This window comes from Variovorax sp. GW821-FHT09D05 (assembly GCF_059416325.1).
Genome location: NZ_JBWKOZ010000004.1, coordinates 317,378 through 372,716 on the forward strand (window position 1 = coordinate 317,378; position 55,339 = coordinate 372,716).

The window sequence follows — 55,339 nt, forward strand, 5'->3', positions numbered from 1 at the left end:
ACCAACGTCAGCACGACGGACCTGACCGCCAACAACGGCACCATCAACACGTTGAGCGCCACCAACGTCAGCACCACGAACTTGACGGCCAACGCCGGCACCATCAACACGCTGAGTGCCACCAACGTCAGCACCACCAACCTGACCGCCAACGCCGGCACCATCAACACGCTGAGCGCCACCAACGTCAGCACGACGAACCTGTCGGCGAGCCGCGGCACGATCAACACGTTGAGCGCAACCAACGTCAGCACCACCAACCTGTCGGCAGCCAGCGCCACCATCAACGCGCTGACCGCCAATACGGTGAGCGCCACGACGGTGAATGCAAGCACGGTGAACGCCACCACCGGCAACTTCCAGACGGTCACGGCGGCCAACGGCAACATCACGGTGCTGAACACGCAGACCGGCAACATCACCACTATCAACGCCGTGACCGGCAACGTCACGACACTGAACGCGGGCACGGTCAACGTCACGGGCAACGTGACGGCGGGCGGCACCATCACGGCGGGCAACGGCGTGGTCGCCAACGGCCGCGTGCAGAACGTGGCTCCCGGCGTCCTGCCGACGGACGCCGCGAACATGTCGCAGTTGAACCAGGTCCGCAACGAAGTGCAGGACATGCGCAAGACCAGCAGCACCGGTGCGGCCATCGCCCTGGCAGCAGCCTCGGTGCCGGCGCTCGAAGCGGGCAAGAGCTTCGGCATCGGCGTGGGCGTGGGCTCGTACGACGGCCGCTCGGCCCTCGCTGCGGCAGCCAGCTTCCGCATCGGCGAAGGCGCGCAGATCAAGGTGAACATCGGCAGCGGCAGCAGCGGCAAGGTCGGCGGCGGCATCGGCGCCTCCTGGTCCTGGTAATCCGGCCCGGCGTGCCTGCGGCGCCCCTGCGCTGTGGGAACGCCCGCTGATGAAACGGAAGGCCGGCCCCTATACTGGGTTGCCGGCCTTTTTCACTTGCATGAAGGCCGGCATTTCCTGCAGCGGCCGACCTCCTGACCCGTCCATCACACGGCTTCATGAACTCACCTTCTCTCGCCCCCGCACCCCCCACATCGGCAGCAGATGCCGGCAGCCTTCTGGAACAGGGACTGGAGCTGCACCGGGTGGGCCGTTTCGCCGAGGCCATCCAGGTCTACGAAGCCCTGCTGTCGCGCTTTCCGGAGCATGCCGACGCGCTGCACCTGACGGGCGAGGCGCTGTACCGGCAAGGGCGGCCGAAGCTGGCACTGAACTATGTGAACCGCGCAATCGCGCGGTCGCCGCACCACTTCTACTTCAATACCCGCGCGACGATCTTCATGCACATGGGCCTGCCGGCCGAAGCGCAGCAAGACCTTCGCCGCGCGATCAAGGCGCTGCCGAACTACCCCGAGGCCTACGTGAACTTGTCGGCGGTGTACCGCCAGCAGAAGAAGTTCCGCCAGGCACGCGAGGCCGCGGCTGAAGCCACGCGGCTCGCACCACAGGCGCCCGCGGCATGGAACAACGCCGGCGCAATCGACATGGAGCAGGACCGCTTCGACGAGGCGATCGTGCAGTTCCGCCAGGCGCTCGCGCTCGACCCTGGCTATGCGGCCGCGCACAAGAACATCGGCAAGATCCGCGCGCATCAAAAAGACTGGGCCGCCGCGCTCGACTCGTACGAGCGGGCCGCGGTCGACCCGCAGGATTGCGAGGCCGCCTTCATGCTCTCCAGGGCGCTGCAGAGTTGCGGCCGCACCGAGGAGGCCATCGCGCCCATGCAGCGCGCCATGCGCAACTGGCCGGCCGAGGAGCGCCACAAGGCGCTGTCCGACCCCGAAGGCGTGGCCGCGCTCTACGGCGTGTGCGGCGCGCTCGAAGGCGTGTCGATGCGCTTTGCGGAATCGGCCGAGCTCTACAAGCTGGCGCTGGAAAGCCTGCCCGAGCACGAGCTGCTGCTGAACAACCTGGGCACGGTGAACTTCCGCCTCGGCCATTTCGACACCGCCATCGAAGTGCTCAAGAAGGCGCTCGAAGTGCATCCGCGCCAGGTGCTCGCACGCTGCAACCTGGGCGTGACCTATGTGATGGCCGGCCGGTCGGAGGCGGCCATTGCGGAGTTCGAGCAGTGCCTGCGCGACGACCCCGACTTCATGCCGGCCATGGTGTGGATGCTGGGCGAAAAGGCGCACATCGCCGACTGGAACGGCGTACCCGAACTGCGCGCCAGGATCGCGGCGCTGCTGGACAACCCGAACAACGACCAGACCGTGTCGTCGTTCATCCTGATGTCGAACTACGACGATGCGCGCCGGCTGATGAACTGGACCCAGCGCTCCGCCACGCTGGCCGACCGGAACACGGGCATCAGGCCTTTCGCCGATGCCGGCGCGCGCCGCACGGCGCCGCGCATCCGCGTGGGCTACTACTCATTCGACTTCCGCAACCACCCGGTCGCGCACCTGACCGCCGAGCTGTACGGCCAGCATGACCGTAAAGATTTCGAAGTCTTCGTCTACTCCTACGGTCCGGACGACGGCCATCCTGCGCGGGCGCGCATCGCCGCGTCGGCCGAGCACTTCGTCGACATGCACGGCCAGTCGATCCAGCAGATGGCCGAGCGCATCCGCGAGGACGAGATCGACATCCTGATCGACCTCTCGGGCGACACGCGCGGCGCCAAGCCGCAGGTCATGGCCTATCACGCGGCGCCAGCGCAGCTCATGTGGCTGGGCTACATGGGCACCAGCGGCACGCCTAACTACGACTACCTGGTGTCCGACAACTTCCTCTCGCCGCCGGGCACGGAAGACTGCTACACCGAGAAGCTGCTGCGCCTGCCCGAGACCTTCCAGGTGATCGACACGAAGCGCCCGGTCAATCCGCAAAAGGCCACACGCGCCGAGCACGGCCTGCCCGAAGACGCCTTCGTGCTGTGCAACTTCTCGCAGTCGTTCAAGATCCAGCCCGAGACCTTCGAGGCGTGGGTGCGCATCGTGCAGGGCATTCCGAACTCGGTGCTGTGGCTGGCACAGGGCCCGCACGGCTTCGAGCACAACCTGCGCGCGCAATGGGACAAGGCGGGCCTGCCGGCCGAGCGCCTGATCGTGTCGCCGCGCATGCCGGTCGACCAGCATCTGGCGCGCATCGGCCTGGCTGACCTGTTCATCGACACCTTCCCCTACAGCAGCGGCGCCACCGCGAACGACGTGCTGTGGTCGGGCGTGCCACTGCTGGCGCTCACGGGCACGACGATGGTGTCGCGCATGGCGGGCAGCCTGCTCGGCGCCATCGGGCTGCCGGAGCTGGTGGCCACGAACCATGACGAGTACGTGCAGAAGGCCATCCACTACGCCACGCACCCGGAGGAGCTGGCCGCACTGCGCGCGCGGCTCGTGGCGGCCAAGGACGCGCGCCGCGGCTACTTCGACACGCCGCGCTTCGTGCGCCATCTCGAGGACGGCTTCAGGCAAATTGCCGCGCGCAGTCGTGAAGGGTTGCCGGCCGCGCATGTCGATGTTGCGCCACGCTCGCTGGAGAAGTGAGCAATCGCGGGCATACTCGACTTTCCTTCAACAGCAGAGCTCCAGCAGCCTTTTGAATCATGAGCATCCTCAGTGAATTCAAGGAATTTGCCGTCAAGGGCAATGTCATCGACCTTGCGGTCGGCGTGATCATCGGCGCAGCGTTCGGCAAGATCGTCGACTCGCTCGTGGCCGACATCATCATGCCGCTGGTCGGCGTGGTGTTCGGCAAGCTCGACTTCTCCAACCTCTATGTGGTGCTGGGCACGGCGCCCGCCGGCGTGGCGAACACGCTGGCAGACCTGAAGAAGGCCGGCGTTCCGGTGCTGGCGTATGGCAACTTCATCACCATCGCAGTCAACTTCGTGATCCTGGCCTTCATCATCTTCATCATGGTCAAGCAGATCAACCGCCTGAAGCGCAACGAAGAGCCTGCACCGGCCGCGGCCCCCGAGACACCCGAAGACGTGGTGCTGCTGCGCGAAATCCGCGACAGCCTCAAGCGCCCCTGATCAAGCGCCCTTGAGCACCCGGGCCATGCGCAGCGCCTCGACGAGGCTCGACGCATCGGCCAGCCCCGTTCCCGCGATGTCGAACGCAGTGCCGTGATCAGGGCTGGTGCGCACCAGCGGCAAGCCCAGCGTCACGTTCACACCCTTCTCCACGCCCAGGTACTTGACCGGAATCAGGCCCTGGTCGTGGTACATCGCCACCACCACGTCGAACTCGCCACTGGAGGGCACGCCGTGCCTGGCGCGTGCGCGCATGAAGACCGTGTCGGGCGCATAGGGCCCGCTGGCGTCGATGCCTTCGGCGCGCGCGGCCTCGATGGCCGGCGCGATGATCTCGCGCTCTTCCGAACCGAACAGACCGCCCTCGCCCGCATGCGGGTTGAGGCCCGCCACGCCGATGCGCGGCGCGCGGCCCAGCGCATGCGTCAACGCGCGATGCGTGATGCGCAGCGTTTCGAGCACGCCTTCGAAACGCACCGCCTCAATGGCGTTGCGCAGCGACATGTGGATGCTGACGAGCACGGTGCGCAGCTCGTCGTTGGCCAGCATCATGCGCACCGGCACGTCGGCCACGGTGCGGCCCAGATGCGCGGCCGCCTCGGCCTGCAGCAGCTCGGTGTGGCCGGGGTACGGAAAGCCGGCGGCCGACAGCGCTTCCTTGTGCAGCGGTGCGGTCACGATGGCGCCGATCTCGCCGCGCAGCGCGGCCCGCGCGGCCCAGATCACGCATTCGCCCGCCACGCGGCCGGCCTCTGCGCTGATGCGGCCCGTTTCGATGTGCGAAGGTGGCGCGATCACCTGCAGCGCGGGGATGCAGCCCGGCGGTACGGTCGCGGCTTCGGCGACGGATTCGATCTCGAGCACAGGCCAAGCCAGCTGACCCGGCCCGGCCAGGGCCTGCGAGGCCTGGCGCATCGTGCCCACGTCGCCGGCGACGAAGGCGCTGCGGGTCGCGTCAGGTGCATCACGAAACGCCTTGACGATGATCTCCGGCCCGATACCCGCGGGATCGCCCAGCGTGATGGCAATGGCCCCGCTCATTGAAATACCTCCGTGCTTCGCACTGCGGTGCGAGCTTGCTTGGGGCGGCCCGGCGCTGCGCTCATGCCGGGTTGTCGATGTCGATGAACTCGTGCTTCAGCCCGAGCTGCGCCGCCACATGCCCGGCCACCGCCGGCGCGCCGTAGCGTTCGGTGGCGTGGTGCCCGCAAGCCAGGAAAGCCACGCCCATCTCGCGCGCGTAGTGAGCCTGGGGCTCCGAGATTTCGCCGGTGATGAAGGCGTCGGCGCCGGCCGCGATGGCGGCTTCGAAGTAGCCCTGCGCGCCACCCGTGCACCAAGCTACGTTTTTGATAGCGCGATGCGCCATATCGACGAGCGTGACCGGCCTTTTAAGCACACCTTCGACGTGCATGGCGAGCGCCTTGGCGTTGGCAAAGCTCTCGCCGCTTTCCTGCATTCCGAGAAAGCCCAGCTCCTGCTCGCCGAAGCGCCCGGTCGAACCGGCATGGGCCACGAGCCCCAGCTTCAGGCCGAGCTGCGCGTTGTTGCCGAGTTCGGGATGCGCATCGAGCGGCAGGTGGTAGGCGAACAGGTTGACGTCGTCGCCCAGCAGCAGGCCCAGGCGCTGCTTCATCCAGCCGGTGACGCAGCCGTCCTGGCCGCGCCAGAACAGGCCATGGTGAACGAAGATGGCATCGGCCTCGGCCTGGATCGCGGCCTCGATCAGCGCGCGGCTGGCGGTCACGCCCGAGACGATCTTGCGGACCACGGTGCGCCCTTCGACCTGCAGGCCGTTGGGTCCGTAGTCCTTGAAGCGCCCGGGGGCCAGCAGCAGGTCGAATGCGTGGAGCAGTTCGTGGCGGGTGGTGCTCATCGCGCCATTGTCGCGCCGCCCGCGGGGGCCGCGCCATCCCGCATGGCATGGCCGCGTGCGGCCAGGGGCAGGAACGCCAGCAGGAAGCCCAGCCCGGCCAGCACCGCGACGTAATGCGCCGGCGCCATCGTGTCGCGCTGCAGCCAGAGCGTCAGGATCACCGGCGTCAGCCCGCCGAAGACCGCGTAAGACATGTTGTAGGCGAACGAAAGCCCGGTGAAGCGCACCGGCGCCGGGAAGGCGCGCACGCCCGCAATCGGCACGGTAGCAATGGTGCCCACGAACAGGCCCACCAGCCCGTAGTGCCAGAACAGCGTGGCCGGCGTGCCGGGCAGCCCGCTGTAGAACAGGTAGGCCGTGACGAACAGGCCGCCCCAGCCGACAAGCATCACGGTGCGCGTGCCGATGCGGTCGCTGGCCCAGCCAGCCAGCATGCAGCCAATGGTCAGCGTGAGCGTGGCGAGCGCGTTGGCCTCGAGCGCCAGCGCGGCGGGAATGTGGTGCACCTTCTGCAGATACGTGGGCGTGTACAGGACCACGACCACGATGGCGGCAGACAGCACCCAGGTCAGCAGCGCGACGTACACGCAGGCCAGGCGGTGCTCGCGCAGCACGGTGCGCAGCGGCATCTCGCGCGCCACGCTGCGGCGGCCAGCCAGCTCCTTGAAGACCGGCGTCTCGTGCAGGAACCGGCGCAGGTACACCGACACCAGCCCGAACACGCCGCCCAGGATGAAGGGAATGCGCCAGGCGAAGTCGCTCACCTGCTCGGGCGAATAGTGGCGGTTGATGGCCACCGCGATCAGCGAGCCCAGCAGGATGCCGCCGGTGATGCCCGAAGTCAGCATGCCGATGCCGAAGCCGTAGCGCTTCGCCGGTACGTGCTCGCCCACGAACACCCAGGCGCCGGGCATCTCGCCGCCGATGGCCGCGCCCTGCAGCACGCGCATCGCCAGCAGCAGCAGGGGCGCCGCAACGCCGATGCTCGCGTAGGTCGGCAGCAGGCCGATCACCAGCGTGGGCGCAGCCATCAGGAAGATCGACAGCGTGAACATGCGCTTGCGGCCGAAGATGTCGCCGAAATGCGCGATGACGATGCCGCCCACCGGGCGTGCGAGGTAGCCGGCCGCGAAGATGCCGAAGGTCTGCAGCTGCCGCAGCCAGTCGGGCATGTCGGTCGGGAAGAACAGCGCGCCCAGCACGGTGGCAAAGAACACGTAGATGACGAAGTCGTAGAACTCCAGGGTGCCGCCGAGGGCGGACAGGCCGAGGGTCTTGTAGTCGCTCGAGTCGAGCGTGCGTGCCGGCGCCGGCTGCGCGCCGTCCGGGAAGGTTGCTTCTGAAGTCATGGCTGGCAGGGAGATCGTGATCGCGCGCCAGCCCGCGGGACCGGGTGACAAAACGGAAAAATGGCGCGCTGGCGAAATGCCTGGCCGCTTCCACCGGGTGGGCAGCGCGGGAGGCCTGAAAAACACGGGCCGGATGGGACCGACCTGCGATGCTAGGTGTTAACCCGGCTTTACGTACGCAGGAAGTCTTAATCTCGACCTCTGCGAGCGGTTTCTGCACCAGGCGGTTGAGGGACAATTGACAACATTGCTGCGTTGCACTGCAGCCTTCCAACGTCTTTTTCACCAATCTTTCATGAAACGCACCTGGCTGCTCTTCGCCCAAGCCGTGACCGTCCTGCTCGCGGCCTACTTCGTCGTCGCGACGCTCAAGCCCGAGTGGATCAACAAGCGCGCAACCTCGCTGGGTGGCGTGGTGTCGATCGTCGAGGCACCGGCCGGCAACCCGGGCGTGACGACGCCCGGCAGCCTGAGCGTGCCGGCCAAGAAGGCCTCCCCGGCGGTGGTGAGCATCAACACCAGCAAGGCCGCGCAGCGCCACCCGCGAAGCAACGACCCGTGGTTCCGCTTCTTCTTCGGCGACCAGGACGACCAGCCCCAGGTGGGCCTGGGCAGCGGCGTGATCGTGAGCCCCGACGGCTACATCCTCACCAACAACCACGTGGTCGAGGGCGCCGACGAGATCGAAGTGACGCTCAACGACAGCCGCCATGCGCGCGGCAAGGTGATCGGCACCGATCCCGACACCGACCTGGCCGTGCTGAAGATCGAGCTCGACAAGCTGCCGGTGATCGTGCTGGGCGATTCCGACGCGCTGCAGGTGGGTGACCAGGTGCTGGCCATCGGCAACCCCTTCGGCGTGGGCCAGACCGTGACCAGCGGCATCGTCTCGGCACTGGGCCGCAACCAGCTCGGCATCAACAACTTCGAGAACTTCATCCAGACCGACGCGGCCATCAACCCCGGCAACTCGGGTGGCGCGCTGATCGACGTCAACGGCAACCTGCAGGGCATCAACACCGCGATCTACTCGCGCTCGGGCGGCAGCATGGGCATCGGCTTCGCCATTCCGGTGTCGATGGCCAAGATCGTGCTCGAGGGGATCGTGAAGGAAGGCCAGGTGCGCCGCGGCTGGATCGGCGTGGAGCCGAGCGACCTGTCGCCCGAACTCGCCGAGACCTTCGGCGTGAAGGCGGACGCGGGCGTGATCATCACCGGCGTGCTGCAGAACGGCCCGGCCGCCAAGGCCGGCATTCGCCCGGGTGACGTGATCACCTCGGTCGGCGAGAAGAAGACCGACAACGTGCAGGCGCTGCTGACCGCGGTGGCCGGCCTGAAGCCAGGCAGCACCTCGCGGTTCGCGCTGCAGCGCGGCAGCGACAAGATGGAGCTGGATGTGACGCCAGGTCTGCGCCCGAAGAGCCCGGTCCGGCAGGTACCGCCGAGTCAGCCCGAATAACGGGCTGTCAGGTCGGTCGATCAGGATTGCGCTGAATCAGCGCTTTCCTCTTCCTCTGGCTTCTTGCCGGAACTGGCGAAGTACCTGGCACCGATGATGCCCACTTCGTACAGCAGGCACATCGGCACCGCCAGCGCCAGCTGCGACACCACGTCGGGCGGCGTGAGCACCGCGGCAACGACGAACGCGACCACGATGAAGTAGCCGCGGAAGGACTTCAGCTTCTCGATGGTCACCATCTCGAAACGCACCAGCAGCATCACGACGATCGGCACCTGGAAGGCCACGCCGAAGGCGATGTAGAGCGACAGGATCGCCTCGACGTACGAGGAAATATCGGGCGTTGCTTGCACCGCGGAGGGTGCGAAGCGCTGGATGAAGCTGAACATCTTGTCCAGCACGAAGAGCTGCACGAACGCGATGCCCGCATAGGCCAGCAGGCTGCCGAAGAAGATCAGCGGCAGCGCGAATTTCTTTTCATGGCTGTAGAGCCCCGGCGCAATGAACATCCACGCCTGGTACATGAGCCAGGGCAGCGCCAGCAGCACGGCGGCCATCATCAAAACCTTGAGCGGCACGAAGAACGGCGAGAACACGCCGATGGCGATCAGCTTCGCGTCGTGCGGCATGTGCGCCTTGATCGGCATCGCGATCAGGTCGATCAGCCCGCCCGGGCCGGGCCAGATGGCCAGCAGGATGCCCGCGACCACGAGGCCGTAGACGCAATAGAGCAGGCGGTCGCGAAGCTCGACCAGGTGCGCCACGAACGGCTGTTCGGTGCCCGCCAGCTCGTCTTCTTTGTCTTTGTTCTTGTTGTCGGAATCAGCCATTGGAAAAGAAGATAGCGTGACGTCGGCCGGCGTGCGGCGCGCGCAGAACGCGGTGTTGTGGATGCGCTAGTTGATCTTGTTGATCGTGTGCGGGCGGAAGCGCGCAACGCGCGCCGCGCCCGACAGCGCCTTGGTGCGCACGCCGTTGCGCGCCTTGTACCACTGTGGCGTGGCGCCCTGTTTCAGGCGCCAGTTCTTGCGGGGGTGCTTGTATTCGGGCGGCGACGGCTCGGGTTCGGCCAGCGCCGAGAGGGTTTCGCCCGAACCGCTGAACTGCTTCTCGAATTCGCTCGCGCCCGTGTGGATGCTGTGCTCGACGTCGCGCGCCGCATCCTCGACGGTGGTCTTCATCTTGCGGAGCTCGTCGAGCTCCATCGAGCGGTTGACTTCGGCCTTGACGTCGTTCACGTAGCGCTGCGCCTTGCCAAGCAGGGTGCCGACGGTGCGAGCCACGCGCGGCAGCTTTTCCGGGCCGATGACGATCAGCGCCACGACGCCGATCAGCGCCAGCTTCTCAATGCCGAGGTCGAGCACGTGCGGTCCGCGCTCAGGACTTCTGACGCGCTTCGACGTCGATCGTCGGCTTGTCGCTGTTGGCCGGCTGGCCGGTCACTTGCTGGGCGGGGGCCGACGAAGCGGCGGCATCGGACGAGCTGCCGTCCTTCATGCCGTCCTTGAAGCCCTTGACGGCGCCGCCAAGATCCGAACCCATGTTCCGCAGCTTCTTGGTGCCGAAGATCATGACCACTACGAGCAGCACGATCAGCCAGTGCCAGATGGAAAAAGAACCCATGGAGAACTCCTAAGAATGTGTCCGATTTTAGTCGGGCGGAATGTGACAGTTTGGCTTAATGCCGCTCAGCCGCGAAGCCACGGCCGGGGACCACCCATGACATGGACATGGAGATGGTGAACCTCCTGCCCACCCTCGGTGCCGGTATTGACCACGACCCGGTAGCCGCCGTCCGGATAGGGCCTACAGCCCTGCTCCAGCGCCAGCTTGGGCGCCAGGATCATGATCTTGCCCATCAGCGCCTCGTCGTCGGGCGTCAACTGGGCCATCGAGGCGATGTGCTTCTTGGGCACCAGCATGAAATGCACCGGCGCCCAGGGCGCGATGTCGTGGAAGCCGAACAGGTCTTCGTCTTCGTAGACCTTGCGCGAGGGAATCTTGCCCTCGATGATTTTGCAGAAGATGCAGTTGGGATCGTGTGACATGGAGGTTGTTCGTTAGACAGCCATGGGCTTGCGTTCGCTCCAGTTCAGCCAGCCCTTGACCAGCCGGTAGATCATCCACACGGCAGTGACGAAGAGAATGGGGAAGCCGATCAGGATCCAGATGGTGATAAACCCCAGGATGGACCAGACCAGGCCCCACCAGAAGGTGCGGATCTGCCAGGTGAAGTGGCTTTGATAGAGCGTGCCCTCCGTATCCTCGCGCTTGAGGTAGTTGAGCACGATGCCCACGATCCCCGTGAGGCCGCCCGTGAACCACGAAAGCGCATAGAGGATGTACACCGCCAGCGTGATCTGGCGCAGGCTTTCCAGCTGCTCGGGCGTCTTGCCGGAGATGTCGTCGATCGCGGTGATTTCGTTCATTCGGAGGCCTGGCCTTTCTGCTGCTCTTCGATGCCGCGTTGCTGCACCTTGCGCAGCGCTTTTTCCTCGATGCCGCTGGTGCCCTCCCGGCGCTCGAGTTCCGCGGTGACGTCTGACGGGGAAAAACCGTAGTGCGCCAGCGCCACCATGGTGTGGAACCACAGGTCGGCCACTTCGTTCACTATTTTCGAGCGGTCGCCGCCATGGTCGGCGTCCTTGGCGGCCATCACGACCTCGGTGGCTTCCTCGCCGATTTTCTTGAGGAAGGCGTCGGGGCCCTTGTGCAGCAAGCGCGCGACGTAGCTCTTCTCGGGATCGCCGCCGCGCGCGGGCAGGCGGCTTTCGATGACCGCGGCCAGGCGTGCGAGGGCGTCGGAGGTGTTGCTGTTCACTGTGGCCGTCATTTGTAGATCGACTCCGGGTCTTTCAAGACGGGTTCGACCACCGTCCACTGGCCCTTTTCGTACTTGCTGAAGAAGCAGCTGTGGCGCCCGGTGTGGCAGGCGATGCCGGGCTCGTGGCCGAGCTGGGTGACCTTGAGCAGCACCACGTCGTTGTCGCAGTCGAGGCGGATCTCGTGCACGGTCTGCACGTGGCCCGACTCCTCGCCCTTGAACCAGAGCTTGTTGCGCGAGCGGCTGAAATACACCGCGCGGCCCAGCTCGGCGGTCTTTTCGAGCGCCTCGCGGTTCATCCAGGCGAACATCAGCACGTCGTTGCTGCCCTGTTCCTGCGCGATGACCGGCACCAGGCCGTTCGCGTCCCACTTCACTTCATCGAGCCAATTCATGGAAGTATTGTCGGGGATAGGAAAAGACCCTTTGGACACGCTTCAAGCATCGATCCGCACGGGAATGCCGCGCGCAGCCATGCGGGCCTTGGCCTCGCCCACCGTGTGCTCGCCGTAGTGGAAGATGCTGGCCGCCAGCACGGCGTCGGCGCCGCCGGTCTGGATGCCGTCGGCCAGGTCGTCGAGGCTGCCCACGCCGCCCGAGGCGATCACCGGCACGCTGACGGCATTGCTCACCGCGCGGGTCAATTCCAGGTCGAAGCCGCTCTTGGTGCCGTCCCGGTCCATGCTGGTCAGCAGGATCTCGCCGGCGCCGCGGCGCGCCATCTCGGTCGCCCATTCGACGGCGTCGAGGCCGGTGTTCTTGCGCCCGCCGTGGCTGTATACGTCCCAGCCCGCGCCGCGGGTGGCGGCTTCTTCGGGACTGCGGCGCTTGGCGTCGATGGCGACCACGATGCATTGCGAGCCGTACTTCTGTGCGGCGTCGCTGATCACCTGCGGATCGGCGATGGCGGCCGAGTTGAAGCTGGTCTTGTCGGCTCCGGCGTTGAGCAGCCGGCGCACGTCGGCCACCGTGCGCACGCCGCCGCCCACGGTCAGCGGAATGAAGATCTGCGAAGCCACCGCCTCGATGATCGGCAGGATCAGGTCGCGGCCGTCGCTGGTGGCGGTGATGTCGAGAAAGGTCAGTTCGTCGGCGCCCTGGGCGTTGTAGCGCGCGGCGATCTCGACCGGATCGCCGGCATCGCGCAGTTCGAGGAAGTTGACGCCCTTGACGACGCGGCCGCCGGTGACGTCGAGGCAGGGAATGATGCGTTTGGCAAGCATGGGATGTTGAACAACCGGTAGGGAATCAGAGAACGCGGAGCTGTTGCCAGCCCTGCCATTGGGCGCCAGGCATCAGCAGCACGGGCTCGTCGATGCGGGCGGCCTCCACGCAGAGCATGTGGCGAAAGCCATCGGCAGGCATGTCGGCGAGTTTCGCACCGAGCACCGCGCCGGGGTTCCAGACCACGGTTTCGCTGCAGCTCGCGCTTTGGGAGATTTCGAGCTTGCCGCCCGGCTGGACCAGCCGCAGCGGCTGGGCGGGCGCGGCATAGACGCTGTCGAACTCTGCATCGAAATGCAACGCTGCCGCGGTTTCCACCCAGCGGTCGTCGCGCAGCGAATCCCAGCGGTTGGCGCCCTGCAGGCCCTCAAGCCGCACGTTGGCGATGTCGTCGACGCGCAGGTAGGTGTGCAGCGCGGCGGCAAAGGTCCAGGGTGCGCGGTCGATGTTGACCAGCGTGAGCGTCGTGCGCAGCTGGCCGCCGGACAAAGCGGCTTCAAGCCGCGCCTCAAAAGCGTGCGGCCAGAGCTTTCGGGTGGCTTCGGAGTCGCGAAGCGTCAGCCTCAGCGTTTCGGGCGCATCCGAAACCTCGTGCACCCAAGGCAAATTGCGCATGAATCCATGCTTGGGCAACATGCCGCGCTGGTTGAATTGGGGGCAGCAAATGGGCACGCCGCCGCGGATGGCTGTATGCCCGTCGAACACCGCCGAAGGGCTCAGGTAGAGCCTTTCCACCCCGTCAGCCGCGGTCCAAGAGAGCACTTGCGCCCCATGCAAGGCCACCGTGAGGGTGCTCCCATCGATGCCGTTGGCACGCAGAGCGGGCTGGCCGCGAAACTCGATCGGGGTGATTTCCATGGCGAGAATTGTAGGCAGCACCCGCACCGTGGCACGGAATTGGCATCAAGGGCCATTGCGTGCCCGGGGCCTTCTTGGATACCCTGTGATCGCTTGCATCGAGGGACAACGTGCAAGTCGGTCCCGTGCACTCGGAAAAACTACTCTCACACGACAAGGGGATACGCATGAAGAAGCTGCCGATGGCCGCCTGGATCCTGATCGCGATGGTGCTCGGCATCATCGTGGGCTACATGATCTTCTCCAGCTTTCCGGACAAGAAAGCCGCGAAAGAAATCGCAGACTACGTCTCCATCATCTCGGACGTGTTCCTGCGCCTGATCAAGATGCTGATCGGCCCGCTGGTGTTCTCCACGCTGGTGGTGGGCATCGCGCACATGGGCGACGCCAAGTCGGTCGGCCGCGTGTTCGGCAAGGCCATCGGCTGGTTTCTCACCGCCTCGCTGATCTCGCTGGTCATCGGCCTGGTCATGGCCAACCTGCTCAAGCCCGGCGAAAACCTCGGCCTGCCGCTGCCTGACATCGGCGCCTCGGCCAACCTTGCCACCTCGAAATTCACGCTGAAAGACTTCGTGAGCCACACGGTGCCGAAGTCCTTCGTCGAGGCCATGGCCAACAACGAGATCCTGCAGATCGTGGTGTTCTCGATGTTCTTCGGCGTGGCGCTCGCCTCGCTGGGCGACAAGGCCAAGACGCTGGTCGCCGCCATCGAGGAGCTGTCGCACGCCATGCTCAAGATCACCGGCTACGTCATGAAGCTCGCGCCGCTCGCGGTGCTGGCCGCCATGGCCGCCACGGTGGCCGTCAACGGCCTGGGCATCCTGCTGAAGTTCGCGGTGTTCATGGGCGACTTCTACCTGGGCCTGTTCGTGCTGTGGAGCGTGCTGGTGCTGGCGGGCTTCCTGTTCCTCGGCCCGCGCGTGTTCAAGCTGCTGGTGCTCATCAAGGAAGCCTTCCTGCTGTCGTTTGCCACTGCCAGTTCGGAAGCGGCCTACCCGAAGATCCTGCAGGCGCTCGACCGTTTCGGCGTGAAGCGCAAGATCTCCAGCTTCGTGATGCCGATGGGCTACTCGTTCAACCTCGACGGCTCGATGATGTACTGCACCTTCGCCGTGCTCTTCATCGCGCAGGCCTACAACATCCACATGCCGATCAGCACGCAGATCACCATGCTGCTGATCCTGATGCTCACCTCCAAGGGCATGGCCGGCGTGCCGCGCGCCTCGCTGGTGGTGATCGCAGCCACGCTGAACCACTTCGACATTCCCGAGGCCGGCCTGCTGCTGATCCTGGGCGTGGACACCTTCCTCGACATGGGCCGCTCCGCCACCAACGCAGTGGGCAACTCCATCGCCACCGCGGTGGTTGCCAAGTGGGAGGGCGAGCTGATGTCCGAGAGCGATGCCGAGGTCAACGCCAAGGCGCTCGACGAGGAAGCCAGCGCCACCCTCGCCCACCCCGCCCACGCGTGAGGCGCGCCATGAAGCCCAAGGCCACGCTGTCGGTTTTCCTCGCCGGACTGCTGGCGGCCGCCGTGTTCGTGCTGGCGGCACCGGCACACGCGCAGGAACAGGCAGCGCCCACCGCGCTGACCGGCACCCTCGCCAAGGCCCGCGAAACCGGCGCCATCACCATCGGCTACCGCGAGTCGTCGGTGCCGTTCTCGTACCTCAATGCGCGCAAGGAGCCGATCGGCTATTCGATCGAGCTTTGCCGCGCGCTGGTAACGGCCATCGAGGACGCGGTGAACAGGAGCCTCACGATCAAGTGGGTGCCCGTCACGTCGGACTCGCGCATCGACGCGGTCGCGAGCGGCAAGGTCGACCTGGAATGCGGCTCGACCACCAACAACCTCGAACGCCAGAAGCGCGTGAGTTTCTCGCCCACGATGTTCGTCTCGGGCACCAAGGTGCTGGTGAAGAAGGGCTCGCCGATCAAGTCGTTCCGCGACCTCGCGGGCAGGAAGGTGGCCGTCACTGCCGGCACCACCAACGAGAAGACGCTGCGCGACCTGTCGGAGAAGTTCAAGCTGAACATCAACCTGCAGGTGACGCGCGACCATGCGGAGTCGTTCGGGCTGGTGAAGAGCGGCCAGGCCGATGCCTTCGCGACCGACGACGTGCTGCTCTACGGCCTGATCGCGCAGGACGCCGCCAAGGCCGACTACGAAGTGGTCGGCGACTTCCTCTCCTACGACCCCTACGGGATCATGTACCGCAAGGGCGACCCGCAGCTCAACAAGGTGGTCGTCGACACCTTCCAGGTGCTGGCGGAAGACGGCGAGATCGAGCGGCAGTACAAGCGCTGGTTCCTGCGCAAGCTGCCGTCGGGGGAAAGCATCAACCTGCCGATGAGCGCGCAACTGGAAACGATCATCCAGACGATGTCGGTGAAGGCCGAATAAGCCCTCATTCAACTGCTACCGCGCTGGCCACTCCCAGCGCGGTATTTCGCTCATGTCGAGGTTGGCGATGCGCGTCTCGCCGAACTGCTTTTCGAGCACTACCGGCTGCAGGCCTTCGCTGTCGTCCAGCGCGGCAATCAGCCGGGCGGCGTGCGACACCACGATCACCTGTGACTGCAGCGCGGCCTGCGCGATGAGGCGGCCGAGCGCGGGCAGCAGATCGGGGTGCAGGCTGGTCTCAGGCTCGTTGAGCACCAGCAGCGCGGGCGGGCGGGGCGTGAGCAGCGCCGCGATCCACAACAGGTAGCGCAGGGTGCCGTCGGAGAGTTCGGCGGCTGTAAGGGGCCGCAACAGGCCGTGCTGGTGCATCAGCGTCTCGAAGCGGTCGCCTGTCACCTGGACTTCGATGCTTGCGCCGGGGAAGGCGTCGTCCACCGCGCGGTCGAGTGCTTCGCCGTCACCGATCTCTCGGATGGTCTGCAATGCAGCGGCCAGGTCGGCGCCGTCGTTGGACAGCACAGGCGTGTACGTGCCCAGTTGAGGCTGGCGAGCGGGCGCATCGGCGTCGGAGCGGAAGTGGTCGTAGAAGCGCCAGGAGCGCATCTGCTCGCGCAGCGTGAGCATCTCGGGTGCGTCGCGCGGGTCGGCGTGCTCCGTCATCATGCTGGCGAAAGCAGGAATGGGCCGGCCGACAGCCTGCCAGCTCTTGCCCTCACGCAGGCGCAGCGCGGCGCCCTTGCGGTCGACCAGGTGCGTCGAGGGGCGCAGCAGCGGGCCGCTCCAGATGGCCTCGTGCTTGATCTGCGGGTCGCTCGAAAAGGCCGTCGATGAACTCGGTGGCGGCAGGCCGATGTCGATGGCGTAGCCGAAATCTTCAGCCTCGACGCCAGCGAACCCCAGCTTCAGCGCGACCGGCTCGCTGCGCGATGTGCCCTGCACCGGCACCTCGCCCCGCAGCATGGCCGCCGAGAAGCGCTCGGGCCCTGCCCACAAAGTCGATGAAAGCCCGCCCTCGCGCACCAGCGAGCGGATCACGCCGCCATTGGCGATGTCCGCCAGCAGACGCATCGCCCGGTACACGCTCGACTTGCCGCTGCCGTTGGCCCCGGTCACGACCGTGAGCCGGCCCAGCGGCACGGTCAGCTGCCGCAGCGAGCGGTAATTGGCGATGGCGAGCGCGGAAAGCACGCGCTACGCGGTTAGAGCGTCAGGCGCCGGCCAGTTCGTCCGCGCGAGCCTGCGCGGCGGCGAAATCGAGGTCGCCCGAATAGATGGCGCGGCCGCAGATCACGCCCTCGACGCCGTCGGATTCGACTGCGCAGAGCTTGTCGATGTCGGCCATGTTCGACAGGCCGCCCGAGGCGATCACCGGAATGGTCAGCGCCTGCGCGAGCTTGACGGTGGCTTCGATGTTGATGCCCGAGAGCATGCCGTCGCGGCCGATGTCGGTGTAGATGATCGATTCGACGCCGTAGTCCTCGAACTTCTTGCCCAGGTCGGCCACCTCGTGGCCCGTGAGCTTGCTCCAGCCGTCGGTGGCGACCTTGCCGTCCTTGGCGTCCAGGCCCACGATGATGTGGCCGCCGAAGGCGCTGCAGGCGTCTTTCAAGAAGCCGGGGTTCTTGACCGCGGCGGTGCCGATGATCACGTAACGCAGGCCGTCGTCGATGTAGCGCTCGATGGTGTCGAGGTCGCGGATGCCGCCGCCGAGCTGCACCGGAATGTCGTCGCCCACCTCTTTCAGGATCGCCTTGATGGCCGCGTGGTTCTGCGGCTTGCCGGCGAAGGCGCCATTCAGATCGACCAGGTGCAGCCGGCGCGCACCGGCCTCGACCCACTTGCGGGCCATGGCAGCGGGGTCTTCGCTGAAGATGGTGGACTGGTCCATGTCGCCCTGCTTGAGGCGAACGCAGTGGCCGTCTTTGAGATCAATGGCGGGAATGAGGAGCATGGAAGTGACGCGAGTGTGCGGAATCCGGGCTGTGAGAGGTTCGGCCCGGTCGGAAAAATGGGTTCAGGGATTCCAGTGGAGGAAGTTGCGATACAGCTGCAGCCCGTGGTCCGCACTCTTCTCCGGGTGGAACTGGGTTGCAAAAATGTTATCGCGTGCGATGGCTGCGGTAAAGCTCGCGCCATATTCCGCCTCGCCCACGCTGTGTTTGGGGTCGGTCGGGCGGGCGTAGAAGCTGTGCACGAAGTAGAAGTAGCTCTGGTCTGGCACCCCCGCCCACACGGCATGCGGCTGGGCCTGGCGCACCTGGTTCCAGCCCATCTGCGGCACCTTGAAGCGGCTGCCGTCGGGCTGCAGGCGACCAACGAGGTCGAACTTGACGACCTCGCCCGGAATGAGGCCCAGACCATCGGTGGGGCCCTCGTCGCTGCGCGACAGCATCATCTGCATGCCCACGCACACACCGAACAGCGGCTTGCTCGCCGCGGCTTCGAGCACCGACTCCTGCAGGCCGGAGTCGCGCAGCTCGCGCATGCAGTCGGGCATGGCGCCCTGCCCCGGCAGCACCACGCGGGTCGCCTTGCGGACCACGTCGGGGTCGGAGGTGACGAACACCTCCACGCCGACCTGGTCGGCCGCATGGCGCACGGCCTGCGACACAGAGTGCAGGTTGCCCATGCCGTAGTCGACCACGGCAACGGTATTTGCTACAGATTTCATAGCTGATGGACGAACGCGTTCAGAGCGAGCCCTTCGTCGAGGGAATGACGCCGACGGAACGCGGGTCGAGTTCGAGCGCGCCGCGCATGGCGCGCGCGAAGGCCTTGAACACCGTCTCGCACTGGTGGTGCGCATTGACGCCCTTGAGGTTGTCGATGTGCAGCGTGACGAAGGCGTGGTTCACGAAGCCCTGGAAGAACTCGTAGGTGAGCTGGCTGTCGAAGGTGCCGATCATGCCGCTGGTGAACGGCACGTGCATCACGAGGCCGGGACGGCCCGAGAAGTCGATGACCACGCGGCTCAGAGCCTCGTCGAGCGGCACGTAGGCGTGACCGTAGCGGCGGATGCCCTTCTTGTCGCCGATGGCCTTGGCCACGGCCTGGCCCAGCGTGATGCCGACGTCTTCCACCGTGTGATGACCGTCGATGTGCAGGTCGCCCTGGCAGTCGATGTCGAGGTCGATCAGCCCGTGGCGGGCGATCTGGTCGAGCATGTGGTCGAAGAAGCCGATACCGGTAGCAAGTTTGGCCTTGCCGGTGCCGTCGAGGTTGACGCTGACGGTGATCTTCGTCTCGGCGGTGTTGCGGGTGACCGTCGCGGTGCGATCGGCGCTGCCCGGGTTGGTGGGGGTGGTCATAGTGAGGCTTCGAGTGCCGCGAGCATCCGCGCATTCTCGTCGGCCGTTCCGACGGTGAGGCGCAGGCAGTTTGCGAGCAGTTCGTGCATTTTAGAAACGTTCTTGATCAGAACCCCGTGTGCCTTCATGCCCTCGAAGGTCTTGGCGGCATCGGGCACGCGCAAAAGAATCATGTTGGCGTCGCTGGGCCAGGTCTTCACGCCGGGCAGGCGGCCGAGGCCCATCATCAGGCGTTCGCGCTCCTCGCGGATCTGCCGGGCCTGCGCCTCGAACACCTCGGCGTGCTCCAGCGCGAACAGCGCGCACTCGCAGTTGAGCACGCTGATGTTGTAGGGCGGGCGCACCTTGTCGATCTCGGCGACCAGCGCGGCCGGCCCCATGAGGTAGCCCAGGCGGATGCCGGCCAGGCCGAACTTGCTGAGCGTGCGCATCAGCAGCACGTGGCCGTGCTTCGCGAGCCGGTCGATGTAGCTGCGGGCGGCGAAGGGCTGGTAGGCCTCGTCGATCACCACCAGGCCGCCCTGCGCGCCCTGGGCTTCGACGATCTTCTCGACGACGGCGTCGTCCCAGAGGTTGGCGGTCGGGTTGTTCGGGTACGCGAGGTAGACGATGGCGGGTTTCTCGCTCGCAATGGCGGCCAGCATGGCGGCTTCGTCGAGTTCGAAGTCGGCCGTGAGCGGCACGCCGACGAACTTCAGGCCCTGCAGCTTCGCGCTCATGGCGTACATGACGAAGCCGGGCACGGGCGCCAGCACGGTGGCGCCGGGCAGGTCGCAGGCAATGGCCAGCAGCGAAATCAGCTCGTCCGAGCCGTTGCCCAGCATCAGCCTGAAGCCCTCGGGCATCTGCGCGTGCGCGGCCAACGCGCGCTGAAGGTCGGCGCCGCGCTCGCCCGGGTAGCGGTTGAGCGCCAGCGCACCGAGGCGCGCGCCGAGTTCGGCCTGCAGCGCGGGCGGCAGGCCGAAGGGGTTTTCCATGGCGTCGAGCTTGACGAAGCCGCGCGCGTCCTGCACCGCGTAGGCATGCATGGACCGCACGTCGTTGCGGATGCGGTCGAGCGGCGGGCGGGCGGATTGGGGAGCAGCGGTCATCGGGTGCAGCGGTAGCTGTTTCGGAGGGCGCCGGCCATGACCAGTTGCACTGGCATGTCGGCTTCGTAACTGTCGGCGTTGCGGGTCAGCTCGGTCTGGTAGAGCGAACGCGCCATGGAGGGTTCGAGGCGGCGGCCCTCGACGCAGAACACGGGCTTCTGCCCGTTGCGCTGCGACGATTCGACGCCTTCGCGCAGGCCTTCGAGCACGCCGACCAGGTAGTAGCTGGCGTAGGCCTTGCCGTCTTTCTCGCTGGCTTCGAGCGTGCGCAGTTCGCGGATGCTCATGGCCTGCGCGCCGGTGGCGGCCGCCAGCGCGAGCAGCAGGAAGGCGGCGGCACGCTTCATCGGCATCACTTGCGGTAGCGCGGCGGCGGCGCGTAGGCTCCGTCGGCCGGGAAGGCGCTGGGCTGCGACGGGGTGGCGTCGCGGCGCTGGCGGCGCGGTGCGTCGCGCTCCTCGAGTTCGAACAGCGCAGCGCCGATCACGCCGATGTTGCGCACGTCGCCCGCTTCGGTGTTCGCTGCGTAGGCACGGCCGGGCGCTGAAAAGCGGAAAGCCGCGACCTCGTTCTCGCTCTTGCGAAAGCCTTCGATGGTGAGCGCCTGCAGCGGGCGCAGCACATAGCCGCCGTTGCGCAGGCTGCCGGGCTTGCCGTTGAGCACGTCGAGGCCGTCGACCGTGGCGATCACCTCGTAGCTGCGCTCGCTGAGGTTGCGAAAGCGCAGCGTGTAGCGCGAGCCCTGCACGCCGGCGAGGCGGAACATGTCTTCGCCGCCACTGCCCCGGCGGGCACGCTGCAGCGGCAGCGGGCGGCTGTCTTCGCCGAGCACCGACCATTCGACGTCGCCATCGGCCAGCATCAGGCTCAGGCGGCTCTCAGGATTGCTGCCCACGGAGCGGCGCACGGCAGAGGCCTCGTTGTAGCCCAGCGAGGCCACGTCGTCCGGCTGGTCGGACAGGCGCTTGGTGATGACCGTGCGGGTCTTCGATTCGAGGCCCTCGCCCCATTGCATGCCGAGTTGCGGGGCAGGCGCTGCCGGCGCGGCGCTGGGCGTAGCGCTGACGGCAGCCGACGTACGCGGCGCCTGCGGCATCTGGCTGCAGGCGGCCAGCAGTGCGGCGCCCGCAACGAGGCCCATGGCGAATCGAAAAAGACGCGAATGACGGAGACGATCGATCATCTTGCTTGCTCCTCCCGGTGACCGGTTGTTTGAGCTCAGATCTTACGCAGCCGCATGCGGGCAGCTTCGGCGTGCGCCTGCAGGCCCTCGCCCTCGGCCAGCGTCACGGCGATCGGGCCCAGCACCTGGGCGCCTGCCTCGCTGACCTCGATCAGGCTGGAGCGCTTCTGGAAGTCGTACACGCCCAGCGGGCTGGAAAAGCGCGCCGTGCCGCTGGTGGGCAGCACGTGGTTCGGGCCGGCGCAGTAGTCGCCCAGGCTTTCGCTGGTGAAGGCGCCCAGGAAGATCGCGCCGGCGTGGCGCAGCAGCGGCTCCCAGCGGTTCGGTTCGCTGCTGCTGACTTCCAGATGCTCGGGGGCGATGCGGTTGCTGATCTCGCAGGCCTCTTCCATGCTCTTCGTGTGAATCAGCGCGCCGCGGCCGTTGAGCGAGGCGGCGATGATTTCCGCGCGCGGCATGGCCGGCAGCAGGCGATCGATCTCGGCCTGCACGCGGTCGATGTAGGCGGCGTCGGGACACAGCAGGATGCTCTGGGCCAGCTCGTCGTGCTCGGCCTGGCTGAACAGGTCCATGGCCACCCACTCGGGCGGCGTGGTGCCGTCGGCCAGCACCAAAATTTCGCTCGGGCCCGCGATCATGTCGATGCCCACAGTGCCGAACACGCGGCGCTTGGCGGCCGCCACGTAGGCATTGCCGGGGCCGGTGATCTTGTCGACGGCAGGAATGGTGGCGGTGCCGTAGGCCAGCGCGGCCACGGCCTGCGCGCCGCCGATGGTGAAGCCGCGCGTAACGCCGGCCACGTAGGCGGCGGCGAGCACGAGCTGGTTCTTCTCGCCCTTCGGCGTCGGCACCACCATGATGATTTCGCCGACACCCGCGACGTGCGCCGGAATGGCGTTCATCAGCACGCTCGACGGGTACGCGGCCTTGCCGCCCGGCACATAGATGCCGACGCGATCGAGTGGCGTGACCTTCTGGCCGAGCAGCGTGCCGTATGCATCGCGGTAGCTCCAGCTTTCCCCGCTGGCCTTCTTCTGGGCCTCGTGGTAGCTGCGCACGCGGCGCGCGGCGGCTTCGAGCGCCGCGCGCTGGGCGGCCGGCAGCGCCTCGAAGGCGGCCTTGAGCTCGGCCTGCGTCAGCTCAAGCTCGGGCAGCGTCTTCGCATCGAGCCTGTCGAAGCGATTCGTGTATTCGAGCACCGCGTCGTCACCGCGCTTCTGCACGTCGGCGAGGATGTCGGCCACAACCTTCTCGATGGCCGCGTCGTCGTCCGCGGACCAATGCAGCCGCGCCTTGAATTCAGCGTCGAAGCTGGCTGAAGTCGTGGACAGACGGGCGGGGGCTGCTTTCAGAGTCATGTGCTTGAGGTTCAGGCGGTGGGAATGGCTGACGCAAACGCGTCGACGATGCGGCGGATCGGCTCGCGCTTGAGCTTGAGCGCGGCCTGGTTCACCACGAGGCGCGCGCTGATGTCCATGATGCGCTCCACCTCGACGAGATGGTTGGCCTTGAGCGTGTTGCCGGTCGAGACCAGGTCGACGATGGCGTCGGCCAGGCCCGTGAGCGGTGCCAGCTCCATGCTGCCGTAGAGCTTGATCAGGTCGACGTGCACGCCCTTGCTGGCGAAGAAGTCGCGCGCAAGGCCCACGTACTTGGTGGCCACGCGCAGGCGCGAGCCCTGCTTCACGGCCGAGGCGTAGTCGTAGTCGGCGCGCACGGCCACGCTGAGGCGGCAGGCCGCGATGCGCAGATCGAGCGGCTGGTACAGGCCCTGGTTGCCGTGCTCGAGCAGCACGTCGAGGCCGGTCACGCCGAGGTCGGCGCCGCCGTACTGCACGTAGGTGGGCACGTCGGAGGCGCGCACCAGCACCACGCGCACGTCGGGGCGGGTGGTTTCGAGAATCAGCTTGCGCGACTTCTCGGGGTCTTCGGTGACCTCGATGCCGGCGGCGGCCAGCAGGGGCATCGTCTCTTCGAAGATGCGGCCTTTGGAGAGGGCTAGCGTGATCATGCGGCGGCAGCTCCGGTCAGTCGTTCGATGTCGGCGCCCAGGCCGCGCAGCTTCGACTCCATGCGGTCGTAGCCCCGGTCGAGGTGGTAGATGCGATCGACCAGCGTCTCGCCCTCGGCCACGAGGCCGGCGATGACCAGGCTGGCCGAGGCGCGCAGGTCGGTGGCCATCACGGTGGCGCCAGAGAGCTGCTGCACGCCCTCGACCATCGCCACCTTGCCCTCGACGTGGATGCGTGCGCCCAGGCGCACCATCTCGTTCACGTGCATGAAACGGTTCTCGAAGATGGTCTCGGTGACCATCGAGGCGCCACGCGCGATCACGTTCAGGGCCATGAACTGGGCCTGCATGTCGGTCGGGAAGCCCGGGTACTCGGTGGTGCTGAAGCTCTGCGCCTTCAGGTGTTCGTAGGCGGGGCCCTTGGAGCTGATGCGCACGCCGTCTTTTTCGGAGGCGACGGTGCAGCCCGCGTCGCGCAGCTTGTCGATCACGGCGTCGAGGTGGTCGCCGCGCGCGTGGCGCAGGAAGGCCTCGCCGCCCGTGGCAGCTACGGCGCACAGGAAAGTGCCGGCCTCGATGCGGTCGGCCACCACGGCGTGCTCGCAGCCGTGCAGCTTCTCGACGCCCTGGATGCGGATGTGGCTGGTGCCGTGGCCTTCGATCTTCGCGCCCATGCGGATCAGCATTTCGGCGAGGTCGACGATCTCGGGCTCCTGCGCGGCGTTTTCGAGCAGCGTTTCGCCCTCGGCCAGCGCGGCTGCCATGAGGAAGTTCTCGGTACCGGTGACGGTGACCATGTCGGTCAGGATGCGCGCGCCCTTGAGGCGGGTGCGGCCTTCGGGCAGGCGCGCGACCATGTAGCCGTGCTCGACCACGATCTCGGCGCCCATGGCCTGCAGGCCCTTGATGTGCTGGTCGACCGGCCGCGAGCCGATGGCGCAGCCGCCCGGCAGCGACACCCTGGCATGGCCGAAGCGCGCCAGCAGCGGGCCCAGGGCCAGCACGGAGGCGCGCATGGTCTTGACCAGCTCGTAGGGCGCCTCGGGGTTGCCGAGGTCGCCAGCATTCAGGCGGACCGTGCCGTTGTCGTTGCGCTCGGCCGTCACGCCCATGTTGCGCACCAGCTTGAGCATGGTCGACACGTCCTGCAGGCGCGGCACGTTGTGCAGCGTCACGGGCTGGTCGGTCAGCAGCGCCGCGCACAGCTCGGGCAGCGCGGCGTTCTTGGCGCCGGAAATGAGTACTTCGCCGCGGAGCTCTCGCCCGCCGCGAATCAGAAGTTTGTCCATCGAAGTTCCAGCGAAGTCAGGAGGCCACGAGGGGCCGGGAGTTATTTTTCCACTGCCGCCCATTCGGCCGGCGTGTAGGTTTTCATCGAAAGCGCGTGCACCTCGTCGGTGTGCATTTTCGCACCGAGGGTGGCGTAGACCCGCTGATGGCGCTGGATCGAGCGCTTGCCCTCGAATTCGGCCGAGACGATGGTGGCGTACCAATGTCGGCCATCGCCCTCGAGCGTGATGTGCTCGCACGGGAGATGGGACTGGATCAGGGCCTGGAGTTGTTCGGCGGTCATGGGGTGTGGGAAGAGGCTTTGTTCAGCCCCGGATTTTGTAGCCGATGCGAAGCAGGTGGACGGCAATCGCGCTCACCACCAGCCAGGCGGTGCCGACGATGCCCAGGCTCAGCCAGGGCGAGGCGTCGCTCACGCCGAAGAAGCCGTAGCGGAAGCCGTCGATCATGTAGAAGAACGGGTTCAGGTGGCTCACGCTTTGCCAGAACGGCGGCAGCGAGCCGATCGAATAGAACACGCCCGACAGGAAGGTCATGGGCATGATCAGGAAGTTCTGAAACACCGCCATCTGGTCGAACTTCTCGGCCCAGAGACCGGCGATGAGGCCCAGCGTGCCCAGCATGGCCGAGCCCAGCAGCGCGAACACGATGATCCAGACCGGCGCAACGAAACTCGGCTGCGCGAACAGCACCGTCACGACGAACACGCCGAGCCCCACGGCCAGCCCGCGGATGACGGACGAGCCCACATAGGCGAAGAACCAGCCCCAGTGCGACAGCGGCGTGAGCAGCACGAAGACCAGGTTGCCCATGATCTTGCTCTGGATGATCGACGACGAGCTGTTGGCAAAGGCGTTCTGCAGCACGCTCATCATCACGAGGCCAGGCACCAGGAAGGCCGTGTAGCCGACAGTGCCGTAGACCTTCACGTGGTCTTCGAGCACGTGGCCGAACACCATCAGGTACAGCAGTGCGGTGAGCACCGGCGCCCCCACGGTCTGGAAGCCGACCTTCCAGAAGCGCAGCGTCTCCTTGTAGAGCAGCGCGCGCCAACCGGTCACGGCCATCATCGCGCCACCTCCAGCGGGGTTTGCTCGCCGGCCATCAGGTCGATGAACACGTCTTCCAGGTCGGCCTTGCGCATTTCCACGTCTTCCACCGCGACGCCGGCTTCGCGGATCGCGGCCAGCAGTTGTTCGACTTCATGGGCGTTCTGCGCCGGCAGCTGCACGATGCGCCCGGTGATGCGCGCATGCTGTGCAATGGCCCAGGGCAGCATGGCGTCGGTCTTGAAGCGCAGCACGTTGCTCGCGGCCGATTTCAGCAGTTCGCTGGTGCGGTCGAGTGCGATCACGCGGCCCTGCTTGAGCATCGCGATGCGGCTGCACAGCGCCTCGGCCTCTTCGAGGTAGTGGGTGGTGAGCAGCACGGTGCTGCCCTGCTTGTTGAGCCGGGCGACGAACTGCCAGAGCGTCTGGCGCAGTTCGACGTCGACGCCGGCCGTGGGCTCGTCGAGCACGATCACCGGCGGCTTGTGCACCAGCGCCTGTGCCACCAGCACCCGGCGCTTCATGCCGCCCGAGAGCTGGCGCATGTTGGCCGTGGCCTTGTCGGCGAGGCCCAGGCTTTGCAGCAGCTCGTCGATCCAGGCCTCGTTGTTCTTGATGCCGAAGTAGCCCGACTGGATGCGCAGCGATTCGCGCACGTTGAAGAAGGGGTCGAACACCAGCTCCTGCGGCACGATGCCGAGCTGGCGGCGCGCCTGTGCAAAGTCGCGCTGCACGTCGAAGCCATGGACGCTGATGGCGCCGGCCGTGGGCCGCGACAGGCCCGCGAGCATGCTGATCAGGGTGGTCTTGCCCGCGCCGTTCGGGCCGAGCAGGCCGAAGAACTCGCCCGGTTCGATCTGGAAGCTGACCTCGTCGACGGCCTTGAGCCCTGGCTTGCCTTGGGCTTTTTGCTGTCTGGAGGGGGGGTAGGTCTTGGAGACCGATTGAAATGAAATCGCGGGCATGGGAGCCCGCGATTTTAAGGGGCCGTTACTTTTTCAGGGCGCGGCGGGCAAAAGGCCCGCAATGCCATACAGCGCCGCGAGTTCGCGCAGCCTGGGCGACAGACCCTTGACCGAAAAACCGCGGCCCAGCGCGCTCGATTCGCGCCGGCATTCGAGCAGCACGGCCAGCGCCGAAGAATCGAACTGGGCCAGTGCGGTCGCGTCGACCACGGTGGACGATGAGTCGCCCTGGCCTTTCAGCCCCTGCTGCAGCATGCGCATGCAGGCGGGGGCCTCGTCGTGGGTGAGTCGGGTGGGCAGGACCAGCATCGCGTGCGCCCGGTCAGCCCTTGCCGTTGCCCTTGTTGCGCGCGGCCAGCGCGGCGATCAGGCCGTCGATGCCGCTCTTGTTGATTTCCTGCGCGAACTGGGTGCGGTAGGTATCGACCAGCCACACGCCCAGCACATTCAGGTTGTAGACCTTCCAGCCGGCGCCCTGGCCGGGGGTCTTTTCAAGGCGGTAGTCGAGCTGCACCGGATCACCGCGGCCCTGGACTTCGGTGCGCACCAGCACGTCCTTGTCGTCGGGCGAGCCGCGGAACGGGCGGATGGTGACAGTCTGGTCGGTCACCTGGTCGAGCGCGCCGGCATAGGTGCGCACCAGCAGGGCCTTGAACTCGTCCTGCAGGCGTTTTTGCTGTTCGGGCGTTGCAGTGCGCCAGGCCGGGCCGACTGCCGAGGCCGTCATGCGCTGGAAGTTGACGTTGGGCATGATCTTGCTGTCGACCAGCAGCATGATCTTGTTGACGTCGCCCGACTTGATGGACGAGTCGGCCTTGATCGTTTCGAGCACGTCTGTCGAGAGGCGCTTGACGAGCGCATCAGGCGCTTCATCGGCGGCACGGGCGGGCTGGACGAAGGCGACAGCCGCACCGAACAGCAGGGCGCCGGCCAGCACTAGGCGGCCGAAATCGCGACGTTGCAAGGTCTTGTTGTTCATGAAGAGTCCCTCATTCAAGTTTGAAAATCTGCAGGCACCCGAAAAAACCGGGTGCTGAGACAGGAACGGATTCGAGCCCCCTGGGGCCGACCGGGTTCCTGTCCGGGAGGTGAAGCCTTGCAACCGGATGCAAGCCGCGCCCCCTCCTCTTGCGGCTTACTTGTCGCTGCCACCACCGTCACTGCCACCGCCGTCGTCCGGCGGGTTGCCGTCGTAGACCTGGCTGCGGCGGCGCTGCAGGAACGCATCGCGCGTGAACGAATACTTGTCGAGCGCCGCATCGCCGAGCAGGCGGCTTGCGCGCAGGTATTGCGAGCGCGTGTCGACGATGCGCAGCACCGTCAGCGAATTGCGCCAGGGGATGTCTTCCACATGGCCCAGCGGGTCGCCGTACATGTCGAGCGGCTTGGCCGCGGTGTCGCGCAGTGTCGAGGAGCCCAGCAGCGGCAGCACGACGTACGGGCCCGGGCCCACGCCCCAGTAGCCCAGCGTCTGGCCGAAGTCTTCCTCGTGGCGGGGAATGCCGGCCTCGGTCGCAACGTCCAGCAGGCCGCCGAGCCCGAAGAAGGTGTTGACGTTCAGGCGCATGAAGGTCTCGGCGCTGTTCTGCAGCTTGAGCTGGGCCACGTTGTTGGCCAGGCTCCAGACATCGCCGATGTTGCCGAAGAAGTTGTTCACGCCGGTGCGCACCATCGAAGGCAGCGCCTTCTGGTAGGCCGTGGCCACGGGAACGAGCACTGCGTCGTCAACGGTGTCGTTGAAGCGCGAGACCCCGCGGTTGAACGGCTCGAGAGGGTCGGCCGGATTGGCGTTGGGTCCGGTGGCGCAACCGGCCACCAGTGCAAAAAAAGCTGCGGCGCCCACCCAACGGGCGCGAATTGCTACGTTATTCATAGCAGAAGACAAAAAAGATCGTGTTTTCATTTCTTGTTGGCTGTTCCAGGCGTCGAATTGCCTTCGGCTGCCTTGCTGTACAGAAACTGGCTGATCAGGTTTTCAAGCACCACGGCCGATTGGGTCGAGGTGATGGTGTCGCCGGCCTGCAAGTTCTTGTCCTCGGCGCCCGCTTCGATCCCGATGTACTGCTCGCCGAGCAGGCCACTGGTCAGGATCTTGAGCGAACTGTCCTTGGGAAAACTGTAGCGGTTTTGCAAAGCCAGCGTGACGTCGGCCTGAAAGGACTTGTCGTTGAAGGAGATGGACTCCACGCGGCCGACCACAACCCCCGCGCTCTTCACAGCGGTTTGCGGCTTGAGCCCGCCGATGTTGTCGAAGCGCGCGGTCACCGAATAGGTCTTCTGGAAATTCAGGCTCAGCAGGTTGGCCGACTGCAGCGCGAGAAACAGCAGCGCCGCAGCGCCGATCAGGACGAACAGGCCGACCCAGATGTCGTTGTTGGAACGTTGCATGGTTTGACTCTCTGTCTAGAACGATGGAGGCCGAGCCTCTTTAGATACTGAACATCATGGCGGTGAGCAGGAAGTCCAGCCCCAGCACCGCCAGCGATGCCGACACCACGGTTCGCGTGGTCGCACGCGACACGCCTTCAGGCGTGGGCTGGGCTTCATAGCCCTGCAGCAGCGCGATGAAGGTCACGGTGAAGCCGAAGACGATGCTCTTGATGACGCCGTTGCCGACGTCGCGCCACACGTCGACGCCGCCCTGCATCTGGCCCCAGAACGCGCCCGGGTCCACGCCTAGCATCAGCACGCCCACCACGTAGCCGCCCATGATGCCGACCGCGCTGAACACCGCCGCCAGCAGCGGCATGGTGATGACGCCGGCCCAGAAGCGCGGCGCGAGGATGCGCTGCACCGGGTCGACCGCCATCATCTCCATGGCACTCAGCTGCTCGTCGGCCTTCATGAGACCGATCTCCGCGGTGAGCGACGTCCCCGCGCGCCCGGTGAACAGCAAGGCCGCCACCACGGGCCCGAGCTCGCGCACCAGGCTCAGCGTGACCAGCAGGCCGAGCGCTTCGGAAGAGCCGTAGCGCTGCAGCGCGTAGTACATCTGCAGCCCGAGCACGAAGCCCACGAACAGCCCCGACACGCCGATGATCGCGAGCGAGTAATTGCCCAAAAAATGGATCTGGTCACGCACCAGCCCGAAGCGGCGCATGATCTGCGCGCCCGGGCCGACCAGGCGCATGAACAGCTTCGCGCCATAGCCCAGGTTGGCCAGATGGCGGCGCACGCCGAAGCCGACGTCGGCAGGCTTCCACCAGCTCATGAGCGCCCTCCTTCGACATTGCCGAAGTCGTCCTCGATGCTGACGCCCGGGTAGTGGAAACGCACTGGCCCGTCGGGCAACGCATTGACGAACTGATGGACCAGCGGGTCGGCGCTGTGGCGCACTTCGTCGGGCGTGCCCTGTGCAGCGATGCCGCCGTTGGCCAGGATGATCACGTGGTCGGCGATGCGGAAGGTTTCTTCGAGATCGTGCGACACGATGATGCTGGTGAGCCCCAGCGTGTCGTTGAGCTGGCGGATCAAACGTGCGGCGGTGCCGAGCGAGATCGGGTCGAGCCCCGCGAAAGGCTCGTCGTACATCACGAGGTCGGGGTCGAGCGCAATGGCACGCGCCAGCGCCACGCGCCGCGCCATGCCGCCCGACACCTCGCTGGGCATCAGGTCGCGGGCACCGCGCAGGCCGACGGCGTCGAGCTTCATGAGCACCACGTCGCGTACCAGCGCTTCGGAGAGTTGTGTGTGCTCGCGCAGCGGAAACGCCACGTTGTCGAACACGGTCATGTCGGTGAACAGCGCGCCGAACTGAAAGAGCATGCCCATGCGGCGCCGCGCCGCGTAGAGCGCGGTTGCATCGAACTTGCCGACATCCTGGCCGTCGAAGAGCACCTCGCCACGCTGGGCCTTCTGCTGCCCGCCGATAAGGCGCAGCACCGTGGTCTTGCCACCGCCCGATGCTCCCATCAGGGCCGTTACCTTGCCTCGCGGCACGGAGAACGAAACGCCGTCGAGGATGGCGCGTGCACCATAGCCGAACGTGACGTCGCGGAACTCTACGAAGGGATGTGGCAGTGGTGCGGCTGGGTCCATCTCAATAAAAAAGCCGGGGCGCTTTTTCAAGCATCCCGGCATGCGGTTTGACGCGGATGATAACGGGGCCGTGACCGGCCCCGCGAAATTGAAACAAAATTCAGCGCGGCAGGTCGCTGAACCCCATCAGGAACTCATCCACCGAGCGCGCGGCCTGGCGGCCTTCACGAATGGCCCACACCACCAGCGACTGTCCACGGCGGATGTCGCCGGCGGCAAAAACCTTCGGAATGTTGGTGACATAGCCGCCGATGAAGTCGACCGTGGCCTTGGCGTTGCCGCGGGCATCCTTCTCCACGCCAAAGGCGTCGAGCACGGTGGCAACGGGGCTGATGAAGCCCATCGCGAGCAGCACCAGGTCGGCCTTGAGGATCTGCTCGCTGCCGGCCACTTCCTGCATCTTGCCGTCCTTCCATTCGACACGAACGGTCTTCAGGCCAGTGACCTTGCCCTTTTCGCCGATGAATTCCTTGGTGGAGATCGCGAACTCGCGCTCGCAGCCCTCTTCATGGCTGGAGCTGGTGCGCAGCTTGATCGGCCAGTACGGCCAGGTCAGCGGGCGGTTTTCTTCCTCGGGCGGCTGGGGCATCAGCTCGAACTGCGTGACGCTGACCGCGCCATGGCGGTTGCTGGTGCCCACGCAGTCGGAGCCGGTGTCGCCACCGCCGATGACGATGACGTGCTTGCCGTCGGCGCGCAACTGGCCCTTGACCTTGTCGCCCGCGTTGACGCGGTTTTGCTGCGGCAGGAACTCCATCGCGAAATGGATGCCGTCGAGGTCGCGGCCGGGCACCGGCAGGTCGCGCGATTGCTCTGCACCGCCCGTGAGCAGCACGGCATCGAATTCTTTTTGCAGTTGCTCAGGCGTGACGGTTTCCTTGGCCAGGTTCGTGACCTTGGAGCCCTTGCCCAGCGGGTCCTTCGCGGCGCCGACCATCACGCCGGTGCGGAAGGTCACGCCTTCGGCCTTCATCTGCTCGACGCGGCGATCGATGTGCGACTTCTCCATCTTGAAGTCGGGAATGCCGTAGCGCAGCAGGCCGCCGACGCGGTCGTTCTTCTCGAACAGCGTCACGTCGTGGCCGGCGCGCGCGAGTTGCTGCGCAGCCGCCATGCCGGCCGGGCCCGAACCCACCACCGCTACCTTCTTGCCGGTCTTGTGCTTGGCGACGCGCGGCGCCACCCAGCCTTCGTCCCAGGCGCGGTCGATGATCGCGTGCTCCAGCGACTTGATGCCGACCGCGTCGTCGTTCACGTTGAGCACGCAGGCTGCCTCGCAGGGCGCGGGGCAGATGCGGCCGGTGAACTCGGGGAAGTTGTTGGTCGAGTCGAGCACCGCGAAGGCGTTTTGCCAGTCGTTGCGGTACACGAGGTCGTTGAAGTCCGGAATGATGTTGTTGACCGGGCAGCCGCTGTTGCAGAACGGCGTGCCGCAGTCCATGCAGCGCGCGCCCTGCACCTTGGCCTGTTCGGTGTCCAGGCCGACGACGAATTCCTTGTAGTGCTTGACGCGCTCTTCGATGGGCTTGTAGCCCTCTTCGACACGCTCATGCTCCATGAAGCCGGTGATCTTTCCCATCGTGCTTTCCTTTGTTCTCTGTACTCGTGGGCGCTCAGACCGAAGCCGGGGCCGTTTGCGGTGCGGGGGCCAGCGCGTGCGGCTCGAGGCCGATGTGCGCGTTGTTGCCGCTGCTGGTGAGTTCGACCTTGCGGTCGTGCAGCTCGGCCAGCGCGCGCTTGTATTCGTTCGGGAACACCTTCACGAACTTCGTGCGCGACACGGCCCAGTTGTCGAGCAGCTCGCGTGCGCGCTTGCTGCCGGTCCAGCGGTGGTGCTCTTCGAGCAGCTTCTTCAGCTGCGCTTCGTCGGTGACGCCGCCGTGCCAGATCTTGCGATGCACGCTTGCGGTCTGCTCGGCCGAGGTCAGCACCTTGTCGAGCGAAACCATCGAGAGGTTGCAGCGCGTGGCGAACTGGCCGTCTTCGTCGTAGACGAAAGCAACGCCGCCGCTCATGCCGGCCGCGAAGTTGCGGCCCGTCTTGCCGAGCACGGCCACCGTGCCGCCGGTCATGTATTCGCAACCGTGGTCGCCGGTGCCTTCGATGACCGCCGTGGCGCCCGACAGGCGCACCGCGAAACGCTCGCCGGCCACACCGCACAGGTAGGCCTCGCCGGTGGTCGCACCGTACAGCGCGGTGTTGCCGACGATGGTGTTGCGCACCGCTTCGCCGCGGAAGTCGAGGCTGGGGCGCACCACCACGCGGCCGCCCGAGAGGCCCTTGCCGGTGTAGTCGTTGGCGTCGCCGATCAGGTACAGCGTGATGCCGCGCGCCAGGAAGGCGCCGAACGACTGGCCGCCCGTGCCTTCGAGCTGGATGCGGATCGAGTCATCGGGCAGGCCCTGCGGATGCACCTTGGTCAGCGCGCCCGAGAGCATTGCGCCCACCGAGCGGTTGACGTTGCGCGCCACCTCGATGAACTGCACCTTCTCGCCCTTGTCGATGGCGGGGCGCGACTTCTCGATGAGCTTCACGTCCAGCGCCTTGTCGAGGCCGTGGTCCTGGTTCTCGACATGGAAGCGCGGCACGTCGGCCGGCACGTTCGGCAGCGCGAACAGGCGGCTGAAGTCCAGGCCCGAAGCCTTCCAGTGCTCGATGCCCTTGCGCATGTCGAGCAGGTCGGCGCGGCCGATCAGGTCGTCGAACTTGCGGATGCCGAGCTGGGCCATGATCTGGCGCACTTCCTCGGCAACGAAGAAGAAGTAGTTGACGACGTGCTCGGGCTTGCCCGAGAACTTCTTGCGCAGCACCGGGTCTTGCGTGGCCACGCCCACCGGGCAGGTGTTCAGGTGGCACTTGCGCATCATGATGCAGCCCTCGACCACCAGCGGCGCGGTCGCAAAGCCGAACTCGTCGGCGCCCAGCAGCGCGCCGATGGCGACGTCGCGGCCGGTCTTCATCTGGCCGTCGGCCTGCACGCGGATGCGGCTGCGCAGGCGGTTGAGCACCAGCGTCTGCTGCGTTTCGGCCAGGCCGATTTCCCACGGGCTGCCAGCGTGCTTGATCGACGACCAGGGCGAAGCGCCCGTGCCGCCGTCATGGCCGGCGATCACGACGTGGTCGCTCTTGCACTTGGCCACGCCGGCTGCGATGGTGCCGACGCCGATCTCGCTCACCAGCTTCACGCTGATGCTGGCGTGCGGCGCGGTGTTCTTCAGGTCGTGAATGAGCTGCGCCAGGTCTTCGATCGAGTAGATGTCGTGGTGCGGCGGCGGCGAGATGAGGCCCACACCCGGCACGGCATAGCGCTGCTTGCCGATGTACTCGGTGACCTTGCCGCCCGGGAGCTGGCCGCCCTCGCCCGGCTTGGCGCCCTGCGCCATCTTGATCTGGATCTGGTCGGCCGAATGCAGGTACTCGGCCGTGACGCCGAAGCGGCCCGATGCAACCTGCTTGATGCGCGAACGCAGCGAGTCGCCGTCCTTCAGCGGCAGGTCGACCTCGACGTTCTCGGCACCGATCACGCTCTTGAGCGTGTCGCCCAGCTTGATCGGGATGCCCTTGAGCTCGTTGCGGTAGCGCGCCGGGTCCTCACCGCCTTCGCCGGTGTTGCTCTTGCCGCCGATGCGGTTCATGGCAATGGCGAGCGTGGAGTGCGCTTCGGTGCTGATCGAGCCGAGCGACATCGCGCCGGTGGCGAAGCGCTTGACGATGTCAGCGGCCGACTCGACTTCGTCCACCGGAATGGCCTTGGCCGGATCGATCTTGAACTCGAACAGGCCGCGCAGCGTGAGGTGGCGGCGGTTCTGGTCGTTGATGAGCTGCGCGTATTCCTTGTACGTGTTCCAGTTGTTGGAGCGCGTGCTGTGCTGCAGCTTGGCGATGGCGTCGGGCGTCCACATGTGCTCTTCGCCGCGCGTGCGCCAGGCGTATTCGCCGCCGGCGTCGAGCATGTTGGAGAGCACGGGGTCGTCACCGAAGGCGGCCTTGTGCATGCGGATGGCTTCCTCGGCGATCTCGAAGACGCCGATGCCTTCCACGCGGCTGGCGGTGCCGGTGAAGTACTTGTTCACCGTCTCGCTGTTCAGGCCGATGGCTTCGAACAGCTGCGCGCCGCAATAGCTCATGTAGGTGCTGACACCCATCTTCGACATGATCTTCGACAGACCCTTGCCGATGGCCTTGACGTAGTTGTAGACCGCCTTGTCGGCGCTCAGGTCGCCCGGCAGGTCGGCGTGCATGGCCGCCAGCGTTTCCATGGCGAGGTAGGGGTGCACGGCTTCGGCGCCGTAGCCCGCCAGCACGCCGAAGTGATGCACTTCGCGGGCCGAGCCGGTTTCGACGACGAGGCCGGCGGTGGTGCGCAGGCCTTCGCGAACGAGGTACTGGTGCACGGCCGACAGCGCCAGCACGGCCGGGATGGCCACTTGCGTCGGGCTCACGCCGCGGTCGCTCACGATCAGGATGTTGTGGCCGCCCTTGATGGCGTCCACCGCTTCGGCGCACAGCGAGGCCAGCTTGGCTTCGACGCCTTCGTCGCCCCAGGCGAGCGGGTAGGTGATGTCGAGCGCATAGCTCTTGAACTTGCCCTGCGTGTACTTGCCGATGTCGCGCAGCTTCGCCATGTCGGCGAAGTCGAGGATCGGCTGGCTCACTTCGAGCCGCATCGGCGGGTTGACCTGGTTGATGTCCAGCAGGTTGGGCTTGGGGCCGATGAAGGACACCAGCGACATCACGATGGCTTCGCGGATCGGGTCGATCGGCGGGTTCGTTACCTGCGCGAACAGCTGCTTGAAGTAGTTGTACAGCGGCTTGTTCTTGCTCGAGAGCACTGCCAGCGGGCTGTCGTTGCCCATGGAGCCGATGCCTTCTTCGCCGGCCTGGGCCATCGGGCTCATCAGGAACTTGATGTCTTCCTGGGTGTAGCCGAAGGCCTGCTGGCGATCGAGCAGCGCGACCTGGCTCAGCGGCGCGGAGACCGGCTCGGCCTTCACGCTGTCGAGCTTGATGCGCAGGTTCTCGATCCACTGCTTGTAGGGCTTGCTGTTGGCGAGGGTGGCCTTGACCTCCTCGTCGTCGATCATGCGGCCCTGCTCCAGGTCGATCAGGAACATCTTGCCGGGCTGCAGGCGCCACTTGCGCACGATCTTCTGCTCGGGCACGGGCAGCACACCGGACTCAGAGGCCATGATGACCAGGTCGTCGTCGGTCACGCAGTAGCGCGACGGGCGCAGGCCGTTGCGGTCGAGCGTGGCACCGATCTGGCGGCCGTCGGTGAAGACGATGGAGGCCGGGCCGTCCCACGGCTCCAGCATGGCGGCGTGGTATTCATAGAACGCGCGGCGGCGCGGGTCCATGGTGGCGTGCTGTTCCCAGGGCTCGGGAATCATCATCATCACGGCCTGGCTGATGGGGTAGCCGGCCATCGTCAGCAGCTCGAGGCAGTTGTCGAAGGTGGCGGTGTCGGACTGGCCGGCGAAGCTGATGGGGTACAGCTTCTGCAGGTCGGCGCCCAGAACCGGCGACGACATCACGCCTTCGCGGGCCTTCATCCAGTTGTAGTTGCCCTTGACCGTGTTGATTTCGCCGTTGTGGGCGACGTAGCGGTACGGGTGGGCCAGCGGCCACTCGGGGAAGGTGTTGGTCGAGAAACGCTGGTGCACCAGGCCCAGGGCCGAGACGCAGCGCTTGTCCTGCAGGTCGAGGTAGTAGGTGCCGACCTGGTCGGCCAGCAGCAGGCCCTTGTAGACCACGGTGCGGCTCGACATGCTGGGAACGTAGTATTCCTTGCTGTGCTTGAGCTTCAGGCGCTGGATGTTGGCGCTGGCGGTCTTGCGGATCACGTAGAGCTTGCGCTCCAGCGCATCCTGCACGATCACGTCGTTGCCGCGGCCGATGAAGACCTGGCGCAGCAGCGGCTCCTTTTCGCGCACGGTGGGCGACATGGGCATGTCGCGGTTGACCGGCACATCGCGCCAGCCGAGCAGCACCTGCCCTTCGGCCTTGATGGCGCGTTCCATCTCTTGTTCGCAGGCTTCGCGCGAGGCGTGTTCCTTCGGCAGGAAGATCATGCCGACGCCGTATTCGCCCGGCGGGGGCAGCGTGACGCCCTGCTTCGCCATTTCTTCGCGGTACAGGTGGTCGGGCAGCTGGATCAGGATGCCGGCGCCGTCGCCCATCAGCTTGTCAGCGCCCACGGCGCCGCGATGGTCGAGGTTTTCGAGGATCTTCAAGCCCTGCAGCACGATGGCATGGCTTTTTTCGCCCTTGATGTGTGCAACGAAGCCGACGCCGCAGGCATCGTGCTCGTCGGCACCGGAATACAGACCGTGTTCTTGGAGATGTTGAATCTCGGCAGCCGTCGTCATGGGCGCGCTCCTTCAGTTTTCGCAGGGAAAGGGAGCATATTGCGATGCACAAAGAATGCCAAACACTTTAATAGGGGTCAGATTCTTATTAAATGTTGAGTTTTCTTCTCGGAATTAAATTAGGGACATATCAAAAACAGGAGCAAAAAGACCAGGCAGCACAACAGATTGGCGCTGATTTTCAGCTCAGGATGAGGTGTTCGAAGGCGGCCGGCCGGCCTTGGCTTTGACCACGCGGCGGTCGGTGGACTTCTGCAGACCATCGAGAAAATCGTCGTCACCGGCAGCCCAGCCGCGCAAGGTGGCTTCGGTCAGCGCGCTCTGGTCGGCCGCGCGTACCCCGCCGCGCACCAACTCGACATACGCAGCCTCCCGCGCGAACGGCGTGTTGCCGAGCTCCCAGTACAGCGGATGGGGCGTCAGCAGCCGGTCATGCCGCAGGCCGGCGTAGTGGCCGTGGCTGGACCACGGGAAGTCGCGCGCATCGGCCACCATGCCCGCTCGCACCGGGTTGAGGTCTATGTAGGCCATGCAGGTCAGCAGGTAGCGGTCGGTCTGGATCAACGTCGACCGGTAGCGCCCCTCCCACAGCGTGCCGCTGCGGCCGTGGCGGTCGTTGAAGTAGCGCACGTAGCTGCGGCCTACCGATTGCATGAACTGCGGCAGGCCGGTGGCGCTGTTGGGCGTGGCCAGCAGATGAAAGTGGTTGTCCATCAGCACATAGGCATGCAGTGCGATACCGAAGCGCGTGGCGTTTTCGGCCAGCAGCGCGAGCAGCTTCTCGTGATCCGCGCGGTCCATGAAGATCGGCTGGCGGTTGTTGCCGCGCTGGATCACGTGGTGCGGCATGTCGGCCAGCGTGAGGCGGGGAAGACGGGCCATGGGGTATGCGGACGCGAGTTGCGCGCCGGCGCTCAGGCGAGACGGAAGCGCGTGTCGCCCAGCGTGTCGAGCCCGAACTGCGCCAGCAACTCGCGCAGCCGCGTCGCCGCACTCGCCTTGCGCTGGCCGGTGTAGCGCGCCAGGATCAGTTCGTTCTTCATGCTGTGCTCCCAGCCGACCAGTTCGGTCACGGTGACGCTGTAGCCGTTGGCTTCGAGATACAGGCAGCGAAGCACGTTGGTGAGCTGGCTGCCGATTTCGCGCGTGTGCAGCGGATGGCGCCACAGCTCGGCCAGCGGCGTGCGCGAAAGCGCCAGCGCCTTGGTTTCACGCAGGCAGGCGGCCACTTCGGCCTGGCAGCAGGGCACGAGCACCATGCAGCGCGCGTTCTTGGCGAGGCCGAAGGCGATGGCATCGTCGGTGGCGGTGTCGCAGGCGTGCAGCGCGGTGACCACGTCGATCTGCTCCGGCAGCTCGCTTGCCTGCGCCGATTCGGCCACGGTGAGGTTCAGGAACGACATGCGGTCGAAGCCCAGCCGCTGCGCCAGCGCGCGTGAGCGCTCGACCAGTTCGCCGCGCGTCTCGATGCCGTAGACATGGCCGCTGCTGCCCTGCCGCGCCCGGAAGAACAGGTCGTAGATGATGAAGCCGAGGTACGACTTGCCCGCGCCATGATCGGCCAGCGTTGCGCCTGCGCCCTCTTCCGGCAGCTCGCGCAGCAGTTGCTCGATGAACTGGAACAGGTGGTAGACCTGCTTGAGCTTGCGCCGCGAGTCCTGGTTGAGGCGCCCCTCGCGGGTGAGGATGTGCAGTTCCTTGAGCAGCTCGACGGACTGGCCAGGGCGCAGGGCATCGGCCAGTTCGGCATCAGCCTTTGCGGCCTTGTTCGTCTTCGTCACCGGTTTCGATGCGGCTTTGGTATTCATGGCCTGGCACTCCCGGGGCCGACGTCGAGCGCCGCCCAGCCATCGGACCCCAGCGCTTCGAGCGTGTCGATGTTGCGCTCGAAGATGGCCTCCGCCTCGGGGAACGCCTCGACCGCGCGGCTCACGCTGTCCTCGCGCAGCAGGTGCAGCGTGGGGTATGGCGCGCGGTTGGTGGCGTTGCCGAGGTCGTCGGCTTCGGTGCCGGCGAACTGGAACTGCGGATGAAAGCTCGCCAGCTGGAACACACCGTCGAAACCGGCGCGCACAAGCCGGCGTTCGGCACGCGCCGTGAAATCGTTGAAGTCCAGGAAATCGGCCAAGGTATTCGGTGCAATCAGAAGTGTGGTGTCGCGCACGGCGGCGTCGAGCGCTGCGAGGTCTTTGGCTTCGGCCAGCAGCGCGTCCATCAGGTCGGCCGCTTCGGCGGGTTCGTACACGGCGTAGTGGATCTGTGCCTTCACGTGCACGGCCTTTGCGAAGGGGCACAGGTTGAGGCCGATCACCGCGCGTTCGAGCCAGCGCCGCGTGTCGGCTTCGGCCTGGGCGGCTGCAATTGTCGTCGGATGGGTCATGCCATCTCCGCCGCAGGGCGAATCCGCCCCAGTCGCCGCGCGATCGCCATGCCGGCCAGCGAACAGGCCAGCGTGGCCGTCCAGGTCCAGTGCCAGCCGCCAACGCGGTGGGCCAGCCACGCTACCGCGGGCGGAGCCAGGAACTGGCCAAGCGACGATGCCTGCTGCATGAGGCCGACGGTCGTCGACACGGTGGTGGGCCCGGGTGCCAGCCGCACCCCCAGCAGGAACAGCGTGGCCGGCACCATGCCACCGCCCAGCGAGAAGGCGCAGACGGCGATGTAGCGCAGCGCGGGCGGCAGGCCCAGGGCGTCGGCGCCCTGCCCTGCTTGCGCGAAGGCGGCCACGCCGCCCAGCGCCATCGTCAGGAAGCCGAGTTGCAGCAAGCGCTCGGGCGCCACGCCGCGCTGCAGCCAGCGGCCGCCGGCGATGTTGCCGACGATGTTCATGGCGGCCGCGAGCGCGGTCAGCACCGCGTTCCAGGCAGCCGGCACGCCCGCACCCGCATAGATGGCGGGCAGGAAGCCGATGACAGCCATCCATTGCGACGAGTACACGGCGAACGTCAGCGCAACCAGCCAGGGTGCGCGCGCACCGACAGTGGAGCGCAGGCGCGATGACCAGCCTTCGCTGGGCTGGCCTCCCACTGCCTGACGGGTTCGATCACCAGGCACGACCGTCCACACCCAGAGCGCAGCACCAGCCGACACGACCGACAGCGCCCACCACCAGCCCGTCCAACCGCCCCAGGCGATCAGGGCGGGCCCAAGCAGCAGCGCAAGGGCCACGCCGAGCGGCATATAGGCGCCCCAGAGGCCCAACGCCGCCTTGTCCGCGCCCGACGGGGTCAAGGCACGGATCAACCCCGGTCCCGGCATGACCGCCAGCAGGAAGCCGATGCCTTCGATGCCGCGCAGCAGAAGCAGCCATTGCACGGCGTGCGCGCCGCCATCTGCGCTGGAGCCGACCAGGCCTCCCAGCAGGCTCGCGACCGTCAACACGAACAGCCCCGTCAGCATGCTGCGGCGCAGGCCGATGGTGTCTGCCGCAAGCCCGACCAGCAGCCCCAGGGTCATGCTCGCGACCTGAACCAGTGACAACAGGAATCCCGCCTCGACCAGGCCGATGCCGAGCGATGCCTGCAGCGCCGGAACGGCCGGCGGCAATTTGCCCAGATGCAAGGCTCCGCTGACGCCGCCCAGCAGGACGGCGAAGGCCGCGGCGGGAACGCGCGGACGTGCTGCGACGGAACTCACGCGATCCCCCGGCGACCGGTGAGCCGCTCGTGCTCGCGCACAGCGAAACGGTCGGTCATGCCGGCGATGTAGTCGGCCACGGCTCGGTGCCTGTCGCCGCGCTCGGCGAAGGAAGTTGGCATTTCGGCACTGCGCTCGAGATAGGCCTCGAACAGCTCCCGCACCACGTCACGCGCCTGATCGGTGGTCTGGGTGACCTGCGGATGCCGATAGAGGTTGTGGAAGAGAAAACGCTTGAGGTCTTCCGACTGGGCCTGCATGGTGCCGCTGAACGCGACGACAGGCGGGGCCTTGCGCACCGCGTCGGCATCGACCGGCGCGAGGGCTTCGAGCGCCGCGCGCGTCGCGTCGATCACGTCGTAGACCTGCGCGCTCAGCATGCGCCGGATGGTCTCGTAGAGCACGCGCCGGCCCTGCAACTGCGGATGCTCGGCAAGCGCCTCACGGCGATGGCGCTCGAACAGCTCGACCTCGGACAGTTGCTCGACGCTGATGAGCCCCGAGCGCACGCCGTCGTCGATGTCGTGGGCGTTATAGGCGATGGCGTCGGCGAGGTTGCACAGCTGCGCCTCGAGCCCCGGCTGCGTGCGGTCGAGAAACCGCCGGGCCACGCCGTTGGGCTCGGCCGCCTCCAGACGCTCCGCATTCGCACGCGAGCAGTGCTTGAGGATGCCCTCGCGGGTCTCGAAGCTGAGATTCAGTCCGTCGTACTGAGGGTAGCGGTGCTCCAGCGCATCGACCATACGCAGGCTCTGCAGGTTGTGCTCGAAGCCACCATGCCCGGCCATGCAGTCGTTGAGCGCGTCCTGGCCTGCGTGCCCGAAGGGCGTGTGGCCCAGGTCATGCGCCAGGGCAATCGCCTCGACCAGGTCCTCGTTGATTCGCAGGGCCCGGGCGATCGAACGCCCCAGTTGGGCGACTTCCAGCGAGTGCGTGAGCCGGGTGCGGAACAGGTCGCCCTCGTGGTTCAGGAACACCTGCGTCTTGTAGACCAGCCGGCGAAAGGCCGTGGAATGCACGATGCGGTCGCGGTCGCGCTGGAAGGCATCGCGCGTGGGCGCGGGCGGCTCGGCATGCCGACGGCCGCGCGACTGCGCGGGCAGGCAGGCATAGGCCGCGAGGCTCATCCCGCGCAGCACTGCGCGAGCACTTCGCGCACCAGCGCGTCGGGCGCGCTGCGGACCACGGCGGAGCCGGGCCGGTCGATCAGCACGAAGCGGATCTCGCCGGCTTCCGATTTCTTGTCGACGCGCATCAACTCCAGATAGCGTTCGGCACCCAGCGCAGGGCCGACGATCGGCAGGCCGGCGCGCTCGATCAGGCGCGTGAGCCGCTCGACGAATGCAACATCGACGCCCCCGAGCCGCTGCGACAGGTGCGCCGCCAGGACCATGCCGCAGCCGACGGCCTCGCCGTGCAGCCATTCGCCATAGCCGAGGCCCGATTCGATCGCGTGGCCGAAGGTGTGGCCGAAATTGAGGATCGCGCGCAGGCCGGTTTCGCGCTCGTCCTGGCCGACCACCAGCGCTTTGATTTCGCAGCTGCGCTTGACGGCGTAGGCCAGCGCGGCCGGGTCCCGCGCAACGAGGGCGTCGATGTTCGCCTCGATCCAGTCGAAGAACGCCATGTCGTGGATCGGGCCGTACTTGATGACTTCGGCCAGGCCGGCACTCAGTTCGCGCGGGGGGAGCGTCTGCAGCGTGGACAGATCGCACACGACGAGCTGCGGCTGGTAGAACGCGCCGATCATGTTCTTGCCGAGCGGGTGGTTGATGGCCGTCTTGCCGCCGACCGAGGAATCGACCTGCGCCAGCAGCGTGGTCGGCACCTGCACGAAAGGCACGCCGCGCATGTAGCTGGCGGCGGCGAAGCCGGTCATGTCGCCCACCACGCCACCGCCCAGGGCGAACAACACGGTCTTGCGGTCGCTGCCATGTCCCAGCAGGTCGTCGAAGATCAGGTTCAGGGTCTGCAGGTTCTTGTAGACCTCGCCGTCGGGCAACTCGAGCAAGTGCACGGTACGGAAACGGCCCGCCAGGGCAGTCTGCAGCGCCTTGGCGTAAAGCGGCGCCACTGTGGTGTTGCTGACGATCAGGGCCGTGGCCGCGGCGGGCGTGACGGCAAAGCTCTGGGGATCGTCCAGCAGGCCAGCGCCGATCAGGATCGGGTAGCTGCGGTCGCCGAGTTGGATGTCGACGCGTTCTGGCGAAGCGGAAAGTACGAGCAGGGACATGGGCAGCGAGTTTAGGCGCTGCGGCCCGGGCGGGCTCAGGCGGGGGGCTCTTCGGGGTGGGCACCAGGCTCGACGACGCCCGCCAACTCCAGCTGCATCACGATGATGTTCACCAGCATGGCGATCGACGGGCGGCCTGTATCAACCACGTCGTGGGCCGTTTCCCGATAGAACGGGTCACGCGCATCGTGCAGTTCGCGCAGCCGGCCCAGCGGGTCGGCCACCTGCAGCAGGGGCCGCTTGACGTCGTGGCGCAAGCGCCGGAACAGGTCTTCGGGGGAGGAGCGCAGGTAGATCACGTGGAAGTGATCGCGCAACTGGGTGCGGTTGGCCTCCCGCAGCACCGCGCCGCCTCCGGTCGCCAGCACGCCCTGGGCATTGGCGGCCAGGTCGGCGATCACGGTTTGTTCGAGATCCCGAAAGGCTACTTCGCCCTCGCGCTCGAAGTAATCGCGGATCGAGCAGCCTATGCGCTGCTCGATCACGTGATCGGTGTCGATGAACGGAAGGTCCAGCCGCATCCCCAGGCGCCGGCCCACTGCGGATTTTCCGGCGCCGGGCAAGCCGACGAGTGCGACCGCCACGCGGTGGCTGCTACGCCCGCGCGTCAGCGCGCGGCGTTGCGGTCGGTAATCATCTTCGGGGTGATAAAGACGAGCATTTCGGTCTTGTTGGCAACGCGTTCGCGCTTGCGGAACAGTGCCCCCAGGTAGGGCACTTCACCCAGCACCGGCACGCGCGATTCGTCATTGGTTTCGGTGAGCTCGAAGATACCACCGATGACGACCGTACCGCCGTTCTCCACCAGCACCTCGGTCTGCACGTGCTTGGTATTGATTGCCGGACCTGCCGAGGTATTCACGCCGCGGGCGTCCTTGCTCACGTCCAGCGTCAGGATGATGTTGCCTTCCGGCGTGATCTGCGGCGTGACTTCAAGCTTCAGCACCGCCTTGCGAAACGAGATCGAGGTGGCACCGCTGGACGTGGCCTGCTGGTAGGGGATTTCTTCACCCTGCTCGATCAGCGCCTTGGTCTGGTCGGCCGTGATGACACGGGGGCTGGACACCAGCTTGCCCTTGCCGTCGGCTTCGAGCGCCGAGATTTCGAGGTTCAGCATGCGCGAGAAGCTCGAATTGAAGAGCGAGATCGCGAAGGTGCCCGCCGCGTTGCCGGTACCGCCTGCATCGCCTGCCGGGAGGTTGATGAAGTTGGAATTGGTGAAGGTGCTCGTAGCCGTGCTGGCGCCGCCATTGGCACCCGCCGTGACGATGGGCATTACGCCGACGTTGCCATAGGCCCGATTGCCGGCGGACGATGCAAAACGCTCGCCGGAGATACCGCCGCCCAACCGCACACCGAGCGACTTGCCGAAGGTGTCAGAGGCTTCAACGATCCGGGCCTCGATCAGCACTTGGCGAACCGGGATGTCCAGCTTCTGGATCAACTCGGTCACCTGAGCCAGGCGCGACGGGATGTCCGACACGAAGAGCTGGTTGGTGCGCGACTCGGCGATGACGCTGCCGCGGGGGCTCAGGATGCGCGTCGTCGTACCGCCGCCACCGCCACCGCCCGATGAAGCACCCGTGCCCGTCAACCCCTGCGCGATGGCAATCGCCTTGGTGTAGTTGAGCTGGAACGACTGGGTGCGCAGCGGCTCCAGATTCTCGATCGCGGCCTTGGCCTCGAATTCAAGCTTTTCCTTGGCGTTGATTTCATCCTTGGGCGCGATCCACAGCACGCTGCCGTTCTTGCGCATGCCCAGGTTCTTCGCCTGCATGATGATGTCGAGAGCCTGGTCCCAGGGCACGTCCTTCAGCCGCAGCGTCAGTGCGCCGTTCACCGAATCCGAAGTCACGATGTTGAAGTTCGTGAAATCGGCAATCACCTGCAGCAGCGAACGGATTTCGATGTTCTGGAAATTGAGCGACAGCTTCTCGCCGTTGTAACCGACGCCTTGCGTCAGCTTGGTCGGATCGACCTTGCGGGCGCGGACTTCGACCACGAACTGGTTCTCGCTCTGATAGGCGCTGTGCTCCCAGTCGCCCTTGGCTTCGATCGTCATGCGGACGCGGTCGCCCGATTGCTGCGAGGTGATCAGCTGGACCGGCGTTCCGAAGTCGGCCACGTCGAGGCGGCGGCGCAGCCCCTCTGGCAGCGTCGACTTGGTGAACTCCACAACGAGGTTCTTGCCCTGCTGCTTGACGTCGACACCGACCTGGTTGTTCGGAAGATCGACGATGACGCGGCCCGTGCTGTCGGCGCCAAGGCGGAAATCGACGTCGCGCAACGGCAACATGTCCCGGTTGCGGTTTTCAGCGAAAGTCGTGGCGGCAGACGTGACAAGCGCCGAACCGGCCACCGGTTCGAGAATGACCAGCAGCGACTTGCCCTGGATCTCGGCCTTGTACGCAGTCGCCTGCTTCAGGTTCAGCACCACCCGGCTGCGTTCACCGGCCTGGACCACGTTCACCGAGCGCAGGTTGCCCTGGTTCACTTCGATGGCAGAGCGGCCGATGGCGTTCGTGACACCCGGGAAATCGAGCGCAATGCGAGCCGGCGTTTGCACGGCAAACCCGGCGGGCACCGCGGTGAGCGGCTGCGCAAGGTCGATGCGGATCACTTCCGCACCGGACTGTGTCGAGCTGGTCACGGCCTCGATGGCGTTTTGCGCATGGGCCACGGCCAATGCACCGAAGGCCAGCAGACCCAGGCCGGCAGCGCGCAGCCACTGTGCCATCGTTGATTTGTTTTGGTTCATTTCGCACTCTCTTGCAGCTGCAGCGTCGCGACGCGTTCGATCCATTCACCGGCGGCGTCTTGCACGATTTCACGCAAGGCGACTTCGGTTTCGTTGATACGGGTAATGCGCCCGTAGTTGAGTCCCAGGTATTCGCCGACGCGCACCTTGTAGAGCAGCTTGTCGACACGGACCAGCGCCACCGGCTGGCCGTTGCGGTTCATGCTGCCGACCATCGCCATCGAGTCGAGCGGGAAGGCTTCGAGCGCCTCCTTGCGGCGAGCCAGTTCGGGCGCAATCAGCTCCGACGTGCTCGGCTGGTTCGAGTCGCGGCGCAGCGCCTGCGTCAGCTTCAGGATGTTGAAAGGTTCGAACGACGAGGCTTCGGTATAGGCCTGCGGCGTGAACTTTTTGGGCTCGGAAATGGGCGGCACCGAAGGCTTCACCTGGGCGCGCTGTTCGGCCATCCAGCGTTGCAGGTCGTCCTGGCCCGAATCGCAGGCACTCAGCCCCAGCGCGGCCATCGTCAGCCACAGTACTTTGGCGGCGATCTTCATTTCTTCGCCTTCGGCGCAGCGGCGCGCTTCTGCGCGGCCCGCTCGTCTTCATCGAGGTAACGGAAGGTGCGTGCGGTGGCGTCCATCGTCAGCACGTCCTTGTCCTTTTGCGGGGTGACGGTGATGTTGTTCAGCGTCACGATGCGCGAGAGGCCGGCGACGTCAGCTGCGAAGGCACCCATGTCGTGGTACCGCCCGGTCACGCGAACAGCGATCGGAAGCTCGGCGTAGTAGTCCTTGACCGATACCTGCCCCGGACGGAACAGCTCGAACTGAAGGCTGCGGCCAAGACCTGCCTGATTGATGTCCGACAACAGGGCGTCCATTTCCGCCTTGCTGGGCAACTGCTTCTCGAGCAGGGTCACGTACTGCTGCACCTGTTCGCGCTGCTTCTTCAGCAGCTCGAGGTTGGCCGCCTGGGCCACCTTCTTCTGGTAGTCGGCCTTGAGCGCAACTTCCTTGGAACGTTCGCTTTCGAGCTCGTCGTTCGAATTGGTCAGCCAGACAAACCACAGGGCGACCAGTACCAGCGCGGTGACCGCCAGGCAGAGCGCGTACCGGGGCACCGGCGGCCACATCGACGGATCGTTCGGGTTGAGCCCGCGGAACTGTTCGCCGAAACGCTGCAGCGCAGCGCCGACATCTATTTTTTGGGAGGGGCGATTGCTTGCCATGATCGGTTACCCCTTGGATTGCGCCGTTGCGGCCAAGGCCTTTTCGGCAGCGGCCTTTTGAGCATCGGTGGGGCGTTTCAGGCCAATGCGCATCGTGAAGTTCGCCACGCGGCGCTGGTCGCGCGGATTCAGGTTCACATTTGCCGAAGTGATTTCGACCAGCTCCGGCTTCACGAGCCATGGGCTGTTGTTGCCCAGGTTGCGCAGCAACTCCGAGACCCGCTCGTTCGACTGGGCCATGCCTTGCAGCGTGACCGTCTGGTTGTCCTGCTTCATGCTGGTCAGGTAGACGCCATCGGGCAGTTGCCGGACCAGTTCGTTGAGCAGGTGCACAGGCAGGTTACGGTCGCCCTGCAGGTCTTCGACGGCCTGCTGGCGCGCGCGCAGCGCCGCGATTTCTTCCTGCAGCGTCGAGATTTCCTTGATCTCGACCTCGAGCTTCTTGATCTCGGCCGAGAGGAAGCTGTTCTTCGATTGCTGCGCCGCGATCTGGGCTTCGAACCAGAGGTAGCCCAAGCCAGCAATCAGAAGACCGAGCACCGCTGCGGCGCCCAATGTGCCAAAGAAAGCCTCGCGCCGCCGCTTGCGTGCAGCTTCGCGGTGCGGAAGCAGATTGATGAGGATCACTGCAGGAACCTCCGCATGGCCAACCCGCAAGAGGTCAGATAGGACGGCGCCTCGCGACGAACCTTCTTCTCGCGGATGTTCGAACTGAAGTCCATGCCGTCGAAGGGATTCAGGAGCGAGCAGGCGAACGAGGTCTGTCGCGTTACGGCGTTGGTCAGGCCCGGCAGCGATGCCGATCCACCCGCCAGCAACACATAGTCGACACGGTTGTGCGGCGTGCTCGTAAAGAAGAACTGGAGCGCACGCGCGATTTCCTGCGCGATGCCTTCCACAAAAGGCTTGAGCACACCGGAACCGTAGTCGTCGGGCAGATCGCCGCTGCGCTTTTTGGCTTCGGCTTCTTCAGCGGAGAAACCGTACTGGCGCACGATCAGTTGAGTGAGTTGCGCGCCGCCGAACGCCTGATCGCGGTCGTACAGCACTTCCTGATTGCGCAGCACCTGCATGCTGGTGGTAAAGGCACCCACTTCGAAGAGCGCCACGATCGAATCCACGCCCTTGCCAGGCAGTTGCTCGATCAAGCGGGCGGTTGCCAGGCGCGATGCATAAGACTCGACGTCGAGGATCATCGCCTTCAGGCCGGCGGCTTCCGCCAGGCCTTCGCGATCCTGCACCTTTTCCTTGCGGGACGCGGCAATCAGCACTTCCACGTCGCCGGCGGACGTGGCGCTCGGCCCCGTGACGCAGAAGTCGAGACTGACTTCGTCCAGCGAGAACGGGATGTACTGGTTGGCCTCGGACTCGACTTGAATCTCGAGCTCCTGCTCGCTCATACCGCCCGGAAGAATGATCTTCTTGGTGATCACGGCCGACGGCGGCAGTGCAAGCGCCACATTGCGCGTGCGCGTGCCGCTCTTGCGGACGACGCGCCGGACGGCTTCCGCCACTTCGTCGAATTTCTCGACGTTGCCGTCAGTGATCCAGCCACGTTCCAGGGGCTCGATGGCGCAGCGCTCCAGGACCAGCTTGCCGCTGGCCTCACGGCCGAGCTCGACCAGCTTGACGCTGGACGAACTGACATCCAGCCCAAGCAGGGGAGCGTTCTGACGACGAAACAATGATCCAAGAGCAGCCAAGTTAAGTCCCTCTCCCCCTGTATTTGTAACCAATAGAAAAATGTGCGTTCGGTTGCATGCTAGCAGCAGGCGTAGCGGCAACCAAGCAGCGCCGGGGGGCAAAACCCTGAAGCGTTGTCAAAACCTGACGTCAAATCCGCATTTTGTAACTTTTGAATTATGGCGATGCAAGGGCAGCAAAGATCGGATCGTGAAAAGAGGACGGCTTTTTATAATGTCCGGTGACTCTCCGGCCCCTCATGCAAGAAACTTCAAGCCCCAAAGGGCCAGCCAAGACCCCTCCCTCCAAGCGCCCGACCTGGCTGAAATGGCTGTTGCGCTTTTTCTTCTGGGGGTTCGGCATTGCCGCGGCCGGTGTGCTGGCGGTGCTTTGCGTGGTGGCGGTGGCTCTTGCCGTCGCGTATCCGAACCTGCCGGACATCAGCGAACTCTCCGACTACCGGCCCAAGCTGCCGCTGCGAGTGTTCTCGGCTGAAGGCACCCTGATTGGCGAATTCGGCGAGGAACGCCGCAATCTCACCCCGATTTCCGCCATTCCCAAGGTCGTGAAAGACGCCGTGCTCGCGGCCGAAGATGCACGCTTCTACGACCACGGCGGCGTGGACTACAAGGGCATGGTGCGCGCGGGCCTGGCCAACATGAATCGCGTGAAGAGCCAGGGCGCGTCGACCATCACGATGCAGGTAGCACGCAACGTCTACCTGAGCTCGGAGAAGACGCTCACCCGCAAGATCTACGAAGTGCTGCTGACCTTCAAGCTGGAGCACCTGCTCACCAAGGATCAGATCTTCGAGATCTACCTGAACCAGATCTACCTCGGCAACCGCGCCTACGGCTTCGCCGCCGCCTCCGAAGCGTATTTCGGCAAGCCGCTGCAAGAGCTCACGATCGCACAGGCCGCCATGCTGGCCGGCCTGCCGAAGGCGCCGGGTGCGAACAACCCGGTCAACAACCCACAGCGTGCACGCGGCCGCCAGTTCTACGTGATCGACCGCATGCAGGAGGCCGGCTTCATCACCGCCGAACAGGCCGCCGAAGCCAAGAAGGAAGAACTGCATCTGCGCGATGCCGCCGACCCGAACCGCCTGCACGCCGAATACGTCGCGGAAACCGTGCGCCAGCTGATGTACGCCCAGTACGGCGACAGCACCTACACGCGCGGCCTGAAGGTCTACACCTCGCTGGTCGCGGCCGACCAGGCGGCAGCCTACAAGGCACTGCGCAAGGGCATCATGGACTACGAGCGCCGCCAGATCTATCGCGGCCCCGAGAAGTTCGTCGATCTGCCGAACGACGCCAAGGAACTCGACGAGGCGGTGGACGACGCACTCAGCGACCACCCCGACAACGGCGACGTGATGGCGGCGGTCGTGCTCAAGGCCACTGCCAAGCAGATCGACGCCGTGCGCGGCAACGGCGACCCAGTGCAGATCACCGGCGACGGCCTCAAGCCTGCGCAGTCCGGCCTCTCCGACAAGGCCCCGCCCAATATCAAGATCCGCCGCGGCGCGGTCATCCGCGTGGTGAAGACGCCCAAGAACACCTGGGAAATCACCCAACTGCCAGAGGTGGAAGGTGCCTTCGTCGCCATGGATCCGCGCGACGGCGCCATCAAGGCACTGGTCGGCGGTTTCGATTTCGGCAAGAACAAGTTCAACCACGTGACGCAGGCCTGGCGCCAGCCGGGCTCGAGCTTCAAGCCATTCATCTATTCCGCGGCGCTTGAAAAGGGCTTCACCCCGGCCACCGTCATCAACGACGGCCCCCTCTTCTTCGACGCCGGCACCACCGGCGGCCAGCCCTGGGAGCCCAAGAACTACGGCGGCGGCTACGACGGTCCGATGTCGATGCGCACCGCGCTGATGAAGTCGAAGAATCTCGTGTCGATCCGCATCCTGCAGTCCATCGGCACGCGCTACGCGCAGGAGTGGATCACCAACTTCGGCTTCGACAAGGACAAGCACCCGGCCTACCTGCCGATGGCGCTCGGCGCGGGCTCGGTGACGCCGATGCAGATGGCGGTGGGCTATTCGGTGTTCGCCAACGGCGGCTACCGCGTCAATCCGTATCTCGTGACCCGCATCACCGACCACAAGGACAAGGTGCTGGTCGACAAGCAGCCGCCGCTGCTCAACGAGTCGCTGCGCGCCATTCCCCAGCGCAACGCCTTCATCATGGACACGCTGCTGAATTCCGTGGCTCGCGCCGGCACCGCGGCCAAGGCGCAGGCCATGCTCAAGCGCCCCGACCTCTACGGCAAGACCGGCACCACCAACGACTCGCTCGACGCCTGGTTCGCCGGCTTCCAGCCGACCATGACGGCCATCTCCTGGATCGGCTACGACACACCGCGCAACCTGGGCGACCGCGAAACCGGCGGCGGCCTGAGCCTGCCGATCTGGATCACCTACATGGAAACCGCCATCAAGGGCGTGCCGGTGACAGAGCTGTCGGCCAACCCGCCTTCAGGCATCGTGAGCGTCGGCGGCGAGTGGTACTACGACGATTACGCGCCGGGACGCGGCGTGGCAAGCCTGGGCGTGGAGTCCACGCCTGCGGCGCCAGCGGAAGCCCTGACCGGCGCCCCGGTGAGCCCGCCGGCCCCGCCCGAGGAGCGCAACCGCATCCTCGATCTTTTCCGCAACTGACGGCGGAGACGCAGAATCAGGCAGCCGCGAACGCCAGCGGCTGGCCTGCCTGCAGGGTCGCCTCGCGCGACAGGTTGCCGAAGAATTCTTCCCCGGTCTTGGTATCGACCCAGACTTGGCCGTTATGGCGGTAGTGGTAGCCGCCAGAGCGCGCGGCAAGCCAGATTTCCTGCAGGGGCTTTTGCAGATTCACGATCAACTGACTGCCATTGCGAAATGAAATCGTGATCATCCCGCCCACCCTCTGGTTGTCGATGTCAGCGTCGGTCGCATCGTTGATGCGGTCGCAGCCTTGCTCGATGGCGGCGAGCGCGGCTTCGGCGCGGTCCATGTACTCGGTGTCGGTCATTACAATTTCGCTATGTTGAACGTTCGCCAAATTCTAGTGAGCACTCGCGCCCGCGCTGCGCTCATGGTCTGCCTCGTCGCAGGCGCTGCCGGTCTGGTTGCTTGCGGACAGCGCGGTGCGCTGTACCTGCCGACCGATCCTGCCGCCGCCGGACGAGCCACGTTGCCGCAGCTGATGACGCCCGAAAGCTTGCGGTCGTCATCCTCCTCCAGCGAGGCTGCGCCCGCACCAGCGGCTGCCGCAAGTGCACCGGCCGCCGCTGCCAGCGCACCGGCCAGCAACAGCACGGAACCGCGCAAGTGAGCGCCGATATCACATCCCCCGTCCTCCCCGGCCAGCCGCACATCGCAGAACGCGATGGCGCGCTGCACGTCGAAGGCGTTGCGCTCGACGCGCTGGCCCGCGAGCACGGCACCCCTCTTTTTGTCTACTCGAAGCAGTGGATGCTGGACGCCCTGGCGGCCTACCAGCGCGGCTTCGAAGGTCGCGATGCGCTGATTTGCTATGCGATGAAGGCCAATTCGTCGCTCGGCGTGCTGCGCGTTTTCGCGGAAGCAGGCTGCGGCTTCGACATCGTCTCGGGCGGCGAACTGGCTCGCGTTCTGGCCGTGGGCGCCGATCCGAAGAAGATCATCTTCTCGGGCGTCGGCAAGACCCGCGCGGAAATGCGCGAAGCCCTCGCTGCCGGCATCGCCTGCTTCAACGTCGAGAGCGAAGCCGAACTCGACGTGCTCAACGAAGTGGCGGTGGCCGAAGGCAAGCGCGCGCCCATCAGCATTCGCATCAACCCGAATGTCGATCCGAAGACGCATCCGTACATCTCCACCGGCCTCAAGGGCAACAAGTTCGGCATCGCGCACGATCGCGCGGTCGAAGCCTACCGGCATGCTGCAAGGCTGCCGGGCCTGGAAGTGGTCGGTATCGACTGCCACATCGGCTCGCAGATCACCGAAGCCTCGCCCTACCTCGACGCCTGCGATCGCGTGCTCGACCTGGTCGAGGCAATCGAAGCGGCCGGCGTGCCGATCCATCATCTGGACTTCGGCGGCGGCCTGGGCATCGACTACAACGGCGAAGTGCCGCCCAAGGCCGATGCGCTGTGGCAGCAGTTGCTCGCCAAGCTGGACGCGCGCGGCTTCGGCCAGCGCAAACTGGTGATCGAGCCCGGACGCTCGCTGGTCGGCAATGCCGGCGTGTGCGTGACCGAGGTGCTCTACACCAAGCCCGGCGAGGACAAGAACTTCTGCATCGTCGATGCGGCCATGAACGACCTGCCGCGCCCCGCGATGTACCAGGCCTTCCAGCGCATCGTGCCGGTGCGCACGCGCGCTGGCGACGCGCCGACCTACGACGTGGTCGGCCCGGTCTGCGAAAGCGGCGACTGGATCGGCCGCGACCGCGCGCTCAACGTGGTGGCGGGCGACCTGCTGGCGGTGCTGTCGGCGGGCGCGTACTGCATGAGCATGTCCAGCAACTACAACACGCGCGGCCGTGCCGCCGAGGTGCTGGTGAGTGGCGCCAGCGCCAGGCTGATCCGCCGTCGCGAGACGATGGAAGACCAGCTGCGCAGCGAGATCGACGGCTGATTGCCGTCCGTCAGTTGGTGCGCAGCGGCTTCTCGCTGTTGCGCACCGCGCCCGTTGCCGCTGCTGTCGGCTTCGCCTTGCGCTTGCTCGCAAAATTCCACACGCGCCACGCAAGCAGCACCCCGATGATCGCAACGTAGACGAACACTTCGGCGAAGTTGTTCTTGCCCGCGCGCATCCAGAAGAAGTGCAGCAGGCCCAGGCCCGCGATCACGTAGACCAGCTTGTGCAGCATCTGCCAGCGCTTCGCCCCCATCGCCTTGATCGCGCGATTGAACGACGTGGCCGCCAGCGGCGTCAGCAGCACGAAGGCCGAGAAGCCCACCAGGATGAACGGCCGCTTCGCGATGTCCTTGGCAATGTCGCCCCACTCGAAACCCATGTCGAACCAGCTGTAGCACAGCAAGTGCAGCACCACGTAGAAGTAAGCGAACAGGCCCAGCATGCGCCGGTAGCGTGCAAGCGCGTTCCACTTGCTGATGACGCGCAGTGGCGTCACCGCCAGCACGATGCAGATGAAGCGCAGCGTCCAGTCGCCGGTGGCACGGATCAGGAACTCGGCAGGGTTGGCGCCGAGCCCGTCCGTGAACGCGCCGTAGGCCAGCCGCGCGAACGGCAGCAGGCACAGCAAGAAGATGACCGGCTTGGTCGCCGGATGCATGAGCAGCTTGTTCATGGAGCGATGGCCGGGTGCAGAGGCAAGCTCAGTAGTTCTTCTTCAGGTCCATGCCCGCATAGAGCTGGCCGACCTGGGCTTCGTAGCCATTGAACATCTCGGTCTTGCGCCGCTTGGCAAACAGGCCGCCGCCGTCGCCGATGCGGCGCTCGGTCGCCTGGCTCCAGCGCGGGTGGTCGACGTTCGGGTTCACGTTCGAATAGAAGCCGTACTCGTTGGCCGCAGCCTTGTTCCACGCCGTGCTCGGCTCCTTTTCGACGAAGCGGATCTTCACGATCGACTTGGCCGACTTGAAACCGTACTTCCACGGCACCACGAGCCGCACCGGCGCGCCGTTCTGGTTGGGCAGCACCTCGCCGTACATGCCGAAGGCAAGCAGCGTGAGCGGATGCATCGCTTCGTCCATGCGCAGGCCTTCGGTGTAGGGCCAGTCGAGCACGCGCGAGCCCACGAAGGGCATGGTCTTGGGGTCGGCCAACGTCACGAACTCGACGAATTTGGCATTGCCCTGCGGCTCGACCTTCTTGATCAGCTCGGCCAGCGAATAGCCGACCCACGGAATGACCATCGACCAGCCTTCGACACATCGCAGGCGGTAGATGCGCTCTTCCTGCGCGCTGAGCTTGAGCAGGTCTTCGATGCCGTACTTGCCCGGCTTCTTGACCAGGCCTTCGACCTCCACGGTCCACGGCCGCGTCTTCAGCTTGCCGGCGTTCTTGGCCGGATCGGCCTTGTCGGTGCCGAACTCGTAGTAGTTGTTGTAGGTCGACGCGTCCTTGTAGTCGGTGAGCTTTTCCATCGACATGGCCCCCGGCACCGCCGACTTGGCGCCCGGCAGCGGCGCGAGCTTGTTAGGGCGCTCGGCCTGAGCCCACGCTTCGCGCGAGGCAAAACCGGCCAGCGCCGCCCCTGCCGCGCCACCAGCCATGAGCTTCAGCATGTCGCGCCGGCTTTCGTAGGCGGCGCGCGGCGTGATCTCGCTCGACAGCGGGTGGGTGAAGCCGTTGTCGCTGCTGCTGTTGCGACGGATCGGGCGGGAATGGAACGACATGACAGGCCTTTCGCGTGAATCGTTGTGCTCAGGGTAGTTCGTGACCAACCCTGATTTGGTTACGCGCCGTCGCGGCGCGCGGTTTCAATTCTTCGCGAAAGACCGCAAGCTTGCGTCTACAGCGTGCCGTAGCTGTGCAGCCCGCTCAGGAACATGTTCACGCCAAGGAAGGCGAAAGTGGTGACCGCC

General features: G+C 65.9%; 58 protein-coding genes (1 of these 58 only partly in view). 9 read left to right on the forward strand and 49 right to left on the reverse strand.

Translation table 11 applies throughout. The annotated features are described in order from the left end of the window. The 3 genes from AC07O3_RS12735 to mscL form a co-directional block, all read left to right on the forward strand. The coding region (locus tag AC07O3_RS12735; RefSeq protein ID WP_495339468.1) for a YadA-like family protein at positions 1-864 on the forward strand (864 nt) is incomplete at its 5' end. Positions 865-1,022: 158 nt separating this feature from the next. Beyond that, positions 1,023-3,512, forward strand: a complete 2,490-nt coding sequence (locus tag AC07O3_RS12740) for a tetratricopeptide repeat protein (protein WP_495339469.1) — start codon at positions 1,023-1,025, stop codon at positions 3,510-3,512. Between the two features lie 59 nt (positions 3,513-3,571). Beyond that, positions 3,572-4,003 (forward strand): large conductance mechanosensitive channel protein MscL, encoded by a 432-nt coding sequence (gene mscL / locus AC07O3_RS12745; protein ID WP_093048667.1) that lies wholly within the window; start codon positions 3,572-3,574, stop codon positions 4,001-4,003. Here mscL and pdxA read toward each other — a convergent pair whose 3' ends face one another. The 3 genes from pdxA to AC07O3_RS12760 all read right to left on the reverse strand — a co-directional run bounded on the left by pdxA (position 4,004) and on the right by AC07O3_RS12760 (position 7,228). Beyond that, complete coding sequence (pdxA, locus tag AC07O3_RS12750) at positions 4,004-5,044, reverse strand: 4-hydroxythreonine-4-phosphate dehydrogenase PdxA (protein WP_495339470.1); 1,041 nt, start codon at positions 5,042-5,044, stop codon at positions 4,004-4,006. Between the two features lie 61 nt (positions 5,045-5,105). Further along, on the reverse strand, positions 5,106-5,879 hold the full coding sequence (locus AC07O3_RS12755) for a Nif3-like dinuclear metal center hexameric protein (protein WP_495339471.1): 774 nt from the start codon (positions 5,877-5,879) through the stop codon (positions 5,106-5,108). Next, complete coding sequence (locus AC07O3_RS12760) at positions 5,876-7,228, reverse strand: MFS transporter (protein ID WP_495339472.1); 1,353 nt, start codon at positions 7,226-7,228, stop codon at positions 5,876-5,878. Before AC07O3_RS12760 ends, AC07O3_RS12755 begins: the two co-directional genes overlap by 4 nt. Before the next feature lie 295 nt (positions 7,229-7,523). On the opposite strand from AC07O3_RS12760, the gene AC07O3_RS12765 reads away from it, so the two are divergent. Continuing rightward, entirely contained in the window at positions 7,524-8,687 is a 1,164-nt protein-coding gene (locus AC07O3_RS12765) for a trypsin-like peptidase domain-containing protein (RefSeq protein WP_093048655.1), read from the forward strand. A gap of 20 nt (positions 8,688-8,707) precedes the next feature. Here the strand turns inward: AC07O3_RS12765 and tatC are convergent, their stop codons facing one another. The 9 genes from tatC to AC07O3_RS12810 all read right to left on the reverse strand — a co-directional run bounded on the left by tatC (position 8,708) and on the right by AC07O3_RS12810 (position 13,593). Beyond that, a complete protein-coding gene (gene tatC, locus AC07O3_RS12770) occupies positions 8,708-9,517 on the reverse strand; it encodes a twin-arginine translocase subunit TatC (protein WP_093075856.1) in 810 nt (269 codons plus the stop codon). A gap of 66 nt (positions 9,518-9,583) precedes the next feature. Further along, the gene (gene tatB, locus AC07O3_RS12775; protein WP_007835284.1) at positions 9,584-10,051 is read right to left on the reverse strand and encodes a Sec-independent protein translocase protein TatB; all 468 of its coding nucleotides are present in this window, start codon (positions 10,049-10,051) and stop codon (positions 9,584-9,586) included. A gap of 13 nt (positions 10,052-10,064) precedes the next feature. Then, positions 10,065-10,310, reverse strand: a complete 246-nt coding sequence (gene tatA / locus AC07O3_RS12780; RefSeq protein ID WP_093048649.1) for a Sec-independent protein translocase subunit TatA — start codon at positions 10,308-10,310, stop codon at positions 10,065-10,067. Positions 10,311-10,375: 65 nt separating this feature from the next. Continuing rightward, a complete protein-coding gene (locus AC07O3_RS12785) occupies positions 10,376-10,735 on the reverse strand; it encodes a histidine triad nucleotide-binding protein (RefSeq protein ID WP_093048646.1) in 360 nt (119 codons plus the stop codon). Positions 10,736-10,747: 12 nt separating this feature from the next. Beyond that, entirely contained in the window at positions 10,748-11,116 is a 369-nt protein-coding gene (locus AC07O3_RS12790) for a DUF4870 family protein (protein WP_176928690.1), read from the reverse strand. Continuing rightward, positions 11,113-11,520, reverse strand: a complete 408-nt coding sequence (locus AC07O3_RS12795; RefSeq protein ID WP_093172468.1) for a phosphoribosyl-ATP diphosphatase — start codon at positions 11,518-11,520, stop codon at positions 11,113-11,115. The genes AC07O3_RS12790 and AC07O3_RS12795 overlap by 4 nt, the downstream gene beginning before the upstream one ends. Next, on the reverse strand, positions 11,517-11,906 hold the full coding sequence (gene hisI, locus AC07O3_RS12800; protein ID WP_013539725.1) for a phosphoribosyl-AMP cyclohydrolase: 390 nt from the start codon (positions 11,904-11,906) through the stop codon (positions 11,517-11,519). Before hisI ends, AC07O3_RS12795 begins: the two co-directional genes overlap by 4 nt. Before the next feature lie 42 nt (positions 11,907-11,948). Further along, positions 11,949-12,734, reverse strand: a complete 786-nt coding sequence (gene hisF / locus AC07O3_RS12805; protein ID WP_093048640.1) for an imidazole glycerol phosphate synthase subunit HisF — start codon at positions 12,732-12,734, stop codon at positions 11,949-11,951. Between the two features lie 25 nt (positions 12,735-12,759). Beyond that, on the reverse strand, positions 12,760-13,593 hold the full coding sequence (locus AC07O3_RS12810) for a D-hexose-6-phosphate mutarotase (protein ID WP_093075859.1): 834 nt from the start codon (positions 13,591-13,593) through the stop codon (positions 12,760-12,762). Between the two features lie 167 nt (positions 13,594-13,760). Here AC07O3_RS12810 and AC07O3_RS12815 point away from each other — a divergent pair, with 167 nt between their 5' ends. Both AC07O3_RS12815 and AC07O3_RS12820 read left to right on the forward strand, forming a co-directional pair. Further along, a complete protein-coding gene (locus AC07O3_RS12815) occupies positions 13,761-15,065 on the forward strand; it encodes a dicarboxylate/amino acid:cation symporter (RefSeq protein WP_093048634.1) in 1,305 nt (434 codons plus the stop codon). Positions 15,066-15,073: 8 nt separating this feature from the next. Then, positions 15,074-15,997: an amino acid ABC transporter substrate-binding protein gene (locus tag AC07O3_RS12820; protein WP_495339473.1), complete on the forward strand. Its 924-nt coding sequence runs from the start codon at positions 15,074-15,076 to the stop codon at positions 15,995-15,997. 15 nt (positions 15,998-16,012) lie between these two features. Here AC07O3_RS12820 and AC07O3_RS12825 read toward each other — a convergent pair whose 3' ends face one another. From AC07O3_RS12825 to AC07O3_RS12985, 33 genes are all read right to left on the reverse strand, one after another. Continuing rightward, positions 16,013-17,185 (reverse strand): AAA family ATPase, encoded by a 1,173-nt coding sequence (locus tag AC07O3_RS12825; RefSeq protein WP_495339474.1) that lies wholly within the window; start codon positions 17,183-17,185, stop codon positions 16,013-16,015. A 19-nt stretch (positions 17,186-17,204) separates the two neighbouring features. After that, on the reverse strand, positions 17,205-17,948 hold the full coding sequence (gene hisA, locus AC07O3_RS12830; protein WP_093048625.1) for a 1-(5-phosphoribosyl)-5-[(5-phosphoribosylamino)methylideneamino]imidazole-4-carboxamide isomerase: 744 nt from the start codon (positions 17,946-17,948) through the stop codon (positions 17,205-17,207). Between the two features lie 63 nt (positions 17,949-18,011). Then, positions 18,012-18,668 carry an imidazole glycerol phosphate synthase subunit HisH gene (hisH, locus tag AC07O3_RS12835; RefSeq protein ID WP_093075863.1) on the reverse strand — a complete coding sequence of 219 codons (657 nt, stop codon included), beginning with the start codon at positions 18,666-18,668 and terminating at the stop codon, positions 18,012-18,014. A 19-nt stretch (positions 18,669-18,687) separates the two neighbouring features. Further along, positions 18,688-19,305, reverse strand: coding sequence for an imidazoleglycerol-phosphate dehydratase HisB (gene hisB, locus AC07O3_RS12840; protein WP_093048619.1), 618 nt, complete (start codon positions 19,303-19,305; stop codon positions 18,688-18,690). Continuing rightward, the gene (gene hisC, locus AC07O3_RS12845) at positions 19,302-20,396 is read right to left on the reverse strand and encodes a histidinol-phosphate transaminase (protein ID WP_495339475.1); all 1,095 of its coding nucleotides are present in this window, start codon (positions 20,394-20,396) and stop codon (positions 19,302-19,304) included. Before hisC ends, hisB begins: the two co-directional genes overlap by 4 nt. Next, positions 20,393-20,743, reverse strand: coding sequence for a hypothetical protein (locus AC07O3_RS12850; RefSeq protein ID WP_256216704.1), 351 nt, complete (start codon positions 20,741-20,743; stop codon positions 20,393-20,395). The genes hisC and AC07O3_RS12850 overlap by 4 nt, the downstream gene beginning before the upstream one ends. 5 nt (positions 20,744-20,748) lie before the next feature. Beyond that, entirely contained in the window at positions 20,749-21,579 is an 831-nt protein-coding gene (locus AC07O3_RS12855; protein ID WP_495339476.1) for a hypothetical protein, read from the reverse strand. Positions 21,580-21,614: 35 nt separating this feature from the next. Then, positions 21,615-22,937: a histidinol dehydrogenase gene (gene hisD, locus AC07O3_RS12860; RefSeq protein ID WP_495339477.1), complete on the reverse strand. Its 1,323-nt coding sequence runs from the start codon at positions 22,935-22,937 to the stop codon at positions 21,615-21,617. A gap of 11 nt (positions 22,938-22,948) precedes the next feature. Then, positions 22,949-23,590 carry an ATP phosphoribosyltransferase gene (hisG, locus tag AC07O3_RS12865; RefSeq protein WP_093048604.1) on the reverse strand — a complete coding sequence of 214 codons (642 nt, stop codon included), beginning with the start codon at positions 23,588-23,590 and terminating at the stop codon, positions 22,949-22,951. Then, entirely contained in the window at positions 23,587-24,879 is a 1,293-nt protein-coding gene (gene murA, locus AC07O3_RS12870; RefSeq protein ID WP_093075869.1) for a UDP-N-acetylglucosamine 1-carboxyvinyltransferase, read from the reverse strand. The genes hisG and murA overlap by 4 nt, the downstream gene beginning before the upstream one ends. A 41-nt stretch (positions 24,880-24,920) precedes the next feature. Beyond that, positions 24,921-25,163 (reverse strand): BolA family protein, encoded by a 243-nt coding sequence (locus AC07O3_RS12875; protein WP_093048598.1) that lies wholly within the window; start codon positions 25,161-25,163, stop codon positions 24,921-24,923. Positions 25,164-25,185: 22 nt separating this feature from the next. Then, on the reverse strand, positions 25,186-25,941 hold the full coding sequence (locus AC07O3_RS12880; RefSeq protein WP_093173222.1) for an ABC transporter permease: 756 nt from the start codon (positions 25,939-25,941) through the stop codon (positions 25,186-25,188). Positions 25,942-25,946: 5 nt separating this feature from the next. Further along, positions 25,947-26,894 (reverse strand): ABC transporter ATP-binding protein, encoded by a 948-nt coding sequence (locus tag AC07O3_RS12885; RefSeq protein WP_093048586.1) that lies wholly within the window; start codon positions 26,892-26,894, stop codon positions 25,947-25,949. A 33-nt stretch (positions 26,895-26,927) separates the two neighbouring features. Then, complete coding sequence (locus tag AC07O3_RS12890; protein WP_093075871.1) at positions 26,928-27,203, reverse strand: STAS domain-containing protein; 276 nt, start codon at positions 27,201-27,203, stop codon at positions 26,928-26,930. A 13-nt stretch (positions 27,204-27,216) separates the two neighbouring features. Next, positions 27,217-27,873 (reverse strand): MlaC/ttg2D family ABC transporter substrate-binding protein, encoded by a 657-nt coding sequence (locus AC07O3_RS12895; protein WP_495339478.1) that lies wholly within the window; start codon positions 27,871-27,873, stop codon positions 27,217-27,219. A gap of 156 nt (positions 27,874-28,029) precedes the next feature. Then, on the reverse strand, positions 28,030-28,767 hold the full coding sequence (locus AC07O3_RS12900) for an MlaA family lipoprotein (protein ID WP_176928689.1): 738 nt from the start codon (positions 28,765-28,767) through the stop codon (positions 28,030-28,032). Positions 28,768-28,793: 26 nt separating this feature from the next. Next, positions 28,794-29,282 carry an outer membrane lipid asymmetry maintenance protein MlaD gene (mlaD, locus tag AC07O3_RS12905; protein WP_093048574.1) on the reverse strand — a complete coding sequence of 163 codons (489 nt, stop codon included), beginning with the start codon at positions 29,280-29,282 and terminating at the stop codon, positions 28,794-28,796. A 40-nt stretch (positions 29,283-29,322) separates the two neighbouring features. After that, positions 29,323-30,105, reverse strand: a complete 783-nt coding sequence (gene mlaE, locus AC07O3_RS12910) for a lipid asymmetry maintenance ABC transporter permease subunit MlaE (protein WP_093048571.1) — start codon at positions 30,103-30,105, stop codon at positions 29,323-29,325. Next, a complete protein-coding gene (locus AC07O3_RS12915) occupies positions 30,102-30,932 on the reverse strand; it encodes an ABC transporter ATP-binding protein (protein WP_495339479.1) in 831 nt (276 codons plus the stop codon). Before AC07O3_RS12915 ends, mlaE begins: the two co-directional genes overlap by 4 nt. A gap of 100 nt (positions 30,933-31,032) precedes the next feature. Further along, positions 31,033-32,511, reverse strand: coding sequence for a glutamate synthase subunit beta (locus AC07O3_RS12920; RefSeq protein ID WP_435459004.1), 1,479 nt, complete (start codon positions 32,509-32,511; stop codon positions 31,033-31,035). Between the two features lie 34 nt (positions 32,512-32,545). Next, on the reverse strand, positions 32,546-37,300 hold the full coding sequence (locus tag AC07O3_RS12925) for a glutamate synthase-related protein (protein WP_093172484.1): 4,755 nt from the start codon (positions 37,298-37,300) through the stop codon (positions 32,546-32,548). Between the two features lie 186 nt (positions 37,301-37,486). Further along, entirely contained in the window at positions 37,487-38,182 is a 696-nt protein-coding gene (locus tag AC07O3_RS12930) for a transposase (RefSeq protein ID WP_495339480.1), read from the reverse strand. 32 nt (positions 38,183-38,214) lie between these two features. After that, positions 38,215-39,108 (reverse strand): class I SAM-dependent methyltransferase, encoded by an 894-nt coding sequence (locus AC07O3_RS12935; RefSeq protein WP_495339481.1) that lies wholly within the window; start codon positions 39,106-39,108, stop codon positions 38,215-38,217. After that, the gene (locus AC07O3_RS12940) at positions 39,105-39,680 is read right to left on the reverse strand and encodes a DUF1415 domain-containing protein (RefSeq protein ID WP_495339482.1); all 576 of its coding nucleotides are present in this window, start codon (positions 39,678-39,680) and stop codon (positions 39,105-39,107) included. The genes AC07O3_RS12935 and AC07O3_RS12940 overlap by 4 nt, the downstream gene beginning before the upstream one ends. Beyond that, complete coding sequence (locus AC07O3_RS12945) at positions 39,677-40,936, reverse strand: MFS transporter (RefSeq protein WP_495339483.1); 1,260 nt, start codon at positions 40,934-40,936, stop codon at positions 39,677-39,679. The genes AC07O3_RS12940 and AC07O3_RS12945 overlap by 4 nt, the downstream gene beginning before the upstream one ends. Continuing rightward, positions 40,933-42,063: a deoxyguanosinetriphosphate triphosphohydrolase gene (locus AC07O3_RS12950; RefSeq protein WP_489014523.1), complete on the reverse strand. Its 1,131-nt coding sequence runs from the start codon at positions 42,061-42,063 to the stop codon at positions 40,933-40,935. The genes AC07O3_RS12945 and AC07O3_RS12950 overlap by 4 nt, the downstream gene beginning before the upstream one ends. Then, positions 42,060-43,169 (reverse strand): 3-dehydroquinate synthase, encoded by a 1,110-nt coding sequence (aroB, locus tag AC07O3_RS12955; RefSeq protein WP_495339484.1) that lies wholly within the window; start codon positions 43,167-43,169, stop codon positions 42,060-42,062. The genes AC07O3_RS12950 and aroB overlap by 4 nt, the downstream gene beginning before the upstream one ends. Before the next feature lie 35 nt (positions 43,170-43,204). Next, the gene (locus AC07O3_RS12960) at positions 43,205-43,753 is read right to left on the reverse strand and encodes a shikimate kinase (RefSeq protein WP_093048548.1); all 549 of its coding nucleotides are present in this window, start codon (positions 43,751-43,753) and stop codon (positions 43,205-43,207) included. Positions 43,754-43,776: 23 nt separating this feature from the next. Then, a complete protein-coding gene (locus tag AC07O3_RS12965) occupies positions 43,777-45,927 on the reverse strand; it encodes a type IV pilus secretin PilQ (RefSeq protein WP_495339485.1) in 2,151 nt (716 codons plus the stop codon). Further along, positions 45,924-46,463, reverse strand: coding sequence for a pilus assembly protein PilP (locus tag AC07O3_RS12970; protein WP_093048542.1), 540 nt, complete (start codon positions 46,461-46,463; stop codon positions 45,924-45,926). The genes AC07O3_RS12965 and AC07O3_RS12970 overlap by 4 nt, the downstream gene beginning before the upstream one ends. After that, the gene (locus AC07O3_RS12975; protein WP_093075886.1) at positions 46,460-47,137 is read right to left on the reverse strand and encodes a type IV pilus inner membrane component PilO; all 678 of its coding nucleotides are present in this window, start codon (positions 47,135-47,137) and stop codon (positions 46,460-46,462) included. Before AC07O3_RS12975 ends, AC07O3_RS12970 begins: the two co-directional genes overlap by 4 nt. Before the next feature lie 6 nt (positions 47,138-47,143). Next, positions 47,144-47,764 carry a PilN domain-containing protein gene (locus AC07O3_RS12980; protein ID WP_093048536.1) on the reverse strand — a complete coding sequence of 207 codons (621 nt, stop codon included), beginning with the start codon at positions 47,762-47,764 and terminating at the stop codon, positions 47,144-47,146. After that, complete coding sequence (locus AC07O3_RS12985; RefSeq protein WP_093048533.1) at positions 47,761-48,840, reverse strand: pilus assembly protein PilM; 1,080 nt, start codon at positions 48,838-48,840, stop codon at positions 47,761-47,763. The genes AC07O3_RS12980 and AC07O3_RS12985 overlap by 4 nt, the downstream gene beginning before the upstream one ends. A gap of 239 nt (positions 48,841-49,079) precedes the next feature. Here AC07O3_RS12985 and AC07O3_RS12990 point away from each other — a divergent pair, with 239 nt between their 5' ends. After that, positions 49,080-51,488 (forward strand): penicillin-binding protein 1A, encoded by a 2,409-nt coding sequence (locus AC07O3_RS12990; RefSeq protein WP_495339486.1) that lies wholly within the window; start codon positions 49,080-49,082, stop codon positions 51,486-51,488. A 16-nt stretch (positions 51,489-51,504) separates the two neighbouring features. Here AC07O3_RS12990 and cyaY read toward each other — a convergent pair whose 3' ends face one another. Further along, positions 51,505-51,837 (reverse strand): iron donor protein CyaY, encoded by a 333-nt coding sequence (cyaY, locus tag AC07O3_RS12995; protein ID WP_093048527.1) that lies wholly within the window; start codon positions 51,835-51,837, stop codon positions 51,505-51,507. A gap of 36 nt (positions 51,838-51,873) precedes the next feature. Here cyaY and lptM point away from each other — a divergent pair, with 36 nt between their 5' ends. Both lptM and lysA read left to right on the forward strand, forming a co-directional pair. Continuing rightward, entirely contained in the window at positions 51,874-52,140 is a 267-nt protein-coding gene (gene lptM, locus AC07O3_RS13000) for an LPS translocon maturation chaperone LptM (protein ID WP_306455268.1), read from the forward strand. An 8-nt stretch (positions 52,141-52,148) separates the two neighbouring features. After that, positions 52,149-53,423: a diaminopimelate decarboxylase gene (gene lysA / locus AC07O3_RS13005; protein ID WP_495339630.1), complete on the forward strand. Its 1,275-nt coding sequence runs from the start codon at positions 52,149-52,151 to the stop codon at positions 53,421-53,423. Between the two features lie 10 nt (positions 53,424-53,433). Here the strand turns inward: lysA and msrQ are convergent, their stop codons facing one another. From msrQ to ccsB, 3 genes are all read right to left on the reverse strand, one after another. Further along, positions 53,434-54,099 carry a protein-methionine-sulfoxide reductase heme-binding subunit MsrQ gene (gene msrQ, locus AC07O3_RS13010; protein ID WP_495339487.1) on the reverse strand — a complete coding sequence of 222 codons (666 nt, stop codon included), beginning with the start codon at positions 54,097-54,099 and terminating at the stop codon, positions 53,434-53,436. Positions 54,100-54,127: 28 nt separating this feature from the next. Further along, positions 54,128-55,150: a protein-methionine-sulfoxide reductase catalytic subunit MsrP gene (msrP, locus tag AC07O3_RS13015; protein WP_495339488.1), complete on the reverse strand. Its 1,023-nt coding sequence runs from the start codon at positions 55,148-55,150 to the stop codon at positions 54,128-54,130. Positions 55,151-55,266: 116 nt separating this feature from the next. Next, positions 55,267-55,339 carry the 3' end of a c-type cytochrome biogenesis protein CcsB gene (gene ccsB, locus AC07O3_RS13020; RefSeq protein ID WP_307613782.1) on the reverse strand. Its footprint extends 1,244 nt past the window's final position, so the window shows 73 of its 1,317 coding nt (coding positions 1,245-1,317); the start codon falls outside the window, past its right edge — the gene reads right to left on this strand; its stop codon occupies positions 55,267-55,269.

What these genes read in the sequence shown, in the direction of transcription:
- AC07O3_RS12740 (WP_495339469.1), top strand. Translation starts at nt 1,023, where the DNA reads ATGAACTCACCTTCTCTCGCCCCCGCACCCCCCACATCGGCAGCAGAT.
- mscL (WP_093048667.1), top strand. Translation starts at nt 3,572, where the DNA reads ATGAGCATCCTCAGTGAATTCAAGGAATTTGCCGTCAAGGGCAATGTC.
- pdxA (WP_495339470.1), bottom strand. Translation starts at nt 5,044, where the DNA reads ATGAGCGGGGCCATTGCCATCACGCTGGGCGATCCCGCGGGTATCGGG.
- AC07O3_RS12755 (WP_495339471.1), bottom strand. Translation starts at nt 5,879, where the DNA reads ATGAGCACCACCCGCCACGAACTGCTCCACGCATTCGACCTGCTGCTG.
- AC07O3_RS12760 (WP_495339472.1), bottom strand. Translation starts at nt 7,228, where the DNA reads ATGACTTCAGAAGCAACCTTCCCGGACGGCGCGCAGCCGGCGCCGGCA.
- AC07O3_RS12765 (WP_093048655.1), top strand. Translation starts at nt 7,524, where the DNA reads ATGAAACGCACCTGGCTGCTCTTCGCCCAAGCCGTGACCGTCCTGCTC.
- tatC (WP_093075856.1), bottom strand. Translation starts at nt 9,517, where the DNA reads ATGGCTGATTCCGACAACAAGAACAAAGACAAAGAAGACGAGCTGGCG.
- tatA (WP_093048649.1), bottom strand. Translation starts at nt 10,310, where the DNA reads ATGGGTTCTTTTTCCATCTGGCACTGGCTGATCGTGCTGCTCGTAGTG.
- AC07O3_RS12785 (WP_093048646.1), bottom strand. Translation starts at nt 10,735, where the DNA reads ATGTCACACGATCCCAACTGCATCTTCTGCAAAATCATCGAGGGCAAG.
- AC07O3_RS12790 (WP_176928690.1), bottom strand. Translation starts at nt 11,116, where the DNA reads ATGAACGAAATCACCGCGATCGACGACATCTCCGGCAAGACGCCCGAG.
- AC07O3_RS12795 (WP_093172468.1), bottom strand. Translation starts at nt 11,520, where the DNA reads ATGACGGCCACAGTGAACAGCAACACCTCCGACGCCCTCGCACGCCTG.
- hisI (WP_013539725.1), bottom strand. Translation starts at nt 11,906, where the DNA reads ATGAATTGGCTCGATGAAGTGAAGTGGGACGCGAACGGCCTGGTGCCG.
- hisF (WP_093048640.1), bottom strand. Translation starts at nt 12,734, where the DNA reads ATGCTTGCCAAACGCATCATTCCCTGCCTCGACGTCACCGGCGGCCGC.
- AC07O3_RS12810 (WP_093075859.1), bottom strand. Translation starts at nt 13,593, where the DNA reads ATGGAAATCACCCCGATCGAGTTTCGCGGCCAGCCCGCTCTGCGTGCC.
- AC07O3_RS12815 (WP_093048634.1), top strand. Translation starts at nt 13,761, where the DNA reads ATGAAGAAGCTGCCGATGGCCGCCTGGATCCTGATCGCGATGGTGCTC.
- AC07O3_RS12820 (WP_495339473.1), top strand. Translation starts at nt 15,074, where the DNA reads ATGAAGCCCAAGGCCACGCTGTCGGTTTTCCTCGCCGGACTGCTGGCG.
- hisA (WP_093048625.1), bottom strand. Translation starts at nt 17,948, where the DNA reads ATGCTCCTCATTCCCGCCATTGATCTCAAAGACGGCCACTGCGTTCGC.
- hisH (WP_093075863.1), bottom strand. Translation starts at nt 18,668, where the DNA reads ATGAAATCTGTAGCAAATACCGTTGCCGTGGTCGACTACGGCATGGGC.
- hisB (WP_093048619.1), bottom strand. Translation starts at nt 19,305, where the DNA reads ATGACCACCCCCACCAACCCGGGCAGCGCCGATCGCACCGCGACGGTC.
- hisC (WP_495339475.1), bottom strand. Translation starts at nt 20,396, where the DNA reads ATGACCGCTGCTCCCCAATCCGCCCGCCCGCCGCTCGACCGCATCCGC.
- AC07O3_RS12850 (WP_256216704.1), bottom strand. Translation starts at nt 20,743, where the DNA reads ATGAAGCGTGCCGCCGCCTTCCTGCTGCTCGCGCTGGCGGCCGCCACC.
- AC07O3_RS12855 (WP_495339476.1), bottom strand. Translation starts at nt 21,579, where the DNA reads ATGATCGATCGTCTCCGTCATTCGCGTCTTTTTCGATTCGCCATGGGC.
- hisD (WP_495339477.1), bottom strand. Translation starts at nt 22,937, where the DNA reads ATGACTCTGAAAGCAGCCCCCGCCCGTCTGTCCACGACTTCAGCCAGC.
- hisG (WP_093048604.1), bottom strand. Translation starts at nt 23,590, where the DNA reads ATGATCACGCTAGCCCTCTCCAAAGGCCGCATCTTCGAAGAGACGATG.
- murA (WP_093075869.1), bottom strand. Translation starts at nt 24,879, where the DNA reads ATGGACAAACTTCTGATTCGCGGCGGGCGAGAGCTCCGCGGCGAAGTA.
- AC07O3_RS12875 (WP_093048598.1), bottom strand. Translation starts at nt 25,163, where the DNA reads ATGACCGCCGAACAACTCCAGGCCCTGATCCAGTCCCATCTCCCGTGC.
- AC07O3_RS12885 (WP_093048586.1), bottom strand. Translation starts at nt 26,894, where the DNA reads ATGCCCGCGATTTCATTTCAATCGGTCTCCAAGACCTACCCCCCCTCC.
- AC07O3_RS12890 (WP_093075871.1), bottom strand. Translation starts at nt 27,203, where the DNA reads ATGCTGGTCCTGCCCACCCGACTCACCCACGACGAGGCCCCCGCCTGC.
- AC07O3_RS12895 (WP_495339478.1), bottom strand. Translation starts at nt 27,873, where the DNA reads ATGAACAACAAGACCTTGCAACGTCGCGATTTCGGCCGCCTAGTGCTG.
- AC07O3_RS12900 (WP_176928689.1), bottom strand. Translation starts at nt 28,767, where the DNA reads ATGAATAACGTAGCAATTCGCGCCCGTTGGGTGGGCGCCGCAGCTTTT.
- mlaD (WP_093048574.1), bottom strand. Translation starts at nt 29,282, where the DNA reads ATGCAACGTTCCAACAACGACATCTGGGTCGGCCTGTTCGTCCTGATC.
- mlaE (WP_093048571.1), bottom strand. Translation starts at nt 30,105, where the DNA reads ATGAGCTGGTGGAAGCCTGCCGACGTCGGCTTCGGCGTGCGCCGCCAT.
- AC07O3_RS12915 (WP_495339479.1), bottom strand. Translation starts at nt 30,932, where the DNA reads ATGGACCCAGCCGCACCACTGCCACATCCCTTCGTAGAGTTCCGCGAC.
- AC07O3_RS12920 (WP_435459004.1), bottom strand. Translation starts at nt 32,511, where the DNA reads ATGGGAAAGATCACCGGCTTCATGGAGCATGAGCGTGTCGAAGAGGGC.
- AC07O3_RS12925 (WP_093172484.1), bottom strand. Translation starts at nt 37,300, where the DNA reads ATGACGACGGCTGCCGAGATTCAACATCTCCAAGAACACGGTCTGTAT.
- AC07O3_RS12930 (WP_495339480.1), bottom strand. Translation starts at nt 38,182, where the DNA reads ATGGCCCGTCTTCCCCGCCTCACGCTGGCCGACATGCCGCACCACGTG.
- AC07O3_RS12935 (WP_495339481.1), bottom strand. Translation starts at nt 39,108, where the DNA reads ATGAATACCAAAGCCGCATCGAAACCGGTGACGAAGACGAACAAGGCC.
- AC07O3_RS12940 (WP_495339482.1), bottom strand. Translation starts at nt 39,680, where the DNA reads ATGACCCATCCGACGACAATTGCAGCCGCCCAGGCCGAAGCCGACACG.
- AC07O3_RS12950 (WP_489014523.1), bottom strand. Translation starts at nt 42,063, where the DNA reads ATGAGCCTCGCGGCCTATGCCTGCCTGCCCGCGCAGTCGCGCGGCCGT.
- aroB (WP_495339484.1), bottom strand. Translation starts at nt 43,169, where the DNA reads ATGTCCCTGCTCGTACTTTCCGCTTCGCCAGAACGCGTCGACATCCAA.
- AC07O3_RS12965 (WP_495339485.1), bottom strand. Translation starts at nt 45,927, where the DNA reads ATGAACCAAAACAAATCAACGATGGCACAGTGGCTGCGCGCTGCCGGC.
- AC07O3_RS12970 (WP_093048542.1), bottom strand. Translation starts at nt 46,463, where the DNA reads ATGAAGATCGCCGCCAAAGTACTGTGGCTGACGATGGCCGCGCTGGGG.
- AC07O3_RS12975 (WP_093075886.1), bottom strand. Translation starts at nt 47,137, where the DNA reads ATGGCAAGCAATCGCCCCTCCCAAAAAATAGATGTCGGCGCTGCGCTG.
- AC07O3_RS12990 (WP_495339486.1), top strand. Translation starts at nt 49,080, where the DNA reads ATGCAAGAAACTTCAAGCCCCAAAGGGCCAGCCAAGACCCCTCCCTCC.
- cyaY (WP_093048527.1), bottom strand. Translation starts at nt 51,837, where the DNA reads ATGACCGACACCGAGTACATGGACCGCGCCGAAGCCGCGCTCGCCGCC.
- msrQ (WP_495339487.1), bottom strand. Translation starts at nt 54,099, where the DNA reads ATGAACAAGCTGCTCATGCATCCGGCGACCAAGCCGGTCATCTTCTTG.
- msrP (WP_495339488.1), bottom strand. Translation starts at nt 55,150, where the DNA reads ATGTCGTTCCATTCCCGCCCGATCCGTCGCAACAGCAGCAGCGACAAC.